The sequence below is a fragment of the Proteiniphilum sp. genome, from assembly GCF_040307845.1.
Taxonomy (GTDB): domain Bacteria; phylum Bacteroidota; class Bacteroidia; order Bacteroidales; family Dysgonomonadaceae; genus Proteiniphilum.
In genome coordinates this window covers 1-57,671 of sequence record NZ_JAWRIS010000016.1, presented here as the reverse complement: position 1 = coordinate 57,671, position 57,671 = coordinate 1, and the positions used below count along the sequence as shown (strand labels likewise).

The window sequence follows — 57,671 nt, the reverse complement described above, 5'->3', positions numbered from 1 at the left end:
CTTCCTACACCAATAACTCCGTGGAAGGGATGATACCTGGTAATAAGCTGGAGAGGAATACCATGAACCTGAGAATAAATAACCGGTTTCATTCCAAATTCACGACCGATGCCAAGATTACTTACGTAAATCAGAGAGTGAAGAATCGTCCGCGCCTGGGAGATGCCGGAACACCTATAGAGGCGTATATCATGCCGAGGGATATGAGCGAGTCGGAGTTGAAAGATTATGAAACGATTAATCCGAATAATGGACAACCGGTACGAAAATACTGGACTACCTCTTCCATTTACGATAATCCATACTGGAGTACCAACCGGACGTCGGTAAACGAAGAACGTAACCGGGTTACCTTATTGGGCTCTGCCAAATATCAATTGCTGGATTGGCTGAGTATCATGGGACGGGTGAGTTATGACCGGTATGATGACAAGATAGACGGTTCTTTTTACGATGGTACCGTTTCGTTAGGAGATGTAAAGACCGGGGGTAAATATTACGAAACCACTTCACAATACTGGGAGAGAAACTTTGATGTATTGTTATCAGGAGAAAATACTATAGCGGAATATATAAGCCTTAACTATAATCTGGGTACCAGTTTCTTAAAGAGAAAATATGCCACTGTGACAGATATGGCCAACGGGCTTTCCATCCCAAACAAGTTCAGCCTGACCGCAGCAACCACCCCGGCATTTCAGGATGTGGGAGGATACACCAGAGCCTTGAATTCGGTATATGGTAACCTGCAGGTGGGATTTAAATCCTATTTATTCGTGGATGTGACCGGACGAAACGACTGGTCGTCCACATTGCCCTCGCCACATAGTTATTTTTATCCTTCCGTCGGACTGTCCGCCATTATATCTGATATGGTGAATATGCCTTCCTGGGTCAGCTTTGGAAAAGTAAGAGCTTCTTATACACAAGTGGGCAATGATCCCGATCCCTATTTGTTGAAACAACGATTTCTATTTGCCTTGGGGGCCGGACAGGGATTTATTTCCCGGAACCAGATAAAATCAATTCAGGATTTGAAGCCGGAAAAAACAAAGTCATACGAAGTCGGTTTGGACTGGCGGTTCCTCAATGGCCGTTTGGGTATCGATGCTACACTTTATAAGAGCAATACTATCAATCAGTTGCTGTACGTGGGGTTGCCGATGGCCAGCGGATTTAACAGACGGTATATCAATGCCGGAAATATTGAAAATAAAGGACTGGAAATCCAATTGAATGCCACTCCCCTTGAAACAAAAGACTTTAGCTGGAACACTGGCATCAATTTCTCAAGGAATATCAATAAAGTGATTGAACTGGCACCGAACACTACACAGGTCAATATTACTGATAATACGAAATATGCCACAGTGATTGTCAAGGAAGGTAGTTCTTATGGCGACCTGTATGGATGGGCATGGAAAAAAGATGATGCTACAGGAAAATATGTGGTGGATGACAGAGGATTGCCGGTAGTAGAGTCCAACCAAAAACTGGGAAATTTCAATCCCGATGCCATGTTGGGATGGAGCAACCGGTTAAGTTATAAGAATTTCAGAGTCTCATTCCTGATTGACGCACGTATCGGTGGTGAAATGGTTTCCGGTACGGACGCTTATCTCGCTGCCTATGGCGTTGCCGGTTACACGGAAAAATTCAGGGAGGGGGGCTTGGTCCTTGATGCCGTAAAGGCCGATGGATCAGCCAATACTACCGCCATCACTTCCCAACAGTTATGGACTACTGTTTCCCAGAACGGACGTGACGCCTGGGGTGATTTCTTCACCTATGACATGACAAATGTGCGTCTAAGAGAATTATCAGTCGGATATGATTTTCAATTAAAAGAAACCGCGATCATTGAATCTGCATCGCTTTCCATTACAGGAAGAAATCTGCTGTTCTTCTATAGAGGAAAATCGATCATGAATATTAACGGTATCGGTAAAAGAGATAATCCTACTGATCCTGATGCTTCTTTGGGTGCCGGGAACTATCAAGGAGTGGAATTGGGTTTGCCGCCTCTCTCAAGGTCAATCGGTCTTAATCTTAAATTAACTTTTTAATAATCAATATGATGAAAAAATATATTTACAGTTATGTGATGTCTCTCCTAATATGGATGGGTTGTACGGGAGACTTTGAAGAAATGAATACCGATCCTAATAACCTGACGGAAGTGGGTTCTCGCGAAATGCCGTTCATGTTTGCCAAAGCCCAATCATCGTCGGCTTTAAACCGCAGTTTTTACCAGACTGTACAAAATTTGGGCGCAGACCTGTATGCCCAATATTTTGCATTGACCAGTACATCTTTCTCTACTGACCGCTATGTGCTTGTCCCCGACTGGCAACGGCGTTTCTGGACTGTTGTCTATGTTGATACAGCACCTCAGTTGAAAGCAATTAAAGAGAATGCCGAACCCGGTTCGGGAGAAGAGGCCCTGGCTGATATTCTATGGGTGTATGCTTTTCATCGGTTAACTGATCATTTTGGACCTGTTCCTTATTTTCAGGCTGCTGAACCGATCGAAGTAATTCCGTACGATTCTCAGGACAAGATATATGATGATTTTTTTACCCGTCTTGCGTCAGCCGTAAATACTCTCAAGGCGCTCCCGGAGGGAACCACTGTCTTTAAAGGGTACGAATTGATGTATGACGGGGATATTCAGAAATGGGTCGCTTTTGCCAATACATTGCGCCTTCGCCTGGCATTACGCATATCGAAGGCAGATCCGGACAGGGCTAAAACCGAGGCAGAGGCAGCTGTTGCAGCCGGTGTATTGTTGGAGAATTCTCAAAATGCGCTTCTGAAAAAGGCAGAACCGGGTAATGATACGAACGGCCTATCACAAGTGGCAGCCTGGAATGAATTTGCAATGAGCTCTACCATAGCATCCTATTTGAAAGGCTACGAAGATCCACGTTTGGAAGTTTACTTCCAGCCCAATGTGACGACCGGAACATATACCAGCGTGAGAAACGGGTTACCGGCAACCCTGTTGGGAAAACCAAGGAATACCCCTTCACAGAACTCTAATGTGGGAACGTATTGGGTGACACCGAAAAGTGATAAGACTTTTAATCCGAATCTTACAGCCCCGTTCCATGTGATGTGTGCGGCCGAAGCTTATTTTCTGAGAGCAGAAGGAGCTCTGAACGGATGGAATATGGGTGGCACAGCCGGGGAGTTATACAATAAAGGCATCGAAACGAGTATGGAGCAATGGGGTATCGGGTCGGGTGAAATTGCCGGATATATCCAGTCTGAAAAGCAGCCCACAGCCCCGGAGGATGATCAGGAGTCGCCGGCCGTGGCATCCATCCCCGTAAAGTGGAGTACTGATATTGCCGAACAACGCCAACAGATAGGTACCCAGAAATGGCTGGCCATTTTTCCGGATGGCATGGAAGCCTGGGCGGAATTCAGAAGAGCGGGATATCCTGTCATGTATCCGGTTTATCAATCAGACAACCCGCTGCTTCCACAAGGGAGTTTTATCAAAAGACTACCGTTCCCATTGACAGAAGAGGCGAATAATAAGGATGAACTGGAAAAAGGCAAGGCCCTTCTGGGAGGTCCCGACAATGTCGCCACCAACCTCTGGTGGGATGTAGATTAACTGCTATATTTTCAGGATTTAATACGAAACTTAAATTAATAAAAATGACAACTGAAATTAAACAATTCAAGAAAGACAATCTTACGGTTCGTATTTTTACGGATGAGACTTCTGCCGGAAAAGGCAGTGCAGATTTTGTCGCCCAACATTTGAATGATACCGTTCAGACCAAAGGGCATGCCAATCTGATCCTGGCTACAGGTGCTTCACAATTTGCCTTTATAGAAGCTATCAGAACGCTTCCAATCGATTGGAGTAAAATTACCGTATTTCATTTGGATGAATACAAAGATCTGCATGAGTCACATCCGGCCAGTTTTCGAAGATACCTGAAAGAAAGGATACTCGATGTGGTGAAACCGTTTGAGGTGCATTATATCAATGGCGATGCAACAGAAATCGACCGAGAGGTAGCCCGTTATGAGGAATTGTTGAAAGCAGTTACAGTGAATGTTGCCTGCATAGGTATCGGCGAGAACGGGCATATCGCCTTTAATGATCCCGAAGTGGCGGATTTTAACGATCCCAAATTGGTGAAAATAGTGCAGCTGGATGATATCTCACGACAGCAGCAATTGGGAGAGGGATGGTTCTCCACCTTCGAAGAGGTGCCAAGAGAAGCCATCAGCCTGACAATCCCCGCTATCATGCGTTGTGAAGTAATCAGTTGTATGGTACCGGATGAACGAAAAGCCAATGCCGTCTACAATACATTGAATGCGAAAATATCGACAGCATGCCCGGCAACGATTTTAAGGAGGCATCCCCATGCAGTATTGTTTTTGGATAAAAACTCCGCATCTCAATTACAATGAAGCGAAACCTGTTTGTTCTCCTGTTTTTCGTTATACTCAGCAAAGGTATCCGGGGACAGAATGATCTCCCGGATATCTTTACCGGTGATAAGAATAACGATTTGATAAGTTTTTCTCTTAAGAGAGAGGCGGCAAAAGCTTATAACCTGTTACAACTCCCCCAAACTAAAGATGAATGGTTCTCCCAGAGAGAAAAACTGAGGAATGCTATTCTTCAACATGCAAGAGTATCCTATCATCCCGGCTTGCCTTTGGCATATAGGGAGACAGCCAATTATAAAAGGGAAGGGTTTTCAATTAAAAATATTTTCTTTCAGACGCGACCGCATGTATATGCCACGGCTAACTTGTATATTCCTGACGGGAACGGTCCTTTTCCTGCGGTAGTTGTGGCAATGGGACATTCACGCAATGGGAAATTGTATTCCGAGTATCAGGCATTAGGACAAACTTTGGCTTTGAACGGTTATGTTGCCATTGCCATCGATCCCTGGGGAGCGGGGGAGCGAACCACTGTCCACGGTGAGTTTGAATATCACGGGGCTAACCTGGGTGCGTCTCTGTTGAATGTGGGAGAAACTTTGATGGGAGTTCAAATTACAGACAATATGCGGGCTGTTGATCTGCTCTCATCTTTTCCATTTGTTGATAACGAAAATATTGGAGCAACCGGAGCGAGTGGGGGAGGGAATCAGGTGATGTGGCTTGCTGCCATGGATGAGCGGGTTAAAGCGGTTGTTCCGGTGGTAAGCGTAGGAACTTTTCAGTCGTATATACTGAACAGTAACTGTATATGTGAAGCATTAGACGGTGGATTGACTTTTACTGAAGAATCGGCAGTATTGGGGCTTATTGCACCCCGGGCACTGAAAATTTGTAACGGATTGCAAGATGCGAATGCGGCATTCCATCCACAGGAAATGTTGAGAAGTTTCAATGGTGCCAGGACCATATATAGATTCTATGGTGCGGATAACAACCTGTCTTACCAGATATTTGATACGCCTCATGGTTACTTTCCCGAAATGAGGGAAGCCATGCTCGGTTGGTTCGCTCTTCATTTGAAAAATGAGGGTACCGGTGCCCCGAAAAAAGAGGGGCAGTTTGTACCGCTGCCTGAATCCGAGTTAATGGTCTTTTCCAAAGGACAGCGCCCGTCAGAGGTGGTTTCTACCGAGGATTATTGCTTTAATCAGGGATCACTCCTGAGATCAAGAATGTTATCAGATAACAACATGGATATTCAGGAAAAAAAAGAAGGATTAAGACAAATATTGAGGATACCGGATGACTATGATTTGAAAACAATACACCAATTGTCAGACTTAAATGATTGGGAACGGTATATTTTGGAAACAACCACCGGAGATCTCATACCTTTATGGCTGCACTCGTCAAATAAGCATGATAATGAATATGTTTTAATTGCTAATTCAAAAGGAAAGGGTTTGATTGATGCAGATTTGATTGATGGACTTATAGCACGAGGAACCGGCGTCTGTATTGTAGATCTATGGGGTATTGGAGAGAGCGCTTCTTCCGAGGCTAAGCGTATTGACGGATCATTACCGGAATTCCACACTTTATTCCGTTCTGCGTTATGGTTGAACCAAACCATGCAAGGAATCTGGATCGGCCAGTTGGATATTGTTTTGAACTGGCTTGTCAATTCACATCAGATAAAAGAAATCACGATTGAGGCAGATAGAGAGTTGGCTGTAGCGAGCCTGTTGTCTTCTGTCCTTGGAAATAAGGCTGATAAATTAATTCTCAAAGGAATACCATTGAGTTATCTGTTTGATAAATCCGGTGATATCGATTATTTTTCCATGGCTATCCATATTCCGGACTTTTTACTTTGGGGAGATATCTCACTTGCAGTTGCAATGTCCGGTAAAGATATTACCTTTATTGATCCGGTAACTATTTCCGGAAGGGAATTAAGTAACAAAGAAATCGAAGAGTTCAGGAATGAGTTTAATCATTTTAATGCATTCCCGAAGAAACGTTCGGAGGTTCATTTTATACAATAAATATGTTTCGCCATGCAAATGAATAGAAGAAATTTCCTTAAGATAACAGGAGCTGCAACCGTATCGGCCATGTTACCGGCCAAGGGGTTAAGTAATGGAATACCGGCTGAAAATCAACCATCGGACAAGTCCTTAAAGAAAATATACAGTGAAGCGTATAAAAAACATCCTCAGAAGTTTAACATGTGCGGATATGCTGCTCCTAAACTGGAAACCGTCAGGGTTGGCTTTGTGGGCGTCGGGTCGAGAGGAAGTGCTGCGGTTGAGAGGATGAGCCATATAGAGGGCATTAGGATTGTGGCCATTTGTGATGTATTAGCCGAGCATGCGGAGAAAGCAAAAGCGCGTATCCGGACTCCGGGACATCCGGCCATGGTCTATTCTGGAAATGAAGACTCCTGGATGGAGATGTGCCGGAGGGAAGATATCGACCTTATATATGTGGCCACTCCCTGGGAACTGCATGCCCCGATTGGTATTTACTCCATGAAGCAGGGTAAGCACGTCGCATTGGAAATCCCAGCTGCAACAACTGTAGAGGATTGTTGGCGATTAGTAGAGACCTCTGAAGATACCAAAAAACATTGTGTGATTCTGGAGAACTGCTGTTATGATTTTTTTGAATTACTTAGCCTGAATCTGGCACGCAATGGATTTTTTGGAGAAATAGTGCATGCCGAGGGAGGCTATATTCATGAAATAGGGGAAAGCTTGTTCTTCAGAGGGAAGCCCGGACGCAGTTGGCGGTTAAATGAAAATATGAAAAGGAATGGGAATCTCTATCCGACACATGGATTGGGTCCCGTAGCACAAATCATGGATATCAACCGGGGAAACCGGATGGAATATATGGTGTCAATGTCTTCAGATGATTTTTTAATGGATCAATATGCCAAAGAATTGTCGCAAAAAGAAGATTATTTTAAACAATTCGAAGGAGCTCCGTTCCGGGGTAACATGAATAATTCAGTCATAAAAACGGTAAAAGGACAAACAATTCTCATACAGCATGACATCACCACACCACGGCCTTACTCCCGATTGCATACCATAAGCGGGACAAAAGCCACCGCGCAGAAATACCCTCTTCCTCCCCGTCTGTCCATAGCTGAGGATCACCAGGAGTGGTTGTCTGAGGATAAATTCAGGGAAATTGAACTGCAATATAATCCTCCCATCATAAAAAAGATGCAGGATATTGCCAAAGAGATCGGGGGGCATGGCGGAATGGACTTTTTGATGGATTGGAGATTGATTGATTGTTTGCGGAACGGCCTGCCGGTGGATATGGATGTATACGACGCTGCTTCATGGAGTGTCATTGGTCCGTTAAGCGAATGGTCGGTAGCCAATCGGTCAGCGCCGATAGATATCCCTGACTTTACAAATGGAGCATGGAGAACAAACCGGCCTCATGATATTAGTTTGACAAACGGAGGAACGACCGGGGTGGTTGTCTAAAATTTCCCTTGACTGCTCTGGAGATTTTCAACTCCCTGTGAATAAAAGAAAGAAAAACCAATCAATAAGATAATATTTTCTTGATGGACAAAAAAGTTTTTTATATCTCGATGGGTATTCTGGCTGTGATGTACTTTGTCTTTGGCCTGGTATCATGGGTGAATGCAATACTAATCCCTTACTTCAAGATTGCCCTCGAACTGACACATTTTCAGTCGTATTTTGTGACTTTTGCCTTTTATATAGCCTATTTTGTAATGGCGATCCCCTCGGGATTTTTATTAAACAAAGTGGGATATAAAAAAGGTATTATGAGCGGATTCATATTCCTCTCATTAGGGGCGCTTATTTTTGTGCCGGCAGCTCTTACACAGCAATATGTGGTTTTTCTTATCGGACTCTATTGTCTGGGAACAGGGCTTGCTATCCTTCAGACGGCTGCAAATCCTTATGTCACTATGATCGGGCCGATTGACAGTGCCGCACAGAGAATGAGTGTGATGGGGATTTTTAATAAGTCGGCAGGGATCATTGCTCCTTTGCTTTTTGCAGCAGTGGTGTTCAAATCGACCGACGACGCTACCTTTGCCTTACTTGAAGCCGGTACACTCTCCGAAACAGAGAAAAATATTATTCTGCAGGAACTGATCCGGAGGGTAATTATGCCCTATTCCATCCTGGCTGTGCTTTTATTGTTGATAGGTATCGGCATAAGATATTCAGTATTGCCGGAAATAGAGGAACCCGAGGACGAAACTCCAGCGGAAAATGACACTTTAACGCCGGTTGTAAATGAGGCAAAGAAATCTCTTTTGGATTATCCTTATCTTATCTTTGGCGCTATTGCGATTTTCCTGCATGTGGGCACGCAAGTGGTAGCCATTGATACTATCATCAATTATGCGGGATCGATGGGCATCGGTCTTTTGGATGCCAAGTTCTTTCCCTCCTATACGCTAATATGTACAATCATTGGTTATTTATTGGGTATATTGCTTATTCCCCGGTTCGTTTCACAAAAGAGAGCCTTGCAATTTTGTACCGCACTTGGCTTACTCCTTTCCTTGGGGGTGGTGTTGGCTGATCATACTGTTTCACTGTTCGGGCATACCGGGAATATCTCGATATGGTTTTTAGCCTCGATCGGACTTCCTAACGCATTGATATATGCCGGTATATGGCCTTTGTCGATCCATAATTTGGGTAAATTAACCAAGACGGGGTCTTCGCTTTTGATTATGGGGTTAAGCGGAAATGCCATCCTGCCGCTGATCTATGGTGCGATAGGAGACCATTATGGATTGAGGACAGGATACTGGGTACTGATTCCCTGTTTTATTTATTTAGTGTGGTTTGCTTTTCAGGGGCATACGATTAATAGTTGGAAACGAGAAAAAAAATGACAAAATGGAAAGATTGATAATTGAACGGGGTAAAGTCATCTTCCCTGATCATATAGCGGAAGATGTTTCAATCATCTGCGAAGGAGGAAAGATTACAGATATTGTCCCTTCGTCGGCAGTTGCTCCGTCAGATTCGGACAAGCGGATCGATGCCTCAGGAATGTATGTTTCTCCCGGATTCATTGATATCCACCTTCACGGTGGCGGTGGTCACGATTTTATGGATGGTACGGTAGAGGCATTTCTGGGAGCCGCTGAGTTGCATGCCCGTTATGGTACCACCGCGATGGTGCCGACTACCCTCACAAGTACAACCGAAGAATTAATGAATATTTTCTCGGTGTATCGGGAGGCGGTAAAAAAGAACAGGAGAGGAGCTAAATTTCTGGGGCTCCATCTCGAAGGTCCTTATTTTTCGTATAACCAACGGGGAGCACAAGATCCTAAATATCTTCGTAATCCTGAACCGGAAGAATATATGCATATCCTGGCATCCTCAGAAGATATTGTTCGATGGAGCCTGGCTCCCGAATTACCCGGCGCGCTGGATCTGGGGCGGGAACTGGTGTCGAGAGATATTCTTGTGGCCGTGGCACATAGCGATGCGGTATACGAAGAAGTGGAATTGGCGTTTAAAGAAGGATTTACCCATATTACACATTTATATTCGGGGATGTCTTCGGTAACACGTCACAACGCCTTTCGATATGCGGGAGTCGTGGAATCAGCTTATCTCATTGACGATATGACGGTAGAGATTATAGCCGACGGAGTGCATCTTCCTCGTCCGTTGTTACAGTTTGCCTATAAGTTCAAAGGAGCCGATAAGATCGCACTTTGTACCGATGCGATGCGTGGAGCCGGGATGCCTGATGGTGAGTCTGTTTTAGGGAGCCTCAAGGAAGGACAACGGGTGATTATCGAGGATGGTGTGGCTAAACTGCCCGATCGTTCGGCTTTCGCCGGTAGCGTAGCTACAGCTGACCGGTTGATACGAACTATGGTGAACATAGCTAAAGTACCACTGATGGACGCTGTGAAAATGATGACACTTACGCCTGCCAGAATTATGAAGATTGATGGACAAAAAGGAAGTCTTAAATCCGGAAAAGACGCTGATCTGGTGATCTTCGATGAAAACATACGAGTGGTATGTACCGTGTCGGAAGGAACAGTGATATACGATACATTCAGGATAAATTTATAATACAGTCGACCGTTACATGAAACGATTATTTTCCGTTCAATAAAAAATACTATTTTAGGAAGTGAAATAGAAATTCATCATTTATTTTTTTGGTAGTTATACTTTTTTTGTTTTTCTTTGTTTTAATAAATTTAATTTTTTAAACGCTAAAATCATTTGCCTATAAGTCCTCTTTACTCAATTGACATTACATAACAATCAAGAAGTAAAGCAATGGAAACTTTCTGCACGATGACCGATGAGGAATTGGTCGTTTCGTATGCCGACGGCAATGACTATGCGTTTGATCTGCTCCTCAACCGGCATAAGCAATCTCTTTACACTTATATTTATTACACGGTCCGCGATCAGGAGCTGGCTGAAGACATCTTTCAAGATACCTTCTTCAAGGCTATTACCACTATCAGGCAGGGCCGATACACTGAAACGGGCAAGTTCAAGGCGTGGCTTACCCGTATCGCACATAACCTGATCATCGATTATTTCCGTCAGAAAAAAAATGAAAACACCGTCTCCAATGATGACTATGAGTTCGACCTGTTCAATAATTCTTCCCTGTGCGATGAAACGGTAGAGATGAAAATGGTGAAAAACCAGGTGTTCAGTGATGTGAAGAGGCTGATTGATTTTCTGCCGGACGAGCAACGTGAAGTCTTACAGATGCGGTATTATGGGGATTTGAGTTTCAAGGAGATTGCGGAAGTCACAGGAGTGAGTATCAATACTGCCCTTGGACGTATGCGTTACGCCATTCTCAACATGCGTAAACTGGCCACTGACCATAAAATGATTTTAACGATCAATTGATGGGGTGATTATTATTTGCCCGGCCTGAAGAGCAGTTCCAGTTTGGGCTGCGGTCGCATTTTGCCAGAGAACATATCGCGTACCCAGATCATACCGCCTTCCACGCCCATGGTAGGCTTGAACCAGTACTCCACTGAGCCGCCATAATAAGGTGTATTCATCATCGGAAGCATGGGACCGGACTGGTTATTGTGCTTCATGACAGGCATACCCCCGTAGGCATTCAGATACCAGTCGTCGCTAAGCCGGTAACGCCCATGCAGGTCGAGCATCACTGCCGACTGGTTGACATTGTACTGATTGCCCGCGGTCTTTAAATAGGTCGCTCCTCCATCAAACATCAGGTTACGATTCACCTGGTAGCTTGCGTTCATGCCAATATTCCAGAAAGGTATCTCGTCGAAATTGGAGTTGTAACCTCCGCTGATACCCATCATCAACGCCGGATTGATCATATAGCGGGCACCCGCATCCAATATATAGTAATAGCCTTTGCCGAACATGGGGGTCTCCACCATGCCAAGGGTGGTCGAAGAATGCAGCAGAAGATTAGGTGTTGGCATCATAGAGGCTATGGCGGTCCGGCTCTTGCTGTTGATAAAATCGGACGCGGCACCATCCCAATAAATGGGAGGAAATATTCCTTCTTCATCCGTATGTTGCGGTGATAGTGTAAATTTTTGATAGGGAGTAAACTGCGGCATAAAATTCTCCATCGGGTTCAGTCGGGGCAGTCTTAACGGAAGTTGTCCGGATTGAAGGGAGTCGGACAGTGAGGGCATTTCTCCCGAAACGCCGGTTTTCAATTCCAGGCTATCTTGTTTCACCGGAATTTCCTGTGCAAAAATCCTCGCCTGGGTGAAGAGGAGAACTATTAAAAGCGAAATATAAAGGCGTTTCATACAGCTTACGGTGTTAAGAGTTATCCTATGAAAACAAAAGTACATGAAAATTAAGGCATTTCCAAGCGCATGAAATGAAAAAATGTAAAAAGAGTAATTGTTTGCAACTCCATCAACTTATCGTGGATGAGTTTGATCTTTTATCTCTCCGGTAAGCAAAATAAAACACCTGTGGTAGTACGGTAAAAGAGAGTATCATACATATTATTATACCGCCGACAATCATAATCGCCAATGGCTTTTGAATTTCGGAACCCATGCCTGAAGATAAGGCAGCAGGCAACAATCCCATTGATCCCATCAAGGCGACCATTAAGATCGGACGTATCCGTTCGCTAACGGCTTCGTCAATGGCCAACCGGAGATTTCGTGAACTTTGCATTCGTTGTTTCATCAGAGAGATGAGAAGTATACCGTTAATAGCTGTAATACCGAAAAGGATGATAAATCCCACGCCCGCCGATATGCCGAACACCGTTCCTGTCACCCAAAGGGAGATAAAGCCGCCGATAAAGGCATAGGGCATGGCACTTGCTGCTATCAGCGTGTCTTTTATCGTCCCAAAATTAAGATAAAGTAGGAACAGGATCAAAACAAGTGCCGACGGCACGATTACCATTAGCCGTTTTGTGGCACGTTGCTGGCTTTCAAATTCACCTGCCCATTCCATTTTATTTTCTACCTCTAACTCTACCTTTTCACTCACTCTTTTCTGAGCTTCGGCAATGGCGGAACCCAGATCCCGGTCGCGGATACTGAACCCTACACCCACATAGCGACTGCTTCCGTCACGGTAAATAAAAGTAGGGCCCGTGATGAAATTGATATCCGCAATTTCTTTCAAAGGGACATATTTCCCATCCATAGTGGGAATTAATATATTGCCGATTTTGTCTTCATTGTCGCGGTATTCTTTCTGAAAACGTAAGCGTACGTCAAAGATGCGTTCCCCCTCGTAGAACTGCGTGGCAGCTTTCCCGCCGATCGCCATCTCTGCTACCGATTGTGCATCGGCCATTGAGACGGCATAACGAGCCATTTTCGACTCGTCCAGTTTTATTTGCAATTCGGGCAGACCGATGCTTCGGAAAACATTAACATCCTCCACACCACGGATGTCCTTAATCGTTGCCGCTGTTCGGTCGGCCAATGCCTCCAATTGTTGAAGGTCGTTTCCGAAGATCTTGATGACAAGGGCGCTTTTCACTCCGGCCACATATTCTTCCACATTGTCCTGTATGGGTTGGCTAAATCCGAGGGTGACACCAGGATAGATATCTATCGCCTCTTTTATTTCCATGATAAGGTCTTCTTTTTTTATTTTCCGCTTCCACTCCTTTTCGGGTCTCAACTGAGTATGAAATTCAATATTGAAAAAACCGGTCGGGTCGGTTCCGTCGTTTGGCCTTCCCGTTTGCGACAGCACGAACTGCACTTCATCAAAAGAGCGTATCTTTTGCTTCATCTGCTTGGTAATTTCCACCGATTCGTCAAGATTGACGCTGTTGGGAAGGGTTGCCCGGATATAAATGGCCCCTTCGTTCATGCTTGGTATAAATTCTGTTCCCCAGAATGAAAAACGAACGGTACAGAGGAGTAATAAGAAGCAAAAGCCGGCCAAAATACCTTTCCGGTAGCGGCAGCTAAAGGCATAGACACGGTAGGTATTATGGATGAAAAAACGGCTAAACACATTTGATTTTTCTTTGAGCGGCTTGTTGAGCATTATTTTGCACATCACGGGGACATAGGTCAATGACAAGGTCAAGGAGCCTAAAAGGGCATATCCCAATGTGAACGCCAATGGTGAAAACATTTTCCCTTCCACCTTCTGAAAGGAGAAGATGGGGAATAAAGCCACCATTAAAATGATCTGGGCAAAGAAAATATAGGATGCCACACTTCCCGCGCTTTTTTTAATCAGACCCGATTTGGCGCTTTTCGTGTAACGGATACCCAATTCCTCGGAGCGTTTGACCACAGCCACAAAAATCACTTCCACAATCACCAATGTCCCTTCCAGCAACAATCCGAAGTCGAGCGCCCCCATTGAAATCAGGTTTGCGGGAAGCCCCTGTATCCGCAGCATGATGATGGCAAACAGAAATGAAAGTGGAATAACCGTTGAAACGATGAGCGTCGTGCGCCAGTTGAACAGGAAAACGAACACCACTACAGAAACAAGAATAATGCCTTCCAACAGATTTTTCAATACCGTACTGACGGTTGCATCAACTAAAGTTGTACGGTCGAGAAAGGGTTCTATCCTTACATTTTCGGGCAGGACATGTTCGTTCAGTTCCGTTATTTTCTCTTTCAGGTATTTGATAACCTCTCCCGGGTTTTGCCCGCGGAGCATCACAACGATCCCCTGTACCAAATCATCATCATCATCAAGACCCACCTGCCCCAAGCGAGGTTTGGACGATATATCCACCGTGGCCACCTGTTTCACCCGGATGGGAGTGCTACCTCTGACCTCAATCAGGATGTTTTCAATGTCTTCGATGCTTTCCAGCAGCCCGACTCCCCGCACTACGAAAGCTTGGCTTCCTTTCTGTATAATGTCTCCTCCCACGTTGATATTGCTGTTTGAAACGGCTTCATAGACATCTAAAGGAGAAAGGTTGTAGTTGGCCAATTCGGTTGGGTTTACTTTTATTTCGAAAATCTTGTCCTCGCCGCCGAAAGTATTGATACTTGCCACCCCGGGCACGGAAAGCAATTCCCGTTCGATGACCCATTCGTTGATCGCCGTGACTTCACGTATCGGCAGGTCACTTTTGATCACATAACGGTATATCTCACCTGTGGCACCTGACGGCGGCTCAATGGAGGCTTCTGCTCCCTCGGGCAGATCGAGGTCTTGCATCCGGTTGGATGAATATTGCTGTGCGAAAAAATCATCGACACCATCTTCAAAAATAACAGTAACGACCGACAAGCCGAAGAGGGACGTGGAACGTACGTCTGTCTTGCGCGGAATGGTGTTCATTTCCCGCATGATGGGCAGGGTCACGAATTTCTCCACCTCCTCGGCACTACGTCCAGGCCATTGGGTGATTACCCGTACCCGTGTGTTAGTGACGTCGGGATAAGCTTCTATCGGTGTGTTGATAAAGCAGACGATTCCGGCAACCAACAGTATGGCAGTAAGGAACAGAATAAGGACATGGTTTCTGAGTGAGAAGGCGATGATATTTTCAACAAATTTGTGCATAATTATTTCTCGTTAAGACCTGAATAAATAAGCAGTTGCCCGCTTATAACCACCTCATCGCCTTCCGATATGCCGGAACGGACATAGGAGGTATTTTCGTTGTGCCCCTGCAACTGTATTTCATTTATTTGAAAATTGTCTCCATCGTTTTTTGTCACGACGAAATAGCGGTTGTCATCAAAAATCAGCGCGTCAGACGGAATGGCGACAACTCTTTCGTCCGTTTCATTTCTCAGATGGACTACGACCGGCATCTCCGGTTTCAGTTTCAGGTCTTGATTAGGCATGGTAATCCTTGCTTTCAGGACTTTGTCGTCGGGATCGAACACTTGTGAAAGTCTGTCTATTTTGCCATCAAAAACTTCTCCGGGATAGGATAGGGTGGTGAAATTAACTTCCATCCCTTCTTTTACGAATTGCAGGTTTCCGGCATATACATTGGCCATCACCCACACCTCACTCAGATCGGCGATGGTAAACAACGCCTCGTCGCCTGATGATATGGTACTGCCTGAAGAGACTCTTTTAGAGACGATATAACCCGAAGCGGGAGCTTTGAGTGAAAAAACGCCACTCCCTTTATCCGAGCCAAAGAGGCGCATGTCGTTTTGTACCCTTGCCAATGTGGCTTGGGTTTGCTTGAGTTTAGACTCGGCCTCCATCAACTCCCTCTCGGAAAGCATATTGTCGTTGAACATCTCCCGGGCGGTTTTTACTTCTCTTTCCACCACATTGATTTCTGCCTGTAACGAGACAAGTTCAGATTGCAAGGCTGATAAATCTGCACTGCGGACATCTAAAAGCGTTTCCCCTTTCCCTACCTTGTCGCCCATCGAGAAATAGACTTTCTCTACTATTCCTCCGATCAATGGAAAATAATGGACTACTTTGTCGGGATCGTACTCTACCTTCCCATTGAGGGTTAGTGTCTCTTTCTGACGGCCGGCAGCAGCTTTTACCGTTTTTACGGTCGAAAGGAAATCGGGATTGATTACCGGGCGGTCTCCTGTATTTTCTGTACGGTCCCCCGTGCAGGAATTGGATAGGAAAATAAGTGGTGTGAGCGTGAGCAACACAATTTTTTTTACTGTCATAAAGCTTTGTCTATTGTATGTCGGATCCTGTAGCATATTGAAGTTCGCTGAACGAAACGTACCTGTTTTTACGTGCTGTAAGCAGTGTTTGCTTATTACTGCGGTACGATTCCATAAAGTCGATATATTCCAGCATGCTGATATTTTTGTTGAGCAGGTTTTTGGTGTATAGCTCGAACATCTTGTCCAGTTCGGTCAAGAGTTCGTTGTCCGCGATTTTTTGGTAAAAATTATATGCCTGGGCGTAATTGGCAAAGGCTTCCGTAATTTCGTGGAGGACGGTGTTCTGTTGTTGCTGAACAAGGTGCCGGCTCTGGTAGAGGCCGATCCTGGCCGCTTTTATATTGCCTTGGTTCCGGTTCAGGAAAGGAAGGTCGAAACTGAAGCCCACACCCGCGAAATCTTTCCAGATACCTCCGTAGCGGTCGTAACTGACGTTTAACGTAATGTCGGGGATGCGTTGCGATTTTTCGTAAATCAATGATTTTTCATAGAAATGGGTTTGTAGCTCACTCCGTTTCAGGTCGGGACGTGACTCGAAAGCGATTTCGAATAAAGAGGCCAACCGCATCGGATCGGGATCGGGCATGTTCTCTCCACCCGGTTCAATCTCAATCCGTATGAAAGGAGAAATATTCAACAGGGACTTGAGATCCTTCTGTTGTGCATTGAAATCGACTTCCGTCTCGTTCATTTCCTTTTCCAACTCCAACAAGCCGGACTGCAGCCTGAGCAGTTCGGTCTTTGCTATGTTTCCCTGCGCCACCTGTTTCTTATAAGCGGCGATCAATTGTTCCAGCGATTTTTGCTGGGTGGATAATACTTCACGGTACGATTGCAGGTATGCTGCTTCTCCGATTAGCTTTCTCAGTTCCGCTTTTAATCCTCTCAATACCTCTTCAAACTCCTCAATGGCCATTTCCCTGGATACTTCCGTCTGTTTTACAAGCTTGCTCCGTTTGCGGGAAGTCCGGATAATCTGGTTGAGTTCCACGCTGAACTGGGCGTTTTTAGGGAAGGATCCCATCTCCAGCTCTTTCCTCTGCCTGTCGCTTCCCCAGAAGTTTACCGAGCCGACTGTCAATTCTGGATTATCCCAAAGTTTGGCTTGTGCTATTTCAGCGTCGGCAAGGCTGATATTCATCTTTTCCGCTATCAGTTGAAGGTTCTGTTCGAGGAACAAGGCTTCGATTTGTGATGGTGTATATCGCTTCACTTCCCATTGCTGAGCGGAAATATCGAATGGGAGAAATATCAATAGGAAATTTAAAAAAAATAATTGTGGGATTATTTTCATCTTTTCATCTTTACCTTTGCGATCTATGTGACCCATGTGGTCCATGCGATCTGAAAATTTCCGGCAAAGGTAGATTTCCGAAATTAGAAGCCCATTAAAGAGAGATTAGAATTAGATTAGAAACTATTTTTCCAGATGATCAAGATGGTTGTGCCCATGTTTTCGGAGGAAGTAATTTCCATGACGGCTCCCGAAAGCGTTAATATTTTATGCGCGAGTGATAACCCGATTCCCGCCCCTTTGTAACCATAGGTGTTCCGTCCCCGATAAAAAGTATCGAAAATTTTTTCCTTTTCATCGGAAGGTATGCCTATTCCCTTGTCGCTGACTGTGATCTGAAATCCCGATTTGATTTTGAAGGCTCTGACAGTAACGGTTTCCTCGGAGTATTTACAAGCGTTGTCTATGATATTTTGCAACGCTACAAACAGCAGGTGGTTATTGGATTTGATATAAAAGGGGGTATTATCTTTTACGAACGAAATACGTCCCTTATATTTCGAATATTCAAAATGTTGCACCACGGATTGAAGTTCGTCCGCCAGGTTGAGTTGTTCACTTTCCGATTCCGAAATATCCAGATCGGTCTGTGCCAATTGGAACAGGTTGTTCACCAGTATGTTTAACCGCTCTATCTCGCTCTCTATCCGGCTGAGGGAGGTTTTGTATTCGTCGGGAGTAAAATCCTTGAGCTGCATCACCTCGCACTCTCCCATAATGGCTGTGAGCGGGTTCTTCAGTTCATGCGAAGCGTTGGCGATAAATGTTTTTTGTGAGTTGAAGCTTATTTCCAGCCGTTCTATCATCTGGTTGAAATAATTGATGGTTTGCGCCAGTTCGTCGTTTCCTTTCCTTTTTGCCAGACGGAGGTGCAGGGCATTGGAGGTTATTTCCTGCATGCGGTTGACCATTTCCTGCAAAGGTTTGGTAATTATCTTGGCATTCCACCAGAGTAATCCGAAAATAATGACACTGCTTATGACTAAAATGAGGATCAGTATTTTCTTCAAAGAGCTTATTAAATACTCTCCCTGGAGATTTCTGGCAGTAACTATGATAATGAAATTACCTTCGTTATCAGGATAATATATGCCGACCCCGCTTTGGTTATCCAGCTCGAATTTTACCTGATAATTCTGGAACAGGCCCTTCACTTGCCGATCGGTAAGAAAGGTCTCAAGTTCCTTTGTGGCCTGCTGCCGGTCATTGGCAATGATCACCCTCTCAGATGTTTCGGGCAATAGGCTTTGGTAGGCGTCGATAATTTTTTGATAAGCATGTTGATTTAGTTCGTCTTTCTCAAAATGCTTCTGGGCTGTGATCAATGCTTTGTCGAATAAGAGGGTGTAGTAATTATTGTCTATATTTTTTGATGTGAGCAGATAAACAAAAATAAATACGATTACCAGTATTCCTACCGTAATGGATGTGTATAACAGGGCCAATTTGGTTTTTATCTTCATTCCTCTTTCAAAATATATCCCAAGCCGATCACGGTATGGATTAATTTGGATGTCCCTTCGGGTTGAATCTTATTCCGGATGTAGTTGACATACACGTCCACAATATTGGTATTGGTATCGAAATTCATATCCCATACATTTTCAAGTAAAGTCCGACGGGAAAGCACCCTGTTTGGATTTTGCATGAAAAACTCAAGCAGTAGATATTCTTTCGCGGTAAGATGAATTGTTTTTCCATCTCTTATAGCTTGTTTTGTATGTATGTTCAGTGTCAAATCGGAAAATTGTAAAAAATCATCATTTTGTTTTTCCGGGTTTATGCCCGATCGTCGTAATAATGCTTTGATCCGGGCCTCCAGTTCAGCCAGTTTAAATGGCTTTGTGATATAATCATCGGCACCTGAGTTAAGTCCCTTTACAATATCTTCGGTGGTTGACAAGGCGGTAAGCAGAATGATGGGAGTGGCATAACCAAACTTTTGCCGGTATGCCTTGCAAAGCTCCAGACCCGACATGAACGGCATCATGATATCGACGATAATCAAATCGAAAGCGACAGTCTGCAGCTTTTCCCACGCCTGCAAGCCATCACCACATACTTCGGTTTCATATCCGCTTATATTTAATCCTCGTTCTACAAACGAACTGATATTTTGTTCATCTTCAATAATTAAAATCTTCATCGGAAAATATAGCTATACAACAAATGCCTCCCCGTTACATAAAAAAAGAGACCGACTCATATAAATGAGACAGTCCCTTTGTATATGGTAGGAGTTCAAATTGTTCTGTACTGAACGGTGCAGAAACTGAAAATGTGTTCAATTGCCGAGGAAAATCTCAAGTTCTGTAGATACTCGAACCGTCTTCTTTCAAAGCCAATTTTACCATTTCTACAGGGGCTTATACTTCAGAATGCGGATACTTCAAAAAACGTCTGAAACAGTGTTTGAAGCTGTTAAAGCAGCTCTAAGAAGTCTCGTATATCATTCAATTCGATAACATTTCATCGTTTGATATATAATTTTTTCCGGATTGTGAAGCAGAATCAGTCATACGTATGTAATCTTGTTTTCAACCCTTGAAATTCTTACCATCACTGTTTTTCCTTTTGGGAAAATGACGATGTAGTAAAAAATCAACGTTTGAGATTGGATTTTCATCCCTATTCCCTGAATTTACAGACTCTTGCATCTGTCTCCGGTATGCAGGCTTGCCCGTGAAGGTTTACCCTTTCCACCAAAGTAGCGTACAAAAGCAGTCACAAATTCTGCCAATGCCTGAAGATGGATCATTCGCCTGAGTCGGTCGCTATTTTGCAATCACGTCCTCACATATACAGGTAAACTGCTATCAAGGGGATCACATAACGAAAAACTTCCGGTTCATCCGATAGAAACATTGAATGTCTCACACTTCTTGAACAAAGAGAAAAAACAAACGGATTTGCCGATCTCTTGAATGAAACTCTTCCCGTTGTGTACAAAATGTCAATGAACTCCTATGTATGTCTTATGTACGAAATTCGTACTTTTTATCTCTCGTTGTTGTCCTGCAAATATAACATATCCGCCAAATAAATTGCAAATATTTTTGGCCGTTTTTATGAACAACTTCTGAACAGGTTATCAACAGGTTATGAACAATAGTCTCTATACCAGTGCTGGAACGGGTTGGAGAGTGGATAAGTGGACAAGTGCTTAAGTGGTTAAGTGGTTAAGTGCCTAAGTGGACAAGTGGATAAGTGGACAAGTGCTTAAGTGGTTAAGTGCTTAAGTGGTTAAGTGCCTAAGTGGTTAAGTGCCTAAGTGGACAAGTGCTTAAGTGGTTAAGTGCTTAAGTGGTTAAGTGCCTAAGTGGACAAGTGGATAAGTGGACAAGTGCCTAAGTGCCTAAGTGGTTAAGTGACAGAAAAGTGATTTGGGAGACAAGGAGAGTAGGAAACTGGAAAGATTTAGTTTTAGTTTCAATGATGAGTTGAAGTGAATTGTAGTCCTACGATGGAGATAATCAGCGTGCTGAGAAAAAAAATCCTCCAGAAAGTGACCGGTTCCCTGAAGACAAGAATACCCAGGATAACTGTCCCTACGGCACCGATACCTGCCCATACAGCATAGGCGGTTCCGGTGGATATGGAATGGGGACCACCCATCGATTTGAACAGTAAAAACATACTCAGGCTCACGCTGGCAAGAAATATGACGAGCCATAACCACATCTCTTTACCGGATGTCTGTTGCATTTTTCCCAGGCTCATCGCAAAAATCGATTCAAATAAGCCTCCAATAATCAGGATTATCCAATTAATGCTCATAATTATATTATTAATATTTGACGTCAAAGATAATGATATGCCTGTTAATATCCGACATCTTATTGATATTTGAGATGAAAACCTATATATATTGTAGAATATAATTTTTAAAGAGAATAAAATTATGAGAACTGTTCAATTGAATGACCAAAAGTACCGTTAGCGGAGAATTCGTTAGAGAATATTTTCTCATTCCTGAAATGGCAGCCATAGAGCCTTTGTTATTAGAGCGGCAAGAACAATTCCGGTCGCTTGTAGTAAGAAAAAATTATAAAGTCGTTTATTACATTCAAAATACTACCGTATTCATTACCGATATATGGAATTGCCGTCAAGATCCTGATAATTTACTCAAACCGGATGGACTTGGCGGGAGTGATCCTGGCGACCAGGTAAGAGGGGCCGATCATCATCAGTAATGACACGATAAGTGTACCGATATTAAGGAGAATAACATACAGTGGGTTGAGGTCTACCGGTACGGCTGAGAGATAGTAAGTGGCCGGATCGAGTTTCAGTAATTGGAATTTGTTCTGGATAAGACAAAAAGCCAGCGCGATGATATTTCCCCATACCATCCCCTGTCCGATAAGAAAAGTGGAAAGATACAAGAAAACCTTACGGATACTGATATCCCTGGCTCCCATCGACTTGAGCATACCGATCATATTGGTACGTTCAAGGATGATGATAAGCAGGCCGGAGATCATGGTGAACCCCGAAACGACCAACATAAGGATGGTAATGACCCACACATTCATGTCAAGCAGATTGAGCCAGTTGAATATCATAGGGTTTATATCTTTGATGGAACGGGTGTAAAGGGTATTGCCAAGGCGGTCTTTGTGGGATGCCATATCGAAGAAAAGATCCTGTGCGACCCTGTCGAGATTATCGTAATCGCGTACCAGTACTTCTATTCCGCTCACCATATCACTATCCCATCCATTGAGGGAAGAGAGCACATTACTCCCTACAATCACATAGAGTTTGTCATAATCCTCAAAATTAGTACTGTAAATACCGCTGATTTGAAACCGGCGGGCACGGACGGGTTCCTGTACAAAATAGCAGGTGAAGTTGTCCCCTATCTTTAGTCGTAGTTTATCGGCTATATTTTTTGAGACAATAGCTTGGTTAACCCCGCTTGTATCATTGGCTTGAAGAATGGTTCCTTCCACCATGTTCTTTCTGAAAAATTCCCAGTCATATTTTTCCGATACCCCTTTCAATACTACCCCCAGGAAATTATCATCGGTTTTGATAATACCCGGCTTGGTGATGAATTCCTGGAAATGACGGATATTGGGGTTGGCAGTAAGTATAGCCGCAAGTGTATCGGAAAAGGAGATAGGGGAGTGTTCGTAGGATGAGCTGCTCTCAAAGGCGGTGATCTGGATGTGGGAACCGAAACCCACCACCTTGGCACGCACCTCTTTTTTGAATCCGACAATGATACATACAGCCACAATCATCACTGCCAGACCCAGTGCAATACCGGCAATGGCAATTTTGATGGCAGGCGAAGAAACCCGTTTATCGTTCTTTTTATCGCCTTTATAAATTCGCTTCGCTATGAAGAGCTCCGCATTCATGTTTGTGGGTATGTGGATATGCTTCCAGTGCCTTCTCGAGCACTGTGAGCGCTTTGTTTAAATCGTCTTTATTGAGGACATAGGCGATACGTACCTCGTTCTTACCAAGACCGGGGGTAACGTAAAAACCGGAGGCCGGCGCCATGAAGATGGTCTGCCCCTGATAACGGAAGTCGGAGAGGCACCAGGCACAGAACGCATCGGCATCATCGAGGGGAAGACGTGCCAGGGTATAGAAGGCACCCTGCGGCATCGGGGAATAAACGCCGGGGATATTGTTCAGCCTCTCTATAAGAAAGTCGCGGCGACTCTTGTATTCTTCAAAATTATGTTGCATATATCCGCCATTTTCCTGTAACGACGCATTGGCGGCAATTTGTCCTATAAGGGGGGGGCTCAGTCGAGCCTGGCAGAACTTCATCACGGTATCGTGCACTTTCCGGTTTTTGGTGATGAGTGCACCAATTCGGATGCCGCATTCACTATATCGCTTGGATACCGAGTCGATCAGCACCACATTTTCTTCCACATCTTTCAGGTGACAAGCGGAGATATAGGGTGTGTCGTTGTAGATAAATTCGCGGTACACTTCATCAGAAAAGAGGTATAGGTCATATTTCCTGACAAGTTGCCTTATCTGTTCCATTTCATGGGGTGTATAGACATACCCCGTGGGGTTATTGGGGTTACAGATGAGGATCCCTTTGGTACGTTTGTTGATCAGCTTCTCAAATTCCTCTACCGGCGGGAGGGCAAACCCCGATTCCATCGTCGAGGGTATGGTGCGTATGATGGCACCGGCGGAAATGGCAAAGGCCATATAATTGGCATAAGCCGGTTCGGGAACGATGATCTCGTCATCCGGGTTGAGACACGCCATGAAGGCATACAATACCGCTTCCGACCCGCCCGCGGTAACGATGATCTCTTCGGGTGTGAGGTGGATATTAAATTCCCTGTAATAATGAACCAGATTCTCGCGATAAAATCGGTACCCGTCACTGGGACTATATTCTAACGTAGTACGGTCGATATTGCGGATGGCATTTAGCGCCGATACGGGGGAAGGAAGATCGGGCTGACCGATATTGAGGTGATATACCTTAACTCCCTCTGCTTTGGCTGCATCGGAGAGTGGTGCCAGTTTTCGTATGGGTGAAGGGGGCATCTGAACGCCCCTTTGGGATATGTGCGGCATAGTGTTCGCGTTGATTGTAACCTTTGTAAAATCTTTTTTTCCTTATATGAATAGATACGGGGCAAAGATAGTAAAAAAAAGTGGAATGGTGGAAAAGTGGAAAAGTGGAAGGGCGGAAAAGTGGAATGGTGGGGAGACTTGGGAAGTTTACAGGCCTTTCGAATGATTAACACTTATTATTGGGGTAGGGTTATATACTGTAAAAAGGATTATATGTAAGTTTGCTCCCTGAAATTAAAAAAGAAAAAATGACACGTAACACAATCTTAGTAGTGATTCTTACGCTTGTGGCGGGATTGGCGGCATGTACGGGACAAAAAAGCGATCCCGATAAATTCAGAAAAGGATGGACTCTTGCATGGGAAGATGATTTTAATGATGAAACAGGGCTGGCTGCCTGGTCAAAGATATCCAGGGGTAAACAACACATGAGCCGTTATATGAGCGACAATGATGCACTCTATGTTCTGGAAGACGGACTCCTGGTACTCCGGGGAGTAGAGAATATTGCGGATGGGGCAGAAGTCCCGTTTCTTACGGGGGGCATCACCCGTAAGGGAGTGAGCCGGCATAGTGTGAACAGGATTGAAGTGAGGGCCCGCATGAATCCGGTAGGGGGAGCTGTGCCGTTTATATCATTGCAACCGTCGGATGGTACCGAAAATATGGCCATTGACATCATGGAACGGTATGGGTATGATGAATTCCTGTATCAGTCGGTCACTTCGCAGTATACTACCACTGAGGGGATGCCTGATAATCCTCCATCCAGCGCATTGGTCGGAGTGAATCCCACCCAATTCCATACTTATGGGGTGGAGACTTACCCCGACAGCATCGTATTTTTTGTGGACAATAACCGTACGAAGAAATACCCACGCATATTGACTGACATTCCCGGACAGTTCCCGTTCAATGAGTTGGATTTGGATCTGTTTATCGGTATCCGGCTCAATAAGGATACTGACTCTACAGAACTTCCGGTAGATATGTTTATCGACTGGGTACGTTATTATGAACCGGAGACAGCCGATACCGCACAATAAGCATGGCGGAAGCAACTTCTAATAAGGGCATTCATGGGTGAGGCGATATAATGCCGGGATCATTGAATGCCCGTTTTTTTATAGAGGAAAAGAGTGATTGGAGAGGCGCTCTTCCGCCAGTTTCTCGTACTTCGTCCCTTCTTTTCCATAATTGGCATAGGGGTAGATGCTGATTCCACCGCGAGGAGTAAATATACCGGTTACCTCGATATATTTGGGGTCCATTAGCCGGATCAGGTCTTTCATGATGATATTTACACAATCTTCATGAAAGGCGCCGTGATTACGGAAACTGAACAGATAGAGCTTGAGGCTTTTGCTTTCTACCATTTTCACGTCGGGTATATAATCGATACGGATAGTCGCGAAGTCAGGTTGTCCCGTGATAGGGCAGAGGCTGGTAAATTCGGGACAATCGAATGTAACCCAATAGTCATTTCCGGGATGCTTGTTCTCGAACGCTTCCAATACTTCAGGAGCGTAATCCTGTCTATATTCTGTTTTGCCACCCAGGTGGCTGAGTCCTTCGTGTGCCATAGCTGTTGTTATTACCGGTTGTTTTCCCGTTCTGCTAAATAATCCTGTAATCCTTTGTTACGCAGCTTACAAGCGGGACAATGTCCGCACCCTTCGACCAGAATACCATTATAACAGGTGAGGGTTTCATTTTTTACAATATCAAAAACGCCCAGATCATCTGCCAACCGCCACACCTCTTTTTTGTTGCGCCACATAAGTGGCGTATGGATCACGAACTGTGTGTCCATAGCGAGGTTGAGTGTGGCATTGGCCGAACGGATAAAAGTGTCGCGGCAATCGGGATAGCCGCTGTAGTCGGCTTCCGATACCCCTGTCACCAGATGCTTGATCCCTTTCGCATAGGCGATAGTTGCGGCAAAAGTGAGGAATAGCAGGTTCCTGCCCGGCACAAAAGTATTCGGATAGGAGCCGGCCGGTTGCTCTTCGTCCATCTCTATGGAGAAATTGGTCAACGAGTTAGGTGCCAATCGGGAAATGATACTTGCATCCAGTATTTGGAATGGGGCGCCGGCCATTTCTGCAATCCGACGTGCATTTTCTACTTCCTGGGAATGGCGTTGTCCGTAGGAGAAGCAAAGTGCGTAAGTATTCCTGAAATGCTGTTTTGCCCAATAAAGGCAGGTTGTGGAGTCCTGTCCGCCCGAGAAGAGCACCAGGGCATCTTGTTCTTTATAATCTTTCATCATTACTTTGTTTTTTATGTGGTTTCCTAAGCTACACAGAAAAGCGGCAAATGCTATTACCGTCGCAACTTTTCACTGCAAAAGTAATAAAAATATTTCGCGATGCTATCTATAAGGTGGAGCAATAGAGCATACTGAGGTAAAGGAGAGATTATATATACTTTCTTTTGGAATAACAGACCGGGATATAGTACCCATTCAATTCATTATTACTCCTAGGGATACAAGCCCATATGCACACTGTCCGATACCTCCGATCCATCGGCAGTTTTAAATGCCAGGTAAACTTCTATCGCATCGGCCTTCCAGTTTGACTGTAAGGGCAAAATGGCTTTCATGTTTGCTCTTTTCGCCGCATTGAGGTCATACACCGCTTTACGCTTTACGGGATTGTAGACAAGTGCCATGGCTATATCGTCGGGCCTGGCGTCTGTTGATGGGTTGGCCTCCCAGCTAATCTGTAACCCATCTTCCACAATTTCGACATGTGCGCCGGATGCGGTACTTAGCGGCCCCACGGAGACACGCGCATTCGAATAATCCAACACCACCTCCCGGTGTTCCACTTTTACGGCATGTTTCATGTTGTAAGACATGGCTGCATTGAACGCCGTCATCCGGTCATCGGTGTGGGACTGGAAGCCAATCCTGAGAAATGGCGTAATGGTGCGCAGAAAATCCATAGTGATCGAGAACCTGCTTCGTTGTTTAACCTGCTCTTTTGTTTTCGCGTCATGGTATTTCGCCGGGCGGCTCCTCACGTATTCTATACCCTTCCATGATGAGAGAATAACATCGCCCACTTTGCCGGAGACGCCTCCGTGTATTCCATTTTTTAACCTGCCCATAGTATACTTCTGTTTTTCATTATTATAGCTGATAAAATTACCTGTTTACGATGAAATAAACAAGTTTTCGGCTAATATTTCGCCGTACTTGACTCTTTATCGACTCTTGTTTAATTCTTATCAAATTCTTGTTTATAAGTCTTTGATAAGACTTTGGTAAGACTTTGATAAGACTTTGATAAGACTTTGATAAGACTTTGATAAGACTTTGTCCTTGACCAAAACATATTTTACATCTTATAGAGAAACTGTACTATTGCCAAAGTTTACATAAAAAATACAATTAGTTGAAAAACGGTGCAGCGTTTTCCTATTGTATGCGTCTTAACAATATGCACCTTTTACATTCGATATGTAGAATCAAGTTTGTAGTCGAAATTGACAGATAGTCGAAATTGACAAATAAATGAAGTGTTATAAGGCTTGGATGCTATTTTCCCTTTTATTTATTTCCTGGACATCCGAAATCAATGGTCAGGAAATAAAAGATATGCTCAAAGAACAATTACGAAAGTCGCTTATAACCCCTGAAACACCTATGCAACACCAACAACATCAGATAGAACCCCAAAGGCATCATGGGGAAGTATTGAAAGTCTCTCCTTTTACCAAACTACCCACAAAATTCGACAGAATCATTACAAACGCAAAAGAGAAAGGAGTGGCAACGAATATGCTGAATATTCCAACCAGGATGCATATCATCCCTACAAATTCGCCACCTATTAATATGCGCATGGTTGGTTCGACGGAGGTGCTGATAGGACAACCGAAAAATGTTCCTATTATCAAAGGACTGCATCCTGCACCGAAGATGCTGGTTGTGCCAAGCGGGATGAACTTTGATCCGACCTATGCGAGGGAAGAAAGGCGAAAAGAAAGGACAGATCGGTTGATAAAAGCCTATAATAATGATTGGTGAACTTGTAGAAAACCGTATCTTTGCACCTCATACAAGTCCTTCTTCAATACGCATTCAAGCAAGCAAGAATGAATATTATAATCTATTATCCAAATCATCATATCGAATGTAAACAAACTTCAATATGTTTTTAAACTCAATTATTATGAAACCATTAAAATTATCTTCTCTTTTATTTTTCCTGTCGGTATTGATGTTTTTCTCCTGTTCCAAGGACGAACCTAATCTTCCGAAGATAGAACCAGGCAGCTTTGATGGAGATATCGGGCGAGCCGGCTATTATGGCGTAAGGAACTTTGAATGGGATGAAAGAATAGTAACAACCTATTTTGATGGTATGAATTACCAATTCCAGTTTATAACAAATCAGGATCTGGGCGTTAGCAGTAGTACCTTTGATTATGACATAAAACATAGACTAACCGTTAATTTGACAGATCCTTTAGGTTGTCCACTCTTTTCTTGCTTTTGAAACTTACGGTGGAATAAAGAATTATTCCAAAAACTGGATAAGCGTAGAGCAGTTTGAATTTTTTGGAGATAAGAAAAACACAAACTTCTACACTACGGTGAAAGAAAAACAGTTTATTGAAGTGGAAATATTGTCCGTGGATTATTTGGAGTTGGAAATTCCGTCCTTCACGGTAAAAATCAAAGGATACCTGTATGATATCGATAACAGGCAAGACAGCATTTTGATTGACGCCAAAATTATGACACAGGCATCCTATTAAATATTGAATGTTTTCATGCAATTGCCGTACTCTTGGATAAAGTGCAAAAATCGCTCCCGATCAATGATGAAGCAGCCCGGAAACTAAAACAGAAAGGATTTATCGAAGGACGAAAACCAAACTACTTTATTTCGGCGCAGATAGCAGGCATAACAGAGAAAAAAGCCCAGTACACACGCAACAAGGGATTGGATACGGAAATCCTCAAATCATTTATACTAAAGCATATTGACATACATGGCTATGCCACCAGAAAAGAAATTGACGAGTTATTAATGGACAAGATGCCCGATTACTTGGATGAAAGACAACGTAAAAAGAGAATCGATAATATTATACAGAAAATGAGAGATGACACCATTGTAAATCTTGGAACTCGTAATATTCCTAAATGGGTAATAAAAAAAGATTAAGAGATAAAGTAGGAAAGGAATTCAGTGAATTAAGGAAAGGGGTAATTGTTAGTTGCTGATAATCAAAAGTATATGATTTTCTATTAAGGAAAGGATTAGGAAAGGAATTCAGTAATTTTAGGAAAGGAAATATGTGCAAATATTTGGTATTCAGGCCGTATTTATATTGATATTATTGAGTAAATAAGAGAAGGGTTAGGGAAGAAATACAGCATCTATTTTTCCTGATATCTTCCGCCGACAATTTGCATAAATAATGAGGATTAGATTATTGATTGTACTTGTGACGATAGCAGGTGCGTTGAATGCGCAGACATACGCGTTGAAAGGGAAGATAGCGGATGATTTTCAAAACCCTATCGATCAGGTGGGATACGTACTGCAAAGCCTGACCTACCGGATATACCATCCTGATCGACGGGAAACCATCCACCCTCTCGAATGCGGAGATTATCCGTGCCCTTCAATCGATGCCGGCGTCGAGGGTGGCCGATATCGAGATCATGTACAGTGCTCCGCCGCAATACAATGTACGGGGTGCTGCCGTCAATATAGTGCTGAACCACGATGAACAGTCGGATGAAGCGCCCTTGCAGGGAGAACTGGCCACGGAGTATCGGCAGGGGCATTATCCCGGTTATGGCGTCCGTTCCAATATCCTCTATAACCGTCCGTCCTTTACAATGGATTTGAATGTGGGGTACCGACCTGGCACGAAGAAAGGGAGGAAACAGTGCCACCGCCACCTTCCTGCAGAATGGCGATTTGTACAGTGACAGGGTGTCGAGGGCGGACAAGAAGATCAATACCGGCCTTCACAACGTGCGGTTGGATTATACCTCATCAAAAAATCTCTCTGCCGGTGTGGATTATACTTTTTATAACGATCCGACCGATGAGGTATACCGTGATTTTGATGGGACACGGCAGGAGGAGTTGACCGGATACAAGACATTCAGCCGGCAGCATATTCATAGAGTTTTGGGCTATGTCAACCATTCCGAGAATCTGGGAGAGGGATGGAACCTGTTCGTCCGATATAGAGTATCCGCCCTATTGGGCGTTGAGCAACAACGGCTTCCGATTGAACGCCTATTCCGTCCTGCTGGGAAACCCGTCGTTGAAGTTTGCCCGCAAATACAACACCCAACTGGTGTATGTGCTCAATAACAGATATACGGTAGTGGCGTATAACAATTATACGCCCGATTATATTTCACAGATGCCCTACCAGTCTTCCGAAAGGCTTGAGAACAGGTTCCAGATGGTTAACCTCGATTACCGGAATACAGTATTATACAGCCTTGGAGAATAAATTGGAAGTCATCATAACTCGAAGCAAGAAAGACTTTAAAACAGCAAGAATACCCGTTTTAACAGCGAAAGAGTATTTGAACAGATAAATTAGGGATAAAATCGATTACTTTTAGGGATAAAAGGTAGATATTATTGATAATCAATAGTCTGTGGTATTTTGATTAGAGATAAAATAAGAATAAATATGATAAGAAGTTACACAATTTATTTTATACAATGCAATATAAATTGCACCTTTAGGTATATATTTTTATTGATGAGATACAATATATCGAGGATTGGGAACGCTTTGTGAATTCTCACTCACAGGATTTTGCAGAACCACAAAATACCGACGAACGAAGGGATTGAGCATGTTTCAGCATGGAATTTGGATAAGATATTACATAAATAGCTCTTTTTCTACTTAACAAATATGTAACATTTTTGTAACCATATTGTAACATCAGTATCGTACTTTTGTATAAAAATATCCGAAAGAGGACAATTTTATATTGATGCAACGATTATCTCAGCTTTTATTTCTACTTGTTCTTCTCATATCCTGTAACAACAATTCCGCCCCTGTGGAAAAAAACGGCTCAGGAATATCTTTATCGGGTGCAGGTGCTACTTTTCCCTATCCTTATTATAATATCGTTTTTCGTGATTACATGCGGTTGAACGGTGGAATAAAAATAAGCTATGGCGCCATTGGAAGTGGCGGAGGGATCCGCAGCCTGCGTGACCGGTCGGTGGACTTTGGCGCCAGCGATGCTTTTCTGAATAGTAAAGAGATTACGTCGATGAACGCGGAAGTGCTTCATATAGCTACCTGTATGGGGGGGGTGGTGATGGCTTATTCACTCGAAGGGGTGGACAGCCTCCGGTTGACGGGACCTCTCGTGGCAGATATCTATCTGGGAAATATTAAAAAATGGAACGATCCGAGACTCCGGGCTATTAACCCCGGCGCCTCACTACCTGATCTGGATATCACCCCTGTATACCGGTCGGACGGTAGCGGTACCACCTATAATTTTTCGGAATACTTGTCGATGGTGAGCCCGGATTGGGACAGCGTGATGGGAAAAGGAAAAGCCCTGAAATGGGAGGCGGGTATTGCGGCGAAAGGGAATCCCGGAGTAGCCGGTATTGTACAGCAGACTGAAGGTGCCATCGGATATATCGGCTCTGAATATGCGCTTACGCTGAAACTCCCGGTGGCCAAACTCAGAAACAAAGCGGGCAATTATGTAGATGCCACACTTGAGACCATCTCGGCTGCCGCTAACGTGATGCTGCCTGATGATATGCGGGCGACCATCATTAACTCAGATGATCCCAATGCATATCCCATCAGCCTTTTTACCTGGATATTGGTGTATAAGGATCAACAATATGGTAACCGCACGAAAAGAGAGGCGGAAGCACTCGTAAACCTGTTGAACTACGTGATCAGTGACGGGGGGCAAAACGTGGCTGCACAGATAAATTATGCTCCTCTTTCTGCTCAGGCGGTGGAAAAGACAAGAAAGTTGATTGAGGAGATTCATTATGGGGAAGAAGTAATAATGTGACAATTTTCTTAGGAACGAGGGCAGAGGCAAACTTGTTTGTACTATGCCGAAAGACGACAGAAAATGGACGAATTCAATGAGAATGATGTGATGATTGGTTAACAGGTAATTAAGAGTGAAGAGTGAAAAGTTAAGGATTAATTTTTAATTCTTAACTATTAATTTTTAATTTAGAAAGGGTGAAAGATAAAATATTCAGGATAGTATTATTTGCAGCGGCGTTGGTAATCCTGTTACTTGCAGCAGGAATCATTTATGCGTTAGTGAGCCGTTCTGTAGAAGCTTTCGGTGAATATGGCATTTGGGGATTTGTAACCAATGCAGAATGGGACCCCCGCTCGGCAACCGAAGAATATGGAGCATTGTCATTTGTTGTGGGAACGCTTTATACTGCATTTCTGGCACTTTTGTTTTGTGTTCCCTTTGCAATGGCCGTGGCCTTGTTCAATGGTGAATATTTCAAGGGTAGCAGGGTATCCTCTTTCGTCAGTTCAATTGTGGACCTGCTGGCAGGTATTCCTTCCATCGTGTATGGTTTATGGGGTTTTTATACTGTACGCCCTATCATAATAGAAATGGGTGTGAATGCGCAGGGTTTTGGGATTTTTCTTTCATCGGTGGTCCTGGCCATTATGATTATCCCTTATGCCTCGTCATTGAGTACCGAATTCCTGTCGATGGTACCCAATAAGCTCAAGGAAGGTGCGTATAGCCTTGGCGCCACCCGTCTGGAGGTTGTGCAGCATATCAGCCTGCCTACGGCTGCATCAGGAATTGTTGCCGCTTTTATTCTTGCGTTGGGGCGTGCCCTTGGCGAGACCATGGCCGTAACGATGTTGATCGGGAATACCAACAGGATACCGCAAGGATTACGCGACACGGGGAACACTATGGCGAGCGTGATTGCCAACCAATTCGGGGAAGCCGACGGGTTGAAGCTCAGTGCGCTGATCGCCATCGGCCTGTTACTGTTTATCATTACGGCTCTTATCAACCTGGTGGCTAAGATGGTGATGAAAAAATTAGCGAGAGTATGAGTCGGAATAAAACAACATACATGGGATGGCGGAAAGGAAAAGATAAAACAGCCTTTGTGCTGGTTTGCCTCTTCTCACTGATAGCCATGTTTCCCTTGTTCTTTATCCTGTGGGATGTTGTATCGAAAGGATATAAGAATTTCAACCTCCGTCTTTTCACTGAGGTGACCCCCTCGTCGATGGATGCCATGCTGGCGCGGATGAACGGAGAGTCCATCCCGGGAGGAATATTGAATGGGATTACGGGTACCATATTGATCGTAGGGATGGCTATCCTGTTCTCGGTATTTCTGGGTCTGTTCATCGGCGTTTACCTTGCCGATAACCGGGGAAAAAAGCTTGCAGCGGTAGTGAGTTATCTGACCGACTTGCTACAGGGAATGCCTTCCATCGTGATCGGTATTATCGCTTATGCGTGGATTGTGAAGCCGTTGGGGGGATACTCGGCCCTGGCGGGTAGCGTGGCGCTCACTATCATGATGTTACCCATGATCGTGCGTTCTACCGAAGAGACATTGAAAATGCTCCCCCCGGCCTACAAAGAGGCAGGGCTTGCGTTAGGTTCTTCTTATACCAATGTGGTATTCAGGATATTGATCCCTTCCGGATTCGGGGGTATTTTTACAGGAATACTCCTCGCCGTGTCGCGCGTGATGGGCGAGACGGCGCCGTTGATGCTGACCGCACTCGGAGCGGCAGTAGTGAACTGGAAAGTGATGCAACCGACCAGTGCCATTCCCTTGTTGATCTGGGACTTCTACAATGATCCCAACCTGGTGGACCTGATCTGGTCCTCGTCACTTCTCTTATTAATCGTTATATTCCTGTTAAACTGGATAGCCAAAATTGTAGCACGTAAATGGAAAGTATAAATAATATAAACGAAGAAAACCCGGTCCTTCAATTGAAGGAGGTATCGGTATCCTATTCTCCCGGTAGTTTTGCGGTGAACAGGGTGACTGCCGATATCTATCCCAATACGATTACAGCTATCATGGGGCCGTCGGGTTGCGGGAAAAGTACGCTCTTACGTGCCATCAACCGTATGCACGATCTTTATCCCCATATCAAAACTACCGGCGAGATCTCTTTGAAAGGAAAGAACATACTGGCAATGGATCCGATGGAAGTACGCCGTATGGCGGGCATGGTATTCCAACAGCCCAATCCTTTCCCTACGATGAGTATTTATGATAACGTGCTGGCCGGTTACAAGCTCAACGGGATCCGGTTGAAAAAGAGGGAGAAAGAAGAAATTGTGGAACAGAGCCTGCAGAGCGTGGGGCTGTGGAACGAGGTGAAAGATGTAATGACTAAAAGAGGATCGTTCCTCTCCGGCGGCCAGCAACAACGGCTTTGTATAGCCCGCGCGCTTGCACTGAATCCGGAAGTGTTGTTGATGGACGAGCCTACCTCGGCGCTCGACCCTATTTCTACTAACAGGATTGAGGAGTTACTGCTGCAATTGAAGAGGGAGTTCACCATCATTATCGTGACCCACAACATGTCGCAGGCAGCACGCATATCGGATAATTCCATGTTTATGTACCTGGGAGAATTGGTAGAACATGGAAATACTACGCAGATGTTTACCAAACCGCAAAACAAACGTACTGAAGAGTACCTGACGGGAGTGTTCGGATAAAAACGATCGTGACGGTAAGGAATTGAATATTGAAAATGATGAACAGTTGGAACGTTCATGATGCGAGGTGAATAAAAATGATTATTTTTGCTTGTTATACACAGGAATGCTGATTATCCTGTTTCGACGAGCCAATAAAATAAGGAAAAACAATGAAAAACGGGAATGAAAAGGGTGAAGCCCCATATGTGAAAGGAATAAAAGACAACTATATAGACCGGTTGCATGGTGATTTCCAGTTGATTTCGGAAATGGTACTGACCCAAACAAAATTGGCGTCGGATCTCGTACGGGATAATCGTAACAAGGAGATCATTCCCCAGTTGAAACGCAATGAGAAGATCATTAATTCGCTGGATGTAACCATCAAGGAAAAGGTGATTAACGCGATCATGCTTTTCACGCCTAGGGCCTCCGATTTGCGCAGGCTCATGGCATATCATGATATGACTATCTCTATGGAACGGGTAGGTGACCTGATCGAGAACATTGCTTTTGCATTGGAAGAGATAGATTTTTCATTGACAGGTTTCGAGAAATACAAGAAACCGATCGATAAGATGTTTGTCCAAACTGACAAGATGCTGAAAAACGCACTTTTCGCCTTTACCGGCGTAAGCAATGAAATGGCCTACGATACCATCCTCATGGATGATAAGGTGGATAAACTGGAGCGGAAAATAGAACGCAAACTGGCGGAAGATTTTCAGAATGAAGTGCAGAGCGTGAAGTCGCTGGTCAATATTATGAATCTCAATAGTATCTCTTACTATTTGGAACGGATTGGAGATAAGGCAGTGGATATTGCCGAGTCAGCGGTATATGTGATTGAGGGGAGGGATATCCGGCATGCGAAGGAGTCGAAAATGCCGGCTAACGAAGAAAAATCGGGAGATGAATAGTATGAAAGAGATGAAGGCAAGGATCCTTGTGGTCGATGACGAAAAAGATATTTGCGATATCCTGCAATTTAATCTGGAAAGCGAAGGATATATTGTAGATGTGGCCAATTCAGGGGAAGAGGCTCTGGAGATGATTACCGATATACACCGGCTCATTATCCTCGATGTGATGATGGGTGGAATTTCCGGGTTTAAAGTGGCCGAAAAATTACGAAAATCGGGAAATTTCGTGCCGATTATTTTCCTTACGGCCAAGAATACTGAAAACGATATGCTGACCGGTTTTTCATTGGGGGGAGATGATTATATAGCCAAACCATTCTCGGTGAAAGAGGTGCTTGTCCGTGTGAAAGCATTGCTCAAACGAAGTGCCCTTGCTAAAGTGACACCGGCCGAGCCTTTGCCAACCACCTGGAGTTATAAAGGGTTGAATATTGATTTGAAGGGCAACCGGGTAGCAATCGACGGGGATGAGATAGCACTCACCAAGAAAGAATTTGAGATCCTCTCTTTGTTGGCACAGACATCGCCTAACCTGCTTACCCGTGAGGAAATATTAAACAATGTGTGGGGGGAGGATGAATTTGTGCTCGACCGTACTGTCGATGTACATATCACCCGCTTGAGAAAGAAACTGGGAGAATATGCAGGCCTTATTGTCAACCGTTCCGGGTTCGGTTATTATTTGGATACTGGTGGTTGAGTGCCTAAGTGCCTAAGTGCCTTAGTGCCTAAGTGCCTTAGTGCCTTAGTGCCTAAGTGCCTTAGTGGTTGAGTACCTTAGTGGTTAGGTGCCTGAGTGGTTAGGTGAAAAAGTGGAAAAAGTTTTTGTGTCTTGAATCTTGGTTCTTGCTTCTAAAAATCTAAAAGTCTAAAAAATGCAACGAAAGATATCCTTCAAAGCGCGTATCGTATCTATTTTCACAGTGATCATCGCATTGTTTACTGTAGGGATTATCCTGTTTGAACAGCAACAATTTAAAAGTGAACGCACGCGAAGCCTGGAGCGTACCCTTGAGAACAATGCCGATATTGTATACAGGTATCTCACTGACAATGCCGTTGATCTTCAAAAAGAACCGGAGCGGGTTAAGGGATTATTACGTTATATGCCTTCCGATGTGCGTTGCACTATCATCAGTTGGGAAGGACGGGTATTTTACGATAACCTTCTGGAAGCCGGTGAAATGGAAAACCACCTGAAACGCCCCGAAGTACAGAAATCGATTGGTTTTGGCAGTGGATCGAATATCCGCTTATCGGAAAGTGATAACATCAAGTATCTATACTTTTCTAAAAAATACGATGAAGGCTATTTCATCCGGCTTGCAGTTCCGTATGATATACAATTGCAATCGTTCATCAATTCCGGCAGTTCGTTTATCATCTATATCCTTCTTTTTTTCGTGCTGTGCATATTGATGATGCTTTATTTTTCCAACCGGTTCTCAAAATCATTGAAAGAATTAAAGGAATTCTCACTCAATGTGAAGAACGGCACCAATGTACCTGCCGATTTTACTTTTGCCGATGATGAGGTGGGCGAGGTAAGTGCCGATATTGTCGAAAGCTACAACCTATTGCAGGAGAATCGCCGAAAACTGGCGACAGAGCGTGAGAAGCTGTTGCAGCATTTTCAGCTTTCGGAAGAGGGAATCGCCATCTTTTCGAAAGATCGCCGGGAGATCTATGCCAACTCCCATTTCCTGCAATTTCTGAATATGATCTTGGACAATCCTACACTGGAGACCGAACTGATTTTCGACGATCCTGTTTTCGGGGAGTTTGTCACTTTTCTCAATACAAGACCCAGGGAAGGAAATATTTTCTCGAAACGGATAGGGAAGAGTGGCAGGCAATTTAATGTACGGATCATTATTTTTGAGGATGAGAGTTTTGAATTCTATATCAGCGATATTACCAAGTCAGAAAAAACACGCTTGCTCAAGCAGGAAATGACCAATAATATCGCACATGAACTCCGTACGCCTGTCACCAGTATCCGCGGTTATCTCGAAACAATTCTCAACCTCTATGATGATAAGGGTGATAACAGTGAACGTGTTCACGGATTTCTCGAAAGGGCTTATACACAGACTATCCGCCTTTCGGAATTGATACAGGATATCAGCATGCTGACCAAGATAGAAGAGGCTTCTGACAGGTTCGAACAGGAACAGGTGAACATGAACGGCCTCCTCAAAGAACTGAATAATGATCTGTCTGATAAACTGAAGGAGAAAGATAATACTTTCACGGTGGAGATAAACAACAATGTGGTGATATATGGTAGCCGCACACTTCTCTATTCCATCTTCCGGAATCTGATAGAGAATGCTATTTCCTATGGCGGTGAGAGTATTGATATTGTTGTGCGTTGCTACAATGAAAATGAAAATAGCTATTTCTTTGAATTCTATGATACCGGCAAGGGAGTCGATGAAAGGCACCTGGTGCGTATCTTTGAGCGTTTTTACAGGGTGAATGAAGGCCGAACGCGCAACACCGGCGGATCGGGGTTAGGACTCTCCATTGTCAGAAATGCCATGTTGTTCCACAAGGGAAGCATCGTGGCAAAGAACCGTCCCGAAGGAGGATTGCACTTTTTGATGACCTTTCCGAAAAGTCCGGCAAAGAATTAAATGACTTCTCAGGCAAAAAAAATTGTATAGCATGCCCAATTGAACCTTTATCGTCGTATCTTTGTTTCGATAAGAATTGAAGATAAAAATAAATAGTTTTAGTCATATGAAATTTATCGGAGCTCATATCAGTGCATCGGGCGGTGTGGAGAATGCACCACTGAATGCCCATGCCATCGGAGCCAAGGCATTCGCATTCTTCACCAAAAATCAACGCCAATGGGTTGCTTCACCCTATACGCAACAGAACATAGACCTCTTCAAATCACGTTGTGAAGAACTGGGCTATTCTCCCAACCATATCTTGCCGCACGCCAGCTATCTGATTAACCTGGGGCATCCTGACGAGGAAGGTCTGAAAAAATCGAGAGCAGCCTTTTATGATGAGATGAAACGGTGTGAACAATTGGGAATCAACCGGTTTAACTTCCATCCGGGAAGCCATCTCAATCAAATGCCGGTCGATGCCTGCCTCGACAGAATTGCAGAATCGATCAATCTGGCACTGGAAAAGACGAATGGAGTGACAGCCGTCATCGAAAATACCGCCGGGCAGGGAACCAACCTCGGATATACTTTTGAACAGATTGCCCATATTATTGATAAAGTGGATGATAAGAGTCGGGTAGGGGTTTGTCTCGACACGGCACATACCCTCGCGGCCGGTTATGAAATCAGGACAAGAGAGGGGTACGATGAAACCATGAACCATTTCGACCGGACAGTGGGCTTCCGTTATTTAAAAGGGATGCATATCAACGACTCGAAAAAGGAACTGGCTTCCCGGGTTGACCGGCACGATAGCCTCGGAAAAGGATTGATGACCATGGATCTTTTTTCTTTTATTGTAAATGATCCGCGGCTTGACGATCTGCCGCTTATTCTTGAAACCCCCGTTGAATCGCTCTGGACAGAAGAGATCCAATTGCTCTATTCGTTACAGAAATAGGTGTCAAACTATGGCTCCCTGAAAATGGTATCTCATATCCAAAAATTATTGGGATTTTCCAATGCTGTCATCGTTTGGCGTACCAGTTCAGATTGGGTGACCTGCTGTTCGTATTCCTCAATCATTACTGCGTTTCCTCCCATTCTTATATTGGGGTTACGGTAAATCATAGCACTCTCCACCGGTTTTCTTGCCGAAAGATGGAACTCCCGGGCACCGGTTTCCCTTGCAATAGTGGCAATATTATGCATGTTGATACCGCTACCGGGCATGATGATAATACGGTCGCCTGCCCGTTGTACCAGCTCTTGGAGAAGCGGAATGCCTTGCTCTGCCTGTTGGCGTTGCCCGGAAGTGAGTATCCGTTGGCATCCTAGGGAAATGATCTTCTCCAGACTGTCGAATGGATTGCGGCACATATCGAATGCACGATGGAAGGTCACACTCATTCCGCCGGCTGCATCAATCAATTCCCGATTGCGCTCCATATCCACTTCACCATCTGCGGTAAGGCAGCCGATCACTACACCGTCAACTCCCAATTGGCGGGCCATCTCGATGTCTTTCAACATGATTTTTTGTTCCAGTGCCGAATAGAGAAAGTCGCCGCTTCGCGGACGGATGATCACGTTCAGCTTGATAGCCAGTAACTCTCTCGCCACGGCGATATCGCCATAGGAAGGAGTAGTGCCTCCTTCGGGGATTGCGGCACAGAGTTCCACTCGATAAGCGCCTCCTTTTTGCGCTTCTATACAACTAACCACAGAATTAGCACAGATTTCCAGTTTATAATTCATATTGCAATTATTTTTATTCAGTATTATTGGAACCTATCAACAACATCATTTTTCGCACGTATTCTCAAATATCGCCGCTGTGTGATTTAATCGCTATTATTCTGTAAAATATATCGGTATGAATAAATTATTTCTCAAATGTACATGAAAATTGAGGTATTTCCAAGCATAAAATGGAAATTATTTTCTCAAAGGAAAGAATGAAACCACTATTTTGCTATAAAAACAGTTAACAGATAGATCATTATTATATATTATAGATATTTTCAATTGAGAATCAAAGACTTTTTTCGTTGCCGCTTGTTAGATATATAATAACAATTTAAAAATGAATAGTTATGAACACAACAACAGCAAAACAGCCCAAAGCAAAAACAACTTCAGCAAAACAGGAACTCGGGGCATTTATTGGTGAACTCTACTCTTTTAACAACAGTTTAAAACTTTACCACTGGCAAGTGACCGGTAAAGGAAGTTATGCCCAGCACATTGCTCTGGACCAGGCCATCGGTACTTTGACGGATACCCTTGACCGGATTGCCGAAACCACCTTCGCACTGGTCGGCGATTTGAATGTCGTCATTCCCCAGACTTCAGCCCCCAATGACATTGCAAAGCATGTTTCGGGATTCTATGATTATGTGAATTCCAAACGTGAACTGTTTACCGAAGACTTTACCCAGTCGATAATCGACGATATCCAGGAAGCTAATCAACAACTTCTTTACCGTCTTGTCAGACTGCAATAACCAAAACCATAAAAATGAAAAAAGTGGAGAGCGGCCTTGTCCGCTCTTTTTTTTCGGTTTAACGTCCGCCTGTTTTATTCCGTATATTTTACGCCTACCTGTTTTTTTTATCAGTTTTATGCGTCAAATATTAGTTTTTTATATCAATATGTTATACTTTTGGAATGAGAATTCTTTAAGATAATCCAATCGGTTTTCGCAGGTGAATTTGGAACATGCTGTCATCATACAATAGGCGAAACTTGAATAATCTATCAATAGTTATGCTGAAAATCAACAATAATCTGTTTTTTACGATTTCTCTTTTATTGGTTTCACTGTTTTTCTTACAGGGATGTAAGAGCAAAAAAGGTGAAGAGAATTATATTAAATTTAAAAAGCTCAAAGATACGCATCAGTATTTTGCTTACAAAGGAGATAGTCCGATACTGGTAAGTGGACACAGGGGAGGTCGTGAGGCTGGCTACCCTGAGAACAGCATCGAAGGGCTTCAGCATGTGCTGACTCAAATGCCTGCATTCTTCGAGATAGATCCCCGACTGACCAAAGATAGCGTGATCGTATTGATGCATGATGCCACCCTGGACAGGACAACTGATGCGAACGGTAAATTATCGGATTATACCTTGGCCGATCTGCAATCGGTTCGTTTGAAAGATCATGAAGGAAACGTCACGTCTGCTAAAATACCCACCCTTGAAGAGGTGATCAGATGGAGTAAGGGTAAGACGGTTGTCAATCTCGATAGAAAAGATGTCCCGTTTGATATGATTGTGGAACTGATCAAGAAGAACAAGGCGGAAAAACAGGTGATGCTTACTGTACACACGGGTGCACAGGCAAGGTATTATTCCGACAGATTACCGGGAATTATGTTGTCTGTCTTCGCAAGGAATGATGAAGAGTTTGAGGATATTGCCATTTCCGGTGTTCCCTGGGAGAATATGATCGCTTATGTGGGACAAACGATTAACGACTCCAACAGGCATATTGTGGAAAAATTACGGGCTAAAGGCGTCAGATGCATGGTGTCTTATGCTCCGTCGCTCGATCGATTGAGAACGCCGGAGGAAAGAGGATCGGCCTATAGGCAAGCAATCAAAATAAACCCGGATATCATTGAATCGGACTATCCGGTTGAAGTATGGACAGCCTTGATGCCGGCCGATTCCCTCCGGTGATAATCGTCCTCACACAGAAGCATGATTAAAAGCGAGTTCCATTGATTTCTTTGAACTTTTTCGATAAGTGAATACACAGTCAAAATAAGTTTTAATCATATGAAAATAACCTTATCCAACCAATTACCCCCATATCCCGCATTCCGTGAGGGAATTCGCCGTGCACCCGACCGTGGGTTCAGCCTGACGGACAGCCAGACAAAAACTGCTTTGAAGAACGCGCTGCGTTATATTCCCACGGAATTGCATGCACAATTGGCACCTGAATTTCTGGAAGAACTGAAAATCCGGGGCAGAATCTACGGATACCGTTATCGCCCCGAGGGTGACCTGAAAGCTAAACCGATCGACCGGTATAAAGGGAAATGTGTGGAAGGAAAAGCCTTTCAGGTAATGATCGACAATAATCTCTGTTTCGATATCGCACTTTATCCCTATGAACTGGTTACCTACGGTGAAACGGGACAGGTGTGCCAGAACTGGATGCAATACAGGCTGATCAGGATGTATCTGGAAGAGTTGACACAGGAACAGACGCTGGTGGTTGAGAACGGACACCCGCTGGGACTGTTCAAATCGAAACCGGACGCCCCCAGGGTAATTATTACCAACTCGATGATGGTCGGCCTGTTCGATAACCTGAGGGATTGGGAGGTTGCCGCGCAAATGGGAGTCGCCAACTACGGACAGATGACCGCCGGCGGGTGGATGTATATCGGTCCGCAGGGTATCGTACATGGCACGTTCAATACGCTCTTGAATGCGGGACGGTTGAAACTGGGTATTCCACAGGACGGTGATTTAAAGGGGCGGTTGTTTGTCTCTTCCGGTCTGGGTGGAATGAGTGGCGCACAACCCAAAGCGGCGGATATTGCGGGGGCGGTTTCGCTTATTGCCGAGGTGGATGCCTCACGTATCGAAACCCGTCACTCTCAAGGATGGGTGCAGAAGGTGACAAAGGACCTGGCGGAGGCATTCTGTTGGGTGGAAGAGGCGAGAAGAAATGAAGAGCCTCTTTCTATCGCTTATCACGGCAATATTGTCGACCTGCTGGAATATGCTGCGGCACAGCATATCCATATAGAATTATTGAGCGACCAGACTTCGTGTCATGAACCTTATACCGGTGGATATTGCCCTGCCGGGATCAGCTTTGAAGAACGCACCCGTTTGTTGCATGAGGACCGGTCAAAATTCAAGGAATTGGTGGATAATTCGCTCCGGCGCCATTTTGAGGTGATCCGGAAGTTGGTGGAGAAAGGTACTTACTTCTTCGATTATGGGAATTCTTTCATGAAAGCAATTTATGATGCGGGCGTAAAGGAGATATCGAAGAACGGCAGGGATGAGAAGGATGGTTTTATCTGGCCTTCATACGTGGAGGATATCATGGGCCCGGAACTGTTCGACTATGGTTATGGCCCTTTCCGCTGGGTCTGCCTGAGCGGGAAACCGGAAGACCTGGCCAAAACCGACCGGGCAGCGATGGAGTGTATTGATCCGAACCGGAGGGGGCAGGATCGTGATAACTGGATATGGATCCGTGATGCGGAGAAAAACCGGCTGGTGGTCGGTACGCAGGCCCGTATTCTTTATCAGGATGCGGAAGGAAGGTTGAAAATAGCGTTGAAATTCAACGAAATGGTGCGGAACAGAGAGATCGGCCCCGTGATGCTGGGGCGTGACCATCACGATGTGAGCGGCACCGATTCACCTTTCCGGGAGACCGCCAATATCAAGGATGGCAGTAACGTGATGGCCGACATGGCGGTGCAGTGCTTTGCCGGCAATGCCGCCCGGGGCATGAGCCTGGTGGCGCTGCATAACGGTGGCGGCGTAGGTATCGGAAAAGCGATCAACGGCGGGTTCGGTATGGTATGCGACGGTAGCGGACGGGTGGATGAAATTCTGCGCTCGGCCATGCTGTGGGATGTGATGGGTGGCGTGGCGCGACGTTCATGGGCACGTAACCCCAATGCTATAAGTACCGTGAATACCTTCAACCGTTCATATGCGGATGGCTATCATATCACCGAACCTTATCTGGCAGATGATGAGTTATTAAACAGCATCATTGTATGATAAAGAGGGTGAATAGCTAAAATTATGTTATATTCGTAGAAAATTAGGATAAAAAATAAATCAGATCAGTACCAAATTATGAACAAAATCATGGAATGTGTGCCCAACTTCAGCGAGGGGCGCGACAAACAAAAAATCGAGAAGATAGCGGATGCATTCCGCGGTAAAGAGGGTGTCAAACTATTGGATTATAGTGGTGATGGTGATCATAACCGGTCGGTGATTACCGTGGCCGGAGAACCGGAGGCGTTGAAAAATGCGGTGGTCGAAGCAATAGGAACTGCGGTGGAGTTGATCGACCTAACCCGACATCAAGGACAACATCCCCGTATGGGAGCAGTAGATGTGGTACCCTTTATCCCGATTAAGAATGTGACGATGGAAGAGGCGATAGCGTTATCGAAAGAGGTCGCTGAAACGGTGGGAGAGAGATTCGGACTTCCGGTCTACCTTTATGAAAAGTCTGCTTCGGCAACCCACCGTGAAAATCTTTCCACTGTACGTAAAGGTGAATTTGAAGGATTGGGCGATAAAATGAAACAACCGGAATGGGTACCCGATTTTGGGCCATCACAACCCCATCCCACGGCTGGAGCCGTGGCTATTAGCGCCCGTATGCCATTGGTGGCCTATAACGTAAATCTGGGAACCAATAATCTGGAAATCGCGACCGCCATCAGTAAAAAGGTGCGCCATCTGGGCGGAGGATTACGGTTCTGTAAAGCCATGGGGGTGGCGTTGGAAGACCGCGGCATCACGCAGGTATCGATGAACCTGACCGATTATACCAAGACAGCTATCTATCGGGCTCATGAGTTGGTGCGTATTGAAGCACAACGTTATGGAGTACCCGTGGTAGGCGCCGAAGTGATTGGCCTCGTTCCGATGGAAGCGCTGGTCGATTCCGCGGCTTACTACCTGGGGCTTGAGAATTTCTCGGTCAATCAGGTCCTTGAGACCCGTCTGATGGAATAATATAAACAACAATTAATCTAATGAGTAACCTCATCATCAAAAATGCCACCCAGGTAGTTACATGTAGCGGATTTGCCGGAAAGCGCGGAAAAGAGATGAATGACCTGCATGTGATTGAAAACGGGACGGTAATAGTAACCGATGGTATCATATCGCACGTGCTTCACGCCGGGGAAAAGGCTCCTGTAAATGAACGGGACTATACTGTGATTGACGCTACCGGTAAGGCATTACTTCCCGGTTTTGTCGATCCCCATACCCATTTCGTGTTCGGCGGATACCGGGAGGAGGAATTCTCCTGGCGGATGCGGGGCGACAGCTACATGGATATTATGAACAAGGGTGGGGGGATTGTAAATACGACCAGTGCCACGCGGGAAGCCACGGAAGAAGAATTGGTGGAATCAGGCCGGCAGCGCCTCGATGCGATGATGCGGCTCGGTATCACCACCGTGGAAGGAAAGAGCGGGTATGGGCTCGACAAGGATACCGAGTTGAAACAACTCCGTGTGATGCGTCGTCTCAACCAAATCCATCCGATGGATATCATGCCGACCTTTATGGGAGCACATGCTATACCTGCGGAGTGGAAAGGCAAAGAGGATGAATTTATAGATTTCAATATCCGGGAGATGTTTCCGCTTGTAAAGCAGGAAAAATTGGCCGAAGCAGTCGATATATTCTGTGAAAAAGATGTTTTCTCCATAAAACAGTCACGCCGTTATCTGACGGCTGCGCGGGAGCATGGCTTCCTGTTGAAGATGCATGCCGACGAGATAGCCCCATTGGGAGGCGCTGAACTGGCTGCGGAACTGCATTGCCTCTCTGCCGACCATCTCTTGCAGGCATCGGACAAAGGCATTCGCACCATGGCTGAAAGCGGAGTGGTGGCTACATTATTGCCCCTTACTGCCTTTTCGTTGCGGGAGAAATATGCCCGGGGACGGGAGATGATCGATGCGGGTTGTATGGTGGCACTGGCGACCGATCTCAACCCGGGAAGTTCTTTCACTGCCTCGGTACCATTGCTCTTCGCTATCGCTTGCATCTATATGCAACTGTCTCCCGAAGAAGCTGTCACCGCCTTTACCATCAACAGCGCAGCGGCTGTCAACCGGGCAAACCATATAGGTAGTATCAATGTGGGTAAGCAAGGTGACCTGATCTTACTGCAATTTCCATCCTATAAATTCTTACCTTATCATGTGGGAATGAATATCGTGGAAACGGTGATAAAACGGGGAAAAATAGTTGTAAAGAATTAAGAATGAAGAATTAAGAATTAAGAATGAAGAATGAAATGGTAAATGGGAGATTCTATTCTTAAAATAAAAAGTTATGAATTTGCACTTTTGGTAATTCAAGTCGTGAGTAAATTACAAAAAGAGCAAAAAGAATACATTTTGAGTCGTCAGATAATGAGAAGTGGAACAGCTATTGGGGCTTTAATAAGAGAAGCTGAATTCGCACAAAGTAAGGTTGATTTTATTCATAAAATGAGTATAGCATTAAAGGAAGCCAATGAAACTTTTTATTGGATTTCCCTTTTAAAAGACTCTCATTATATTGATAATGACGTTTTTGTGTCAATGAATACTAATTGCAATGAATTGATAGCTTTATTAGTTTCTATAGTCAAGACCTCAAAGAAAAACTTAAACTCATAGTTCTTCATTCTTCATTCTTAACTATTAACTATTAACTATTAATTTTCAATTTATGAAACTACAGGATTTAACTTTAAAACAGTTTTTAGAGAAGACTGCAGCCAATGAAGCGCTTCCCGGCGGGGGCAGTGCTTCGGCATTGAATGCCGCTATTGCCTCGGCTCTGACCGGGATGATGGCGAATCTGACCATCGGTAAGAAAAACTATACTGCGATGGAAGATCAAATGAAAAAAACAGTTGAAGAGATGGAAGAGAACAGAAAACATTTCATCAACGATATTGATCGTGATGCCGATGCATACAGTCTGGTGATGGGCGCCTATAAACTGCCCAAAGAGACGGATGAGCAAAAAGCCATGCGTGGAAAAAAAATCCAGGAAGCTATGAAGGAAGCTTCTCTCGTGCCGATGGAAGTCGCAGAACGGGCATATAAAATGCTCGATACCATTATCGACACAATCAGGAAAGGAAATAAAAATGCCGTTACCGACGGGATGGTCGGCCTGATGGCCGGTCGTACCGCTATTATGGGGGCACTTCTCAACGTCCGTATCAATTTGGGAGGTATCAATGATACGGTATTTGTGGCAGAGTTAAAAGAAAAGTGTGACCGGATTGAAAAAGAGGCTCTTGAGAAAGAAAGCGAAATGATCGATTGGGTGAAATCAGTAATCTAAGCATATAGGATGAAAAATATCTATTATATAGGAAAAGGAGAACTCACACTGGATGACCTGAAATGGATCATTACCGAGAATATTAAGGTGGAACTGGCTCCCGAAGCCAAAGAACGGATACAGAAATGCCGCGATTATCTTGATAAGAAAATGGAAACCCAGACCGGACCGATCTATGGGATCACTACCGGATTTGGATCTTTGTATAACCGTGCTATCTCCAGTGATGATTTGAGTACCTTGCAGGAAAATCTGGTGAAATCACATGCTTGCAGTGTGGGAGAAGAAGTGGCGCCGTTGATCGTCAAGCTGATGTTCCTGTTAAAGGCGTATGCCCTCTCCTTGGGGTACAGTGGAGTGCAGGTGGTGACCGTCCAGCGGATGCTCGACCTGTTCAATAACGACATCCTTCCCATCGTGTACGACAAAGGTTCATTAGGTGCTTCCGGAGACCTGGCACCGCTCGCCAACCTTTTCCTGCCGTTGATCGGTGTAGGCGATGTCTTTTACAAGGGGAAGAAACAGGATATCGGCGTGGTACTGGATGAATTCGGATGGAAGCCGATCCGGCTGAAGAGCAAGGAGGGACTGGCGCTGTTGAACGGTACGCAATTCATGTCGGCTCACGGTGTGTATGCCATTATGAAAGCAGAGCGCCTCTCCAAACGGGCCGACCTGATCGCTGCCATGTCGCTCGATGCCTACGATGGCCATATAGAACCGTTTGAGGAAAAACTACAACTGATACGTCCTCACCAGGGACAACTGGAAACGGGGAGGAACATACGCAGATTCCTGGAAGGAAGTGACCTTATCTCCGGAGAAAAGCAACATTTACAAGACCCATATTCTTTCCGTTGTGTGCCGCAGGTACATGGTGCGTCGAAGGATGCCATTAATTATGTAAAATCGGTGGTGATGACGGAGATCAATTCTGTGACGGATAACCCTACCATCTTCCCCGACGACGATGAGATCATATCGGGAGGGAATTTCCATGGACAGCCCCTTGCCGTGGCTTTCGACTTTTTAGCCATTGCCCTGGCGGAACTGGGAAATATTTCCGAACGGCGTACCGCCCAGCTTATCCTCGGTAAGCGGGAACTCCCGGAATTTCTGGTAGCCAATCCCGGACTTAATTCGGGTTTTATGATTCCTCAATATGTGGCGGCATCGGTGGTGAGCCAGAACAAGATGTATTGTGTCCCCGCAAGTACCGATTCTATCGTCTCTTCCAACGGTCAGGAAGATCATGTGAGCATGGGAGCCACTTCGGCAGTCAAACTACTCAAAGTGATGGACAACCTTGATATCATCCTCTCTATCGAACTGATGAATGCGGCCCAGGCAATGGAATTCAGGCGTCCCCTTAAATCGTCACCCTTGATCGAAAAGATATTGAAAGCTTACCGTAAAGAAGTGCCCTTTATCGATGAAGATATTGTGATGTATAAGGAAATACGAAAGACAACTTCGTTTTTGAACCGTTTGGAGGTCGATACCATTTAAAATTCACTATATTTGTGCCTTCAAAAAAACAGACATCAAAAAATAATAAGAAATATGGTAGAAAAAATTAGTCAATCGCTCAGGGATTCTGCAGCGGCAAGGTGGTCTGCACTTTTCATTGTTTCCTTCACAATGATGTGCGGATATTTTTTAACAGATATCATGGCGCCTTTGGCCGGTTTGCTGGAAGGACAACTAGGCTGGACACGTGCGGAATACGGTACATTTACCAGTTCATACGGATGGTTCAACATCTTTTTGCTGATGCTTATCTTTGGAGGGATCATCCTCGACAAACTGGGGGTCAGAATCACAGGCTTGGGTGCTACCTCTTTAATGGTCATTGGTGCGGCACTCAAATACTGGGCAATATCTTCGGTATCGTTAAGAGGATCGACCCTATTCGGATTGGATGCACAGGTGCTCTGGGCGAGTATCGGCTTCGCCACCTTTGCCGTAGGCGTTGAGGTGGCCGGTATCACCGTGTCGAAGATCATCGTGAAATGGTTCAAGGGAAAGGAGTTGGCGACCGCCATGGGAATGCAGGTGGCCATGGCCCGTATCGGCACCGCCTTGGCGTTGGGATTCTCCGTACCGATCGCCAAAGCGACAGGTGTTGTCGACGTGTCCCGACCGGTATTGGTGGCGTTGATCGGCCTCTGTATCGGCCTGATCGCCTTTTTGGTATATGTGGTGATGGACAGGAAACTGGACGCATCCGAAGCTGTGGAGGCCGAAGAAGAAAATCCGGAGGACGAATTCAAAATATCGGATATCGGAAAGATATTGAACAACCGGGGATGGTGGTATATCGCTATCTTGTGTGTTTTGTTCTATTCAGCTGTTTTTCCATTTTTGAAATACGCGACCGACTTGATGGTGAATAAATTCGGTGTGGCGGAAGATCTCGCCGGCATGATACCCATGTTGCTGCCTTTTGGAAATATCTTGCTGACACCCATTTTTGGAGGAATTTACGATAGGAAAGGGAAAGGGGCTACTATCATGATTATCGGTTCATTATTGCTCATATTAGTGCATGCTCTCTTCTCCATACCGGGTTTGAACAGCTGGATTTTTGCGATGGTGCTGGTCGTGATACTGGGGATCGCTTTTTCGCTGGTTCCTTCGGCTATGTGGCCCTCCGTACCCAAGATTGTTCCCGAAAAACGGTTAGGTACGGCTTATTCCCTTATCTTCTGGGTGCAGAACTGGGGGTTGGCGGGAGTGCCTTTGTTGATCGGTTGGGTACTGGAGAAATATTGTATTACGGGCCAAACTGTCCGCGACGGGCTTACCGTGAATACCTACGATTATACCCTGCCGATGATGATCTTTACCGGTTTTGGTGTATTGGCACTGGTCGTTTCTTTCTTGCTGAAGGCGGAAGACAAAAAGAAAGGATATGGGCTTGAGTCACCGAATATTCAAAAATAAGGTGGTTAAGTGGTTAGTTGCCTGAGTTGAAAGGCGAAATAGTTGAAAAGTGATTAAGTGGGAATGTAATGATGCCCAATTGATAAATTATCCCCAAAAGTTCTGATTAACTTTTGGGGGTTGTTTTATTAGTGACTAATACTTGATGAAGACACAAGTTCCCTATCAGCATATTGCCATGCGTTATCAAAATCGGACTTGACGGATTGTGCTTCCGTGTCCTTATTTTGTCCAACCAATGCATGATACAATCCGATTAGCGCCCAACCATTCCTTTTCCATATTTGCAGGTCTTCGCGGTATACTTTTTCGGCTTCTTTGTATTTTCCCGCCTTGAGAAGTACTGCCCCCAAATGGTGCCTCACCGAGAAAAACCAGTCGGGTGGCTCATTATAATTGAGATGGTCTTCCAATTCCACTGCCTCTTTAAGCAAAGAAATGGAGGTGTCAAAACGATTTTGCCCGGCGGCTATCTCACCGGACAATACTTTTGTGGCAATTTGTACAAGGTCGGCCGTAGTATTGATTCCCCAAATCGTTATTTCTTCCAGGGAAGTGTCGGCTGACAATATTTTAAGCGTATCCAATTCCTTCTGTGCATTCGGGAAATCATTACTGCCCAGATAAGCCATTCCCCTCGCGTAATGCCTGATAGCCCGCGGATACAGAAGGTTTTCTTCAGGAGGGGGAAGGGTGAAGATGGTGTCCCACATCGCGAATTTCACGGCGATGTAATAGGGAATAATATAAAAATGTTGCAGCGTACCCCATTCCGGCTGATGCATGATATCGGTAGCCGTATGCTCCTGTACTTTTTTCATCGCTGCCGCATAGGCGACATCCAGATGGGTCCTGTCGACAGGTGCTTTTGCTTCGTACCTCGTTGTCAAAGCGTGGATCAATGAAACCTCCAGGGGAGTGCAATTTTTCGAGAGGGATAACGCTTTAAGGGAGGCTTCGTAAGCAGGTGGATAATTGCCGTCTTCCATTGCGGCATTATAATTAGGGCCAAGGACATAGGCGTAACCCCAATGTGCCATGGCGCAGGTTGAATCTAACCGGCCGGCTTCGTAAAACGATCTTGCCCGCAAAGGCCTGAATGATGATCCGAATGGCTACCGTCGCGAATTTATCCGTCTGCTCGAAGCGGTGGAGCAGTTGGAGAAGTGAATTTGAGTCCTGTGGAGTTTTCAATTCTGTCCGGCCATATATTGGGCAGTTCTCCACTAAATCCCATTTCCGGAAGCTCGTTTATTTGTCTCATTTCTTCTTCTGATAATTCAAAATCAAAAATATTGATATTTTCTTCGATTCGTTGAAGGGTGGTTGATTTCGGAATTACAATCACTTCGTGCTGGATTACCCAACGCAAACAAACTTGGGAAACTGATTTACTGTGCTTTTCTGCAATTGCTTTTAGAGTTTCATTGCTAAAAACTTTTCCCCTTGCCAAGGGTGACCACGACTCAACGGTAATGCCATTCTCTTTACAAAAGGCAGTCAATCCGGGTTGCCAGTAACCGGGGTGAAATTCAATCTGATTAACCGCGGGAATTATGTTTGCAGTTTGAAAGAGTGCTTCTAAATGCTCTTGCCAAAAATTGCTTACACCAATAGATTTTATTCTTCCCTCAACTTGTAGTTCTTCCATGGCACGCCAACTATCCGCATTTGCTTTTTGCCAGTTGGTGTAATTTCTTGCATTGGCCGGCCAGTGTATTAAATATAAATCGACATAAGTCAAGCCCAATTTTTTGAGCGATAGTTCAAGCGCTTTTTTTGTTTCTTTGTATCCTAAATTCTCTCGCCACAATTTTGTTGTGACGATGATTTCTTCGCGGCCAATTCCACTTTCTGCTATTCCTTTACCAACATCTTCCTCATTGTTGTAAGCAGCGGCTGTGTCAATCAACCTGTAACCTACTGCCAAGGCATTCTTTACTGATTGAACGCCATCTTCTTTCACGGACTTGTAGGTGCCAAAACCTATAATGGGTACCCTGTTCCCGTCATTTAAAACTATTTCTTTCATATCTCCGATAGTTAGAGCCAACGTGCAAATTCTGTTACCTGCTCATTTCTTTAAACATTGCATGAATAGCTATAGGGCGATCTTCTTCCAACAAACTTTTTGCAACGCTTCCCATGAGGTTAAACAATCTAATTGAATAAATTGTTGAATGAATGGCGCAATGAGAATAAGTTCCCAGTCGGTAAAGTGAGATTACAGTCAATTATTAAAAATCAAGAAATGAAAAAATCAACCGGCAACACGATGAAATTGTCTCAGGAAAGGAAAGACGAATTATTCGATATACTACAAGATCGCTTTGAGAAGAATATGGGTAGGCATAAGGGGTTGGATTGGAATAAGCTACAAATAAAACTTGAAAGCAATCCCGAAAAAATTTGGTCTTTGAATGAAATGGAGGAAACAGGAGGCGAACCGGATGTGATAGGGTTTGATCGGGAAACCGGCGAATATCTCTTTTGCGACTGTGTCCTCGAAAGCCCCAAAGGGCGGCGGAGTCTCTGTTACGACCCGGAAGCGCTGGCTTCACGGAAAGAGCATAAGCCTCAGGGCAGCGCGGTGGAAATGGCTTCCAGGATGAAAATCGAGCTATTGACGGAAGATCAGTATATGAAACTGCAGGAATTAGGGAAATTCGACACGAAGACCTCCAGTTGGATCATTACCCCTCCGGACATCAGGCGACTGGGTGGTGCGCTCTTTGGAAATTGGCACTTCGGCAGGGTGTTTATTTATCACAATGGCGCCGAATCATATTATAGCTCAAGGGGTTTCCGAGGGTTGCTACGGGTGTAGCTGTTTCAAAAATTGTTTCGGATCTTATTGTCTGTTTGTTGTTCATTTTTTCAGTTGTTCTTCCAAATATTTTTCTAATGTCGTGAGAAGTCTTATCGTATTGTTTGGTCGTTCGGGAATAGTTTTATTATCAATAACAGCTTGTGTCATATCCGAAAGGTTTGTCGCCGTGTTTTCCGTAAAGCCAACTGACAAAAGCATTTCTTTCCATTTGTATTGTGGTATGGATTGAACAGTTACCTTTTTGTTGAGTAATTTTGATAATGTATTTGCCACATTCCACAAAGTTACAATTTTTATTCTTGAGTGAGGTTTTTTGTTGTCGGTTTTTGTCTGTTCGTTGATGTTGGCACGGTCGCTGGTGGCATTGTGCATAACGGATTGGTATATGAAACGTTTGGCATTTCAAAGCGATTTCCTATCAAACCGTTGCAAAGTTTATTAAATGTACCGCCCTTAAATTTAGCACTTTCCGCCAAATGTTTTATATACCGTGTTACCAACTGGCCTTTATTCTTCAAGGCATTAATAATCATATTGTTGCGCCGCTCTATCATGACGTTGGAGCGGGACGGGCTTGAAGGCTCTTTTGGCATTTTTGGATTGAGGGCAAGCCTTGCGGGAATGCCAAATGTGCCTGAGAGCGAAGGGATGGTGTGTGCCGGATTGGTTCTCATGCTATAATTTTTAATAAATCAGTCCGTATTTTTTGCCAATCTTGATTTAGGTTTATTGACATAATCCTTATTTTATGGTTCTCATATTTAAATGAGTGCACAAAATCATTTTGGATTGAAGGATAAAGTAAAATCCCTTCACAACTTTGTGTAAGTTCAGAATCAGTCTCTTGATTTTTTAAATACGAGAAGAGCTGATATAAATTACTCGAATTTATTTTTTGCTTATCATATCTGGATTGGAACGCTTCCTTGTAATATTTTGTGTCAATTATTATTTTTTGACTTTTACTTTGCAAAGTTATATCAGTAAGCATCGTAGGCAACATATCTAAATCCTCTGCATTTTCTGACTCAAACTGCCATGTAATAGAATCGCTTGAAACAGAAAAGTCCGTTTCAATTTTATAAAAATTCCTTACAAAAGCTTCAAATAACCTTGCCATCGCCTTTTCTTCACGAGTAAAATCCTTGAATTTATAGTTTCCTTTAGACTCATCAATAAATAAATTTTCATTAACAATCTGGCATACTTTTAAAATAAAATCATAGTGATAATTATTGCGATGTAGTCTTATTTGGTTGAACATTGCTTTCCGAATAACTATCTCAGAAATTGGAGGTAATTTCAAATAAACTTTATGCAATTCATCTTTGATTGATGAATCCAAATTCTTTGTTCTTAATAATTTTCCAATTGTCGTTTTTAAAATTTGGTTGTGCAAAATATCATAATCAAACTCATCATAAATGCAGGCGGTTTTGCTAAGAGGAAGAACATTTTGTTTTATTGTTGCCGAAAAATTAAATTTTCCTTTAATTCCCATTATTACATCCTCATGCTCAACGTAATACCTATCAAGTCCTTGTTTTAATAGGCGAGAACAACTATTTGAAAGAACTTTTGCAAATAAGTCTATCAGTTCTGTTGAGTCGATTTCATTTACATTAACAATCTCACTTTCTTCAAGCTTGTTCCATGCATAGCACAACAAATAATAGATATTTTGAATTGGGATTTGCATACTTATGATAAAAGTAAGTCTATTTCGTTTTTAACTTTTTCACTATCATCAAACCAATATTCTTCCAATAGCGGACTTATTTCAAATTTGACAATATTTTCAAACCACTTTCTTTCATTTTCAGAATTTGCGTTACAAAAGAAACTATGCCCAATTAAAAAACCTGCACCTAAATTTTTATCCGATTTAATTTTATCGTTTAACAATTTGAGTTTTGATGAAATTTCCTGAATAAAATCCTTTGAGAATCCTTTAGAATTAAGGAAATCTTTAAATCTGTTGTTGAAATTTGGCTCTAATGTAATAAACCTGAATCGCCGACGTAAAGCATAGTCAACGATTGCTAATGAACGGTCGGCAGTATTCATTGTGCCAATTAGGTATAAATTTTCAGGCACAGAAAACAACGCATCATCTTTATCAGAGTAGGTTAATGGTACGCTGTATTTTCCTCTTTTATCAGACTCAATAAGCATCATTAATTCACCAAATATCTTACTGAGATTGCCCCTGTTTATTTCGTCAATTATAAAGAAAAACTTTTGGTCTGGTTCTAATTCTGCCTTTTTACAAAATTCATAGAATATGCCGTTTTTAACTTTAAAGCTCTTTTCTGATGGTCGGATTCCCTGAATAAAATCTTCATATGCATAAGATTGATGAAATTGAATCATCCTGATTTTTGTATCATCAGTATTTTTCATCATTTCATAAGCTATCTTTTTTGCGACAAAAGTTTTCCCTACACCAGGAGGGCCTTGCAAAACAATGTTTTTCTTTACTTCAAGAGAATGAATGATTTCAGCGATTTCTTGTTCTTCTAAAAATGGTTTGTCTGGGTCGGAAGAAAAGGAATATTGTTTAATCTCGACTTTTTCGATTTCTTTTTCAGTGACAATATTTTTCTCATCTATTAAATCTCTTATTATATCGAATTCATCAGGAGTCAAGCTGAATAAACTACCCTGATTATTTATAAAGACTTCACAATTTTCAAGTCCTTTAGTTTCCTTTAATTCATCCCATGAAATTGGGTCTTTGACAATTTCTTTAATTTCAAAATTTATAATCTCTCCTTCATTGTCATCGATGTGCAAACCTTCGGTTATTTCAAAAATTGCCTTAATCTGTTTTACCGGAGTACTTTCATATCCAATGACTAAATCACCGGGTTTTGCTTCTTCAAAATATTTGTAAATCCTGCGTTTGTTTCCTTTGTCGTTATGAGATGTATAAGATTGAATATCTCCTAGTTCGTAACTGTCTATTCGCCAAATTTTTGGATTTGCATTTAACCACCAGAAATTCTGTGATTCAGAATCTTTTGGTAATGCTTTCGGAGGAGGTAGAATTTCTTTTCCTGTTTCTAAGTCGCTGAATATTCTTTCAAATGCAGGATTACTTTGAATATATTTTTCTTTTATGCTACTCCATTTTAAGGTTGGCGTAAACGTATCAGGTCTAAAAATGGTTTTTTCAAAATCAACTAATTGGTTAATCAACCATTTTACTTTTCTAATATGTTTGTTTTCTTTTCGTTCAGGTTTAAATTCATATTCACCAGTAATTACGCCAATTCCAAGTGCTTTACTTTTTCCTTTGTTTGCAATGACTACGTCGCCGATACTTGCATCCCTGAAATTTTCAATATTCCATATTTGATTTGAGTTGTCGGAATCTTCAACGCCTAAATCTTCTGCAAGCGTTTCGGTTGTATAAGTTTTAAGGTCAGTTAAATCGTCCCAACCAATAGCTATGATATTCTCTTTATAAAATTCGTCCCAATAAATTCCGTTTTCTCCTGGTGCGAATTTCCAATAACTAATTAAAGCATTGTTTTTTTTCTCTACGGTTTGTTTTGAAGTTTTAAGTTTTTCAATTACTTCTTCGATTGTATTAAAATCCTCAAGTGTATTTGATGCCTTATCATTAATATCCCAGCCAGCTAAAATTCCAGCTTCAATTTTTTCTGCACCGATTTTTAGAAATAATTGATATGCTTTTCGATGAGAAATTTTACTTTCTGGAAATCCAGCAATCCAACAATATGATGTACCGTAATTTTGAGGGCCATTAAAATCAACAATATGGCTTTTGTAGTTTTTAAGCCTTAATTCTTTTTCAAGTCCATCAACAACTTTATCTAAAGCAGAACTTGTTTCATTCTTTATTGGATTAGTGTAAATAAATGGAAAGAAAATACAGTAATTTCTCTGCCAATTAACGAAAGGAGATTTCTTCTTTTGAGGATAATTTTTTATGATTATCCGCAATCAGTCCTAAACATTTATTAGGATAATTGCTGGAAAATCGGTTGATAATTAACGATATATATTTTCTCATATGATAGAAAAGTTGTATATTTATAGTCTAAATATCAATAGATTATGAACCT

General features: G+C 43.7%; 53 protein-coding genes (1 of these 53 running past the window's edge). 33 read left to right on the top strand and 20 right to left on the bottom strand.

Annotated features, from left to right (window positions below; all coding sequences use genetic code 11):
• The 8 genes from ABV001_RS03475 to ABV001_RS03440 form a co-directional block, all read left to right on the top strand.
• Nucleotides 1–2,066, top strand: the 3' portion of a protein-coding gene (locus tag ABV001_RS03475) for a SusC/RagA family TonB-linked outer membrane protein (protein ID WP_352421536.1). Its footprint begins 1,003 nt before the window's first position; the window shows 2,066 of its 3,069 coding nt (coding positions 1,004–3,069); the start codon falls outside the window, past its left edge; the stop codon is at nucleotides 2,064–2,066.
• Between the two features lie 8 nt (nucleotides 2,067–2,074).
• On the top strand, nucleotides 2,075–3,625 hold the full coding sequence (locus ABV001_RS03470; RefSeq protein WP_352421535.1) for a SusD/RagB family nutrient-binding outer membrane lipoprotein: 1,551 nt from the start codon (nucleotides 2,075–2,077) through the stop codon (nucleotides 3,623–3,625).
• A gap of 44 nt (nucleotides 3,626–3,669) precedes the next feature.
• Nucleotides 3,670–4,440, top strand: coding sequence for a glucosamine-6-phosphate deaminase (locus tag ABV001_RS03465; RefSeq protein ID WP_352421534.1), 771 nt, complete (start codon nucleotides 3,670–3,672; stop codon nucleotides 4,438–4,440).
• Nucleotides 4,437–6,473, top strand: a complete 2,037-nt coding sequence (locus tag ABV001_RS03460; protein ID WP_352421533.1) for a dienelactone hydrolase family protein — start codon at nucleotides 4,437–4,439, stop codon at nucleotides 6,471–6,473. The genes ABV001_RS03465 and ABV001_RS03460 overlap by 4 nt, the downstream gene beginning before the upstream one ends.
• Nucleotides 6,474–6,491: 18 nt before the next feature.
• Nucleotides 6,492–7,934, top strand: a complete 1,443-nt coding sequence (locus tag ABV001_RS03455; protein WP_352421532.1) for a Gfo/Idh/MocA family oxidoreductase — start codon at nucleotides 6,492–6,494, stop codon at nucleotides 7,932–7,934.
• A gap of 83 nt (nucleotides 7,935–8,017) precedes the next feature.
• On the top strand, nucleotides 8,018–9,337 hold the full coding sequence (locus tag ABV001_RS03450; protein WP_352421531.1) for a sugar MFS transporter: 1,320 nt from the start codon (nucleotides 8,018–8,020) through the stop codon (nucleotides 9,335–9,337).
• Nucleotides 9,338–9,341: 4 nt separating this feature from the next.
• Nucleotides 9,342–10,544, top strand: a complete 1,203-nt coding sequence (gene nagA / locus ABV001_RS03445; protein WP_352421530.1) for an N-acetylglucosamine-6-phosphate deacetylase — start codon at nucleotides 9,342–9,344, stop codon at nucleotides 10,542–10,544.
• 213 nt (nucleotides 10,545–10,757) lie between these two features.
• On the top strand, nucleotides 10,758–11,351 hold the full coding sequence (locus ABV001_RS03440) for a sigma-70 family RNA polymerase sigma factor (protein WP_352421529.1): 594 nt from the start codon (nucleotides 10,758–10,760) through the stop codon (nucleotides 11,349–11,351).
• Between the two features lie 11 nt (nucleotides 11,352–11,362).
• Here the strand turns inward: ABV001_RS03440 and ABV001_RS03435 are convergent, their stop codons facing one another.
• From ABV001_RS03435 to ABV001_RS03395, 9 genes are all read right to left on the bottom strand, one after another.
• Complete coding sequence (locus ABV001_RS03435; protein WP_352421528.1) at nucleotides 11,363–12,253, bottom strand: hypothetical protein; 891 nt, start codon at nucleotides 12,251–12,253, stop codon at nucleotides 11,363–11,365.
• Nucleotides 12,254–12,365: 112 nt separating this feature from the next.
• Nucleotides 12,366–15,473 carry an efflux RND transporter permease subunit gene (locus ABV001_RS03430; protein ID WP_352421527.1) on the bottom strand — a complete coding sequence of 1,036 codons (3,108 nt, stop codon included), beginning with the start codon at nucleotides 15,471–15,473 and terminating at the stop codon, nucleotides 12,366–12,368.
• A gap of 2 nt (nucleotides 15,474–15,475) precedes the next feature.
• Nucleotides 15,476–16,567: an efflux RND transporter periplasmic adaptor subunit gene (locus ABV001_RS03425; protein ID WP_352421526.1), complete on the bottom strand. Its 1,092-nt coding sequence runs from the start codon at nucleotides 16,565–16,567 to the stop codon at nucleotides 15,476–15,478.
• Between the two features lie 10 nt (nucleotides 16,568–16,577).
• Nucleotides 16,578–17,864, bottom strand: coding sequence for a TolC family protein (locus ABV001_RS03420; RefSeq protein ID WP_352421525.1), 1,287 nt, complete (start codon nucleotides 17,862–17,864; stop codon nucleotides 16,578–16,580).
• 116 nt (nucleotides 17,865–17,980) lie between these two features.
• Nucleotides 17,981–19,327: a HAMP domain-containing sensor histidine kinase gene (locus ABV001_RS03415; protein ID WP_352421524.1), complete on the bottom strand. Its 1,347-nt coding sequence runs from the start codon at nucleotides 19,325–19,327 to the stop codon at nucleotides 17,981–17,983.
• The gene (locus tag ABV001_RS03410) at nucleotides 19,324–20,010 is read right to left on the bottom strand and encodes a response regulator transcription factor (RefSeq protein ID WP_352421523.1); all 687 of its coding nucleotides are present in this window, start codon (nucleotides 20,008–20,010) and stop codon (nucleotides 19,324–19,326) included. The genes ABV001_RS03415 and ABV001_RS03410 overlap by 4 nt, the downstream gene beginning before the upstream one ends.
• Before the next feature lie 1,283 nt (nucleotides 20,011–21,293).
• A complete protein-coding gene (locus tag ABV001_RS03405; RefSeq protein ID WP_352421605.1) occupies nucleotides 21,294–21,635 on the bottom strand; it encodes a DMT family transporter in 342 nt (113 codons plus the stop codon).
• A 353-nt stretch (nucleotides 21,636–21,988) separates the two neighbouring features.
• Nucleotides 21,989–23,236, bottom strand: a complete 1,248-nt coding sequence (locus ABV001_RS03400) for an ABC transporter permease (RefSeq protein ID WP_352421522.1) — start codon at nucleotides 23,234–23,236, stop codon at nucleotides 21,989–21,991.
• Nucleotides 23,199–24,434 (bottom strand): pyridoxal phosphate-dependent aminotransferase, encoded by a 1,236-nt coding sequence (locus tag ABV001_RS03395; protein WP_352421521.1) that lies wholly within the window; start codon nucleotides 24,432–24,434, stop codon nucleotides 23,199–23,201. The genes ABV001_RS03400 and ABV001_RS03395 overlap by 38 nt, the downstream gene beginning before the upstream one ends.
• 248 nt (nucleotides 24,435–24,682) lie before the next feature.
• Here ABV001_RS03395 and ABV001_RS03390 point away from each other — a divergent pair, with 248 nt between their 5' ends.
• Nucleotides 24,683–25,480 (top strand): glycoside hydrolase family 16 protein, encoded by a 798-nt coding sequence (locus ABV001_RS03390; RefSeq protein ID WP_352421520.1) that lies wholly within the window; start codon nucleotides 24,683–24,685, stop codon nucleotides 25,478–25,480.
• Between the two features lie 78 nt (nucleotides 25,481–25,558).
• Here ABV001_RS03390 and queF read toward each other — a convergent pair whose 3' ends face one another.
• From queF to ABV001_RS03375, 3 genes are all read right to left on the bottom strand, one after another.
• The gene (gene queF / locus ABV001_RS03385) at nucleotides 25,559–26,017 is read right to left on the bottom strand and encodes a preQ(1) synthase (protein ID WP_352421519.1); all 459 of its coding nucleotides are present in this window, start codon (nucleotides 26,015–26,017) and stop codon (nucleotides 25,559–25,561) included.
• Between the two features lie 11 nt (nucleotides 26,018–26,028).
• Nucleotides 26,029–26,703 (bottom strand): 7-cyano-7-deazaguanine synthase QueC, encoded by a 675-nt coding sequence (gene queC / locus ABV001_RS03380; RefSeq protein ID WP_352421604.1) that lies wholly within the window; start codon nucleotides 26,701–26,703, stop codon nucleotides 26,029–26,031.
• 215 nt (nucleotides 26,704–26,918) lie between these two features.
• Nucleotides 26,919–27,551 carry a DUF6266 family protein gene (locus tag ABV001_RS03375; protein WP_352421518.1) on the bottom strand — a complete coding sequence of 211 codons (633 nt, stop codon included), beginning with the start codon at nucleotides 27,549–27,551 and terminating at the stop codon, nucleotides 26,919–26,921.
• A 490-nt stretch (nucleotides 27,552–28,041) separates the two neighbouring features.
• Between ABV001_RS03375 and ABV001_RS03370 the strand changes: the two genes are divergently transcribed.
• Nucleotides 28,042–28,473 (top strand): hypothetical protein, encoded by a 432-nt coding sequence (locus ABV001_RS03370; protein ID WP_352421517.1) that lies wholly within the window; start codon nucleotides 28,042–28,044, stop codon nucleotides 28,471–28,473.
• A gap of 172 nt (nucleotides 28,474–28,645) precedes the next feature.
• On the opposite strand, the gene ABV001_RS03365 is transcribed toward ABV001_RS03370, so the two are convergent.
• Nucleotides 28,646–28,888 carry a hypothetical protein gene (locus tag ABV001_RS03365; protein WP_352421516.1) on the bottom strand — a complete coding sequence of 81 codons (243 nt, stop codon included), beginning with the start codon at nucleotides 28,886–28,888 and terminating at the stop codon, nucleotides 28,646–28,648.
• A gap of 154 nt (nucleotides 28,889–29,042) precedes the next feature.
• Here ABV001_RS03365 and ABV001_RS03360 point away from each other — a divergent pair, with 154 nt between their 5' ends.
• From ABV001_RS03360 to nfo, 13 genes are all read left to right on the top strand, one after another.
• Nucleotides 29,043–29,207, top strand: coding sequence for a hypothetical protein (locus tag ABV001_RS03360; RefSeq protein ID WP_352421515.1), 165 nt, complete (start codon nucleotides 29,043–29,045; stop codon nucleotides 29,205–29,207).
• A gap of 41 nt (nucleotides 29,208–29,248) precedes the next feature.
• Entirely contained in the window at nucleotides 29,249–29,620 is a 372-nt protein-coding gene (locus tag ABV001_RS03355) for a hypothetical protein (protein WP_352421514.1), read from the top strand.
• 470 nt (nucleotides 29,621–30,090) lie between these two features.
• Nucleotides 30,091–30,396: a hypothetical protein gene (locus ABV001_RS03350; protein WP_352421513.1), complete on the top strand. Its 306-nt coding sequence runs from the start codon at nucleotides 30,091–30,093 to the stop codon at nucleotides 30,394–30,396.
• Nucleotides 30,314–30,790 (top strand): hypothetical protein, encoded by a 477-nt coding sequence (locus tag ABV001_RS03345; RefSeq protein ID WP_352421609.1) that lies wholly within the window; start codon nucleotides 30,314–30,316, stop codon nucleotides 30,788–30,790. The genes ABV001_RS03350 and ABV001_RS03345 overlap by 83 nt, the downstream gene beginning before the upstream one ends.
• Nucleotides 30,780–30,935 (top strand): hypothetical protein, encoded by a 156-nt coding sequence (locus ABV001_RS17275; protein ID WP_502929834.1) that lies wholly within the window; start codon nucleotides 30,780–30,782, stop codon nucleotides 30,933–30,935. The genes ABV001_RS03345 and ABV001_RS17275 overlap by 11 nt, the downstream gene beginning before the upstream one ends.
• 499 nt (nucleotides 30,936–31,434) lie before the next feature.
• Complete coding sequence (gene pstS / locus ABV001_RS03335; protein WP_352421512.1) at nucleotides 31,435–32,496, top strand: phosphate ABC transporter substrate-binding protein PstS; 1,062 nt, start codon at nucleotides 31,435–31,437, stop codon at nucleotides 32,494–32,496.
• A gap of 179 nt (nucleotides 32,497–32,675) precedes the next feature.
• Nucleotides 32,676–33,533 carry a phosphate ABC transporter permease subunit PstC gene (gene pstC / locus ABV001_RS03330; RefSeq protein WP_352421511.1) on the top strand — a complete coding sequence of 286 codons (858 nt, stop codon included), beginning with the start codon at nucleotides 32,676–32,678 and terminating at the stop codon, nucleotides 33,531–33,533.
• The gene (pstA, locus tag ABV001_RS03325; protein WP_352421510.1) at nucleotides 33,530–34,405 is read left to right on the top strand and encodes a phosphate ABC transporter permease PstA; all 876 of its coding nucleotides are present in this window, start codon (nucleotides 33,530–33,532) and stop codon (nucleotides 34,403–34,405) included. The genes pstC and pstA overlap by 4 nt, the downstream gene beginning before the upstream one ends.
• Nucleotides 34,393–35,178, top strand: coding sequence for a phosphate ABC transporter ATP-binding protein PstB (gene pstB / locus ABV001_RS03320; protein ID WP_352421509.1), 786 nt, complete (start codon nucleotides 34,393–34,395; stop codon nucleotides 35,176–35,178). Before pstA ends, pstB begins: the two co-directional genes overlap by 13 nt.
• Before the next feature lie 152 nt (nucleotides 35,179–35,330).
• Complete coding sequence (locus ABV001_RS03315) at nucleotides 35,331–36,080, top strand: phosphate signaling complex PhoU family protein (protein WP_352421508.1); 750 nt, start codon at nucleotides 35,331–35,333, stop codon at nucleotides 36,078–36,080.
• Between the two features lie 10 nt (nucleotides 36,081–36,090).
• Nucleotides 36,091–36,783 (top strand): two-component system response regulator PhoB, encoded by a 693-nt coding sequence (phoB, locus tag ABV001_RS03310; RefSeq protein ID WP_352421602.1) that lies wholly within the window; start codon nucleotides 36,091–36,093, stop codon nucleotides 36,781–36,783.
• A gap of 175 nt (nucleotides 36,784–36,958) precedes the next feature.
• Complete coding sequence (phoR, locus tag ABV001_RS03305; RefSeq protein ID WP_352421507.1) at nucleotides 36,959–38,722, top strand: sensor histidine kinase; 1,764 nt, start codon at nucleotides 36,959–36,961, stop codon at nucleotides 38,720–38,722.
• Between the two features lie 106 nt (nucleotides 38,723–38,828).
• Nucleotides 38,829–39,671: a deoxyribonuclease IV gene (gene nfo / locus ABV001_RS03300; protein ID WP_352421506.1), complete on the top strand. Its 843-nt coding sequence runs from the start codon at nucleotides 38,829–38,831 to the stop codon at nucleotides 39,669–39,671.
• A 32-nt stretch (nucleotides 39,672–39,703) separates the two neighbouring features.
• On the opposite strand, the gene ABV001_RS03295 is transcribed toward nfo, so the two are convergent.
• A complete protein-coding gene (locus ABV001_RS03295; protein ID WP_352421505.1) occupies nucleotides 39,704–40,468 on the bottom strand; it encodes a copper homeostasis protein CutC in 765 nt (254 codons plus the stop codon).
• Between the two features lie 338 nt (nucleotides 40,469–40,806).
• On the opposite strand from ABV001_RS03295, the gene ABV001_RS03290 reads away from it, so the two are divergent.
• The 9 genes from ABV001_RS03290 (at nucleotide 40,807) to ABV001_RS03250 (ending at nucleotide 50,747) form a co-directional block, all read left to right on the top strand.
• Complete coding sequence (locus ABV001_RS03290; protein ID WP_352421504.1) at nucleotides 40,807–41,217, top strand: DUF5856 family protein; 411 nt, start codon at nucleotides 40,807–40,809, stop codon at nucleotides 41,215–41,217.
• 263 nt (nucleotides 41,218–41,480) lie between these two features.
• Entirely contained in the window at nucleotides 41,481–42,398 is a 918-nt protein-coding gene (locus tag ABV001_RS03285; protein ID WP_352421503.1) for a glycerophosphodiester phosphodiesterase family protein, read from the top strand.
• A 99-nt stretch (nucleotides 42,399–42,497) separates the two neighbouring features.
• Nucleotides 42,498–44,480 (top strand): urocanate hydratase, encoded by a 1,983-nt coding sequence (gene hutU, locus ABV001_RS03280; protein WP_352421502.1) that lies wholly within the window; start codon nucleotides 42,498–42,500, stop codon nucleotides 44,478–44,480.
• A 78-nt stretch (nucleotides 44,481–44,558) separates the two neighbouring features.
• The gene (gene ftcD / locus ABV001_RS03275) at nucleotides 44,559–45,455 is read left to right on the top strand and encodes a glutamate formimidoyltransferase (RefSeq protein ID WP_352421501.1); all 897 of its coding nucleotides are present in this window, start codon (nucleotides 44,559–44,561) and stop codon (nucleotides 45,453–45,455) included.
• Between the two features lie 20 nt (nucleotides 45,456–45,475).
• Entirely contained in the window at nucleotides 45,476–46,720 is a 1,245-nt protein-coding gene (gene hutI / locus ABV001_RS03270; RefSeq protein WP_352421500.1) for an imidazolonepropionase, read from the top strand.
• A gap of 42 nt (nucleotides 46,721–46,762) precedes the next feature.
• Entirely contained in the window at nucleotides 46,763–47,122 is a 360-nt protein-coding gene (locus ABV001_RS03265; RefSeq protein ID WP_352421499.1) for a four helix bundle protein, read from the top strand.
• A gap of 52 nt (nucleotides 47,123–47,174) precedes the next feature.
• Nucleotides 47,175–47,801: a cyclodeaminase/cyclohydrolase family protein gene (locus ABV001_RS03260; protein ID WP_352421498.1), complete on the top strand. Its 627-nt coding sequence runs from the start codon at nucleotides 47,175–47,177 to the stop codon at nucleotides 47,799–47,801.
• Nucleotides 47,802–47,810: 9 nt separating this feature from the next.
• Nucleotides 47,811–49,310: a histidine ammonia-lyase gene (gene hutH / locus ABV001_RS03255; RefSeq protein ID WP_352421497.1), complete on the top strand. Its 1,500-nt coding sequence runs from the start codon at nucleotides 47,811–47,813 to the stop codon at nucleotides 49,308–49,310.
• Between the two features lie 54 nt (nucleotides 49,311–49,364).
• Nucleotides 49,365–50,747 (top strand): MFS transporter, encoded by a 1,383-nt coding sequence (locus ABV001_RS03250; protein ID WP_352421496.1) that lies wholly within the window; start codon nucleotides 49,365–49,367, stop codon nucleotides 50,745–50,747.
• A 128-nt stretch (nucleotides 50,748–50,875) separates the two neighbouring features.
• On the opposite strand, the gene ABV001_RS03245 is transcribed toward ABV001_RS03250, so the two are convergent.
• Both ABV001_RS03245 and ABV001_RS03240 read right to left on the bottom strand, forming a co-directional pair.
• Nucleotides 50,876–51,838, bottom strand: a complete 963-nt coding sequence (locus ABV001_RS03245) for a tetratricopeptide repeat protein (protein ID WP_352421495.1) — start codon at nucleotides 51,836–51,838, stop codon at nucleotides 50,876–50,878.
• A gap of 38 nt (nucleotides 51,839–51,876) precedes the next feature.
• Nucleotides 51,877–52,779, bottom strand: a complete 903-nt coding sequence (locus ABV001_RS03240; protein ID WP_352421494.1) for an aldo/keto reductase — start codon at nucleotides 52,777–52,779, stop codon at nucleotides 51,877–51,879.
• Nucleotides 52,780–52,998: 219 nt separating this feature from the next.
• Here ABV001_RS03240 and ABV001_RS03235 point away from each other — a divergent pair, with 219 nt between their 5' ends.
• On the top strand, nucleotides 52,999–53,574 hold the full coding sequence (locus ABV001_RS03235) for a DUF4256 domain-containing protein (RefSeq protein ID WP_352421493.1): 576 nt from the start codon (nucleotides 52,999–53,001) through the stop codon (nucleotides 53,572–53,574).
• A 42-nt stretch (nucleotides 53,575–53,616) separates the two neighbouring features.
• Here the strand turns inward: ABV001_RS03235 and ABV001_RS03230 are convergent, their stop codons facing one another.
• From ABV001_RS03230 to ABV001_RS03215, 4 genes are read right to left on the bottom strand one after another with little or no spacing between them, the layout of a single operon-like run.
• Nucleotides 53,617–53,850, bottom strand: a complete 234-nt coding sequence (locus tag ABV001_RS03230) for a hypothetical protein (RefSeq protein WP_352421492.1) — start codon at nucleotides 53,848–53,850, stop codon at nucleotides 53,617–53,619.
• A 20-nt stretch (nucleotides 53,851–53,870) separates the two neighbouring features.
• A complete protein-coding gene (locus tag ABV001_RS03225; RefSeq protein WP_352421491.1) occupies nucleotides 53,871–54,251 on the bottom strand; it encodes a hypothetical protein in 381 nt (126 codons plus the stop codon).
• Nucleotides 54,248–55,276, bottom strand: a complete 1,029-nt coding sequence (gene mcrC / locus ABV001_RS03220) for a 5-methylcytosine-specific restriction endonuclease system specificity protein McrC (protein ID WP_352421490.1) — start codon at nucleotides 55,274–55,276, stop codon at nucleotides 54,248–54,250. Before mcrC ends, ABV001_RS03225 begins: the two co-directional genes overlap by 4 nt.
• A gap of 2 nt (nucleotides 55,277–55,278) precedes the next feature.
• On the bottom strand, nucleotides 55,279–57,549 hold the full coding sequence (locus ABV001_RS03215) for a DUF8426 domain-containing protein (protein WP_352421489.1): 2,271 nt from the start codon (nucleotides 57,547–57,549) through the stop codon (nucleotides 55,279–55,281).
• Nucleotides 57,550–57,671: the final 122 nt, after the last annotated feature.

Bases quoted from the DNA above. Each gene is read 5' to 3' on its own strand.
- ABV001_RS03395 (WP_352421521.1), bottom strand. From the start codon at position 24,434: ATGCCGCACATATCCCAAAGGGGCGTTCAGATGCCCCCTTCACCCATA.
- pstB (WP_352421509.1), top strand. From the start codon at position 34,393: ATGGAAAGTATAAATAATATAAACGAAGAAAACCCGGTCCTTCAATTG.
- phoB (WP_352421602.1), top strand. From the start codon at position 36,091: ATGAAGGCAAGGATCCTTGTGGTCGATGACGAAAAAGATATTTGCGAT.
- ABV001_RS03400 (WP_352421522.1), bottom strand. From the start codon at position 23,236: ATGAATGCGGAGCTCTTCATAGCGAAGCGAATTTATAAAGGCGATAAA.
- queC (WP_352421604.1), bottom strand. From the start codon at position 26,703: ATGAAAGATTATAAAGAACAAGATGCCCTGGTGCTCTTCTCGGGCGGA.
- ABV001_RS03465 (WP_352421534.1), top strand. From the start codon at position 3,670: ATGACAACTGAAATTAAACAATTCAAGAAAGACAATCTTACGGTTCGT.
- pstS (WP_352421512.1), top strand. From the start codon at position 31,435: ATGCAACGATTATCTCAGCTTTTATTTCTACTTGTTCTTCTCATATCC.
- ABV001_RS03420 (WP_352421525.1), bottom strand. From the start codon at position 17,864: ATGAAAATAATCCCACAATTATTTTTTTTAAATTTCCTATTGATATTT.
- ABV001_RS03350 (WP_352421513.1), top strand. From the start codon at position 30,091: ATGCCGGCGTCGAGGGTGGCCGATATCGAGATCATGTACAGTGCTCCG.
- ABV001_RS03240 (WP_352421494.1), bottom strand. From the start codon at position 52,779: ATGAAAGAAATAGTTTTAAATGACGGGAACAGGGTACCCATTATAGGT.
- ABV001_RS03430 (WP_352421527.1), bottom strand. From the start codon at position 15,473: ATGCACAAATTTGTTGAAAATATCATCGCCTTCTCACTCAGAAACCAT.
- ABV001_RS03440 (WP_352421529.1), top strand. From the start codon at position 10,758: ATGGAAACTTTCTGCACGATGACCGATGAGGAATTGGTCGTTTCGTAT.
- ABV001_RS03225 (WP_352421491.1), bottom strand. From the start codon at position 54,251: ATGAGAACCAATCCGGCACACACCATCCCTTCGCTCTCAGGCACATTT.
- hutH (WP_352421497.1), top strand. From the start codon at position 47,811: ATGAAAAATATCTATTATATAGGAAAAGGAGAACTCACACTGGATGAC.
- ABV001_RS03290 (WP_352421504.1), top strand. From the start codon at position 40,807: ATGAACACAACAACAGCAAAACAGCCCAAAGCAAAAACAACTTCAGCA.
- ABV001_RS03365 (WP_352421516.1), bottom strand. From the start codon at position 28,888: ATGTTTTATGTCATAATCAAAGGTACTACTGCTAACGCCCAGATCCTG.
- ABV001_RS03375 (WP_352421518.1), bottom strand. From the start codon at position 27,551: ATGGGCAGGTTAAAAAATGGAATACACGGAGGCGTCTCCGGCAAAGTG.
- hutU (WP_352421502.1), top strand. From the start codon at position 42,498: ATGAAAATAACCTTATCCAACCAATTACCCCCATATCCCGCATTCCGT.
- ABV001_RS03315 (WP_352421508.1), top strand. From the start codon at position 35,331: ATGAAAAACGGGAATGAAAAGGGTGAAGCCCCATATGTGAAAGGAATA.
- hutI (WP_352421500.1), top strand. From the start codon at position 45,476: ATGAGTAACCTCATCATCAAAAATGCCACCCAGGTAGTTACATGTAGC.
- ABV001_RS03450 (WP_352421531.1), top strand. From the start codon at position 8,018: ATGGACAAAAAAGTTTTTTATATCTCGATGGGTATTCTGGCTGTGATG.
- nagA (WP_352421530.1), top strand. From the start codon at position 9,342: ATGGAAAGATTGATAATTGAACGGGGTAAAGTCATCTTCCCTGATCAT.
- ABV001_RS03410 (WP_352421523.1), bottom strand. From the start codon at position 20,010: ATGAAGATTTTAATTATTGAAGATGAACAAAATATCAGTTCGTTTGTA.
- ftcD (WP_352421501.1), top strand. From the start codon at position 44,559: ATGAACAAAATCATGGAATGTGTGCCCAACTTCAGCGAGGGGCGCGAC.
- ABV001_RS03390 (WP_352421520.1), top strand. From the start codon at position 24,683: ATGACACGTAACACAATCTTAGTAGTGATTCTTACGCTTGTGGCGGGA.
- mcrC (WP_352421490.1), bottom strand. From the start codon at position 55,276: ATGCAAATCCCAATTCAAAATATCTATTATTTGTTGTGCTATGCATGG.
- ABV001_RS03285 (WP_352421503.1), top strand. From the start codon at position 41,481: ATGCTGAAAATCAACAATAATCTGTTTTTTACGATTTCTCTTTTATTG.
- ABV001_RS03455 (WP_352421532.1), top strand. From the start codon at position 6,492: ATGAATAGAAGAAATTTCCTTAAGATAACAGGAGCTGCAACCGTATCG.
- ABV001_RS03265 (WP_352421499.1), top strand. From the start codon at position 46,763: ATGGGAGATTCTATTCTTAAAATAAAAAGTTATGAATTTGCACTTTTG.
- nfo (WP_352421506.1), top strand. From the start codon at position 38,829: ATGAAATTTATCGGAGCTCATATCAGTGCATCGGGCGGTGTGGAGAAT.
- ABV001_RS03435 (WP_352421528.1), bottom strand. From the start codon at position 12,253: ATGAAACGCCTTTATATTTCGCTTTTAATAGTTCTCCTCTTCACCCAG.
- ABV001_RS03370 (WP_352421517.1), top strand. From the start codon at position 28,042: ATGCTCAAAGAACAATTACGAAAGTCGCTTATAACCCCTGAAACACCT.
- ABV001_RS03250 (WP_352421496.1), top strand. From the start codon at position 49,365: ATGGTAGAAAAAATTAGTCAATCGCTCAGGGATTCTGCAGCGGCAAGG.
- ABV001_RS03470 (WP_352421535.1), top strand. From the start codon at position 2,075: ATGATGAAAAAATATATTTACAGTTATGTGATGTCTCTCCTAATATGG.
- queF (WP_352421519.1), bottom strand. From the start codon at position 26,017: ATGGCACACGAAGGACTCAGCCACCTGGGTGGCAAAACAGAATATAGA.
- ABV001_RS03260 (WP_352421498.1), top strand. From the start codon at position 47,175: ATGAAACTACAGGATTTAACTTTAAAACAGTTTTTAGAGAAGACTGCA.
- ABV001_RS03345 (WP_352421609.1), top strand. From the start codon at position 30,314: ATGTGGGGTACCGACCTGGCACGAAGAAAGGGAGGAAACAGTGCCACC.
- ABV001_RS03415 (WP_352421524.1), bottom strand. From the start codon at position 19,327: ATGAAGATAAAAACCAAATTGGCCCTGTTATACACATCCATTACGGTA.
- ABV001_RS03295 (WP_352421505.1), bottom strand. From the start codon at position 40,468: ATGAATTATAAACTGGAAATCTGTGCTAATTCTGTGGTTAGTTGTATA.
- ABV001_RS03425 (WP_352421526.1), bottom strand. From the start codon at position 16,567: ATGACAGTAAAAAAAATTGTGTTGCTCACGCTCACACCACTTATTTTC.
- ABV001_RS03235 (WP_352421493.1), top strand. From the start codon at position 52,999: ATGAAAAAATCAACCGGCAACACGATGAAATTGTCTCAGGAAAGGAAA.
- pstA (WP_352421510.1), top strand. From the start codon at position 33,530: ATGAGTCGGAATAAAACAACATACATGGGATGGCGGAAAGGAAAAGAT.
- phoR (WP_352421507.1), top strand. From the start codon at position 36,959: ATGCAACGAAAGATATCCTTCAAAGCGCGTATCGTATCTATTTTCACA.
- ABV001_RS03460 (WP_352421533.1), top strand. From the start codon at position 4,437: ATGAAGCGAAACCTGTTTGTTCTCCTGTTTTTCGTTATACTCAGCAAA.